The sequence below is a fragment of the Campylobacter concisus genome (assembly GCF_003049735.1).
Classification (GTDB): Bacteria; Campylobacterota; Campylobacteria; order Campylobacterales; family Campylobacteraceae; genus Campylobacter_A; species Campylobacter_A concisus_AN.
This window is the reverse complement of sequence record NZ_PIRM01000005.1, coordinates 1-57,671: the sequence shown is the minus strand read 5'-3', so window position 1 is coordinate 57,671 and position 57,671 is coordinate 1. Positions and strand designations below refer to the sequence as shown.

Annotated in this window: 56 protein-coding genes and 1 tRNA gene; 14 read left to right on the top strand and 43 right to left on the bottom strand. The window is 35.7% G+C overall.

Translation table 11 applies throughout. The annotated features are described in order from the left end of the window. Positions 1 to 132: 132 nt before the first annotated feature. The 3 genes from infC to CVS97_RS08170 form a co-directional block, all read right to left on the bottom strand. Positions 133 to 651: a translation initiation factor IF-3 gene (gene infC, locus CVS97_RS08180; protein ID WP_054195973.1), complete on the bottom strand. Its 519-nt coding sequence runs from the start codon at positions 649 to 651 to the stop codon at positions 133 to 135. Further along, positions 648 to 2,468 (bottom strand): threonine--tRNA ligase, encoded by a 1,821-nt coding sequence (gene thrS, locus CVS97_RS08175; protein WP_107785732.1) that lies wholly within the window; start codon positions 2,466 to 2,468, stop codon positions 648 to 650. Before thrS ends, infC begins: the two co-directional genes overlap by 4 nt. A gap of 349 nt (positions 2,469 to 2,817) precedes the next feature. Beyond that, positions 2,818 to 3,384, bottom strand: a complete 567-nt coding sequence (locus tag CVS97_RS08170; RefSeq protein WP_107785731.1) for a YbaK/EbsC family protein — start codon at positions 3,382 to 3,384, stop codon at positions 2,818 to 2,820. Between the two features lie 64 nt (positions 3,385 to 3,448). Between CVS97_RS08170 and ung the strand changes: the two genes are divergently transcribed. Next, a complete protein-coding gene (gene ung / locus CVS97_RS08165) occupies positions 3,449 to 4,141 on the top strand; it encodes a uracil-DNA glycosylase (protein WP_107785730.1) in 693 nt (230 codons plus the stop codon). A gap of 1 nt (position 4,142) precedes the next feature. Here ung and CVS97_RS08160 read toward each other — a convergent pair whose 3' ends face one another. Beyond that, complete coding sequence (locus CVS97_RS08160; protein ID WP_107785729.1) at positions 4,143 to 4,436, bottom strand: hypothetical protein; 294 nt, start codon at positions 4,434 to 4,436, stop codon at positions 4,143 to 4,145. A 79-nt stretch (positions 4,437 to 4,515) separates the two neighbouring features. On the opposite strand from CVS97_RS08160, the gene CVS97_RS08155 reads away from it, so the two are divergent. From CVS97_RS08155 to CVS97_RS08140, 4 genes are all read left to right on the top strand, one after another. Beyond that, on the top strand, positions 4,516 to 5,043 hold the full coding sequence (locus CVS97_RS08155) for a pyridoxamine 5'-phosphate oxidase family protein (protein ID WP_107785728.1): 528 nt from the start codon (positions 4,516 to 4,518) through the stop codon (positions 5,041 to 5,043). Positions 5,044 to 5,071: 28 nt separating this feature from the next. Continuing rightward, positions 5,072 to 6,238 (top strand): replication-associated recombination protein A, encoded by a 1,167-nt coding sequence (locus tag CVS97_RS08150; protein WP_234401434.1) that lies wholly within the window; start codon positions 5,072 to 5,074, stop codon positions 6,236 to 6,238. A gap of 58 nt (positions 6,239 to 6,296) precedes the next feature. Next, the gene (locus CVS97_RS08145; RefSeq protein WP_107785726.1) at positions 6,297 to 6,590 is read left to right on the top strand and encodes a hypothetical protein; all 294 of its coding nucleotides are present in this window, start codon (positions 6,297 to 6,299) and stop codon (positions 6,588 to 6,590) included. Between the two features lie 135 nt (positions 6,591 to 6,725). Then, positions 6,726 to 8,144 (top strand): alanine/glycine:cation symporter family protein, encoded by a 1,419-nt coding sequence (locus CVS97_RS08140; protein WP_087578171.1) that lies wholly within the window; start codon positions 6,726 to 6,728, stop codon positions 8,142 to 8,144. Positions 8,145 to 8,218: 74 nt separating this feature from the next. On the opposite strand, the gene CVS97_RS08135 is transcribed toward CVS97_RS08140, so the two are convergent. The 30 genes from CVS97_RS08135 to CVS97_RS07980 all read right to left on the bottom strand — a co-directional run bounded on the left by CVS97_RS08135 (position 8,219) and on the right by CVS97_RS07980 (position 43,218). Further along, positions 8,219 to 8,294: transfer RNA gene (locus CVS97_RS08135), tRNA-Val, on the bottom strand. A 574-nt stretch (positions 8,295 to 8,868) separates the two neighbouring features. Next, positions 8,869 to 9,996: a glycosyltransferase family 4 protein gene (locus tag CVS97_RS08125; RefSeq protein ID WP_107785725.1), complete on the bottom strand. Its 1,128-nt coding sequence runs from the start codon at positions 9,994 to 9,996 to the stop codon at positions 8,869 to 8,871. Positions 9,997 to 10,017: 21 nt separating this feature from the next. Continuing rightward, a complete protein-coding gene (locus CVS97_RS08120) occupies positions 10,018 to 10,998 on the bottom strand; it encodes a glycosyltransferase family 2 protein (RefSeq protein WP_107785724.1) in 981 nt (326 codons plus the stop codon). Positions 10,999 to 11,008: 10 nt separating this feature from the next. After that, positions 11,009 to 11,761: a glycosyltransferase gene (locus tag CVS97_RS08115; protein WP_107785723.1), complete on the bottom strand. Its 753-nt coding sequence runs from the start codon at positions 11,759 to 11,761 to the stop codon at positions 11,009 to 11,011. Between the two features lie 9 nt (positions 11,762 to 11,770). After that, positions 11,771 to 12,913: a glycosyltransferase family 4 protein gene (locus CVS97_RS08110; protein WP_107785722.1), complete on the bottom strand. Its 1,143-nt coding sequence runs from the start codon at positions 12,911 to 12,913 to the stop codon at positions 11,771 to 11,773. Then, positions 12,906 to 13,823: an NAD-dependent epimerase/dehydratase family protein gene (locus CVS97_RS08105; RefSeq protein ID WP_107785721.1), complete on the bottom strand. Its 918-nt coding sequence runs from the start codon at positions 13,821 to 13,823 to the stop codon at positions 12,906 to 12,908. Before CVS97_RS08105 ends, CVS97_RS08110 begins: the two co-directional genes overlap by 8 nt. Continuing rightward, the gene (locus CVS97_RS09550) at positions 13,820 to 15,439 is read right to left on the bottom strand and encodes a glycosyltransferase (RefSeq protein WP_159070906.1); all 1,620 of its coding nucleotides are present in this window, start codon (positions 15,437 to 15,439) and stop codon (positions 13,820 to 13,822) included. The genes CVS97_RS08105 and CVS97_RS09550 overlap by 4 nt, the downstream gene beginning before the upstream one ends. After that, a complete protein-coding gene (gene asnB / locus CVS97_RS08095) occupies positions 15,426 to 17,285 on the bottom strand; it encodes an asparagine synthase (glutamine-hydrolyzing) (protein WP_107785719.1) in 1,860 nt (619 codons plus the stop codon). Before asnB ends, CVS97_RS09550 begins: the two co-directional genes overlap by 14 nt. A gap of 62 nt (positions 17,286 to 17,347) precedes the next feature. Continuing rightward, positions 17,348 to 18,079, bottom strand: a complete 732-nt coding sequence (locus tag CVS97_RS08090; RefSeq protein WP_085657982.1) for an FkbM family methyltransferase — start codon at positions 18,077 to 18,079, stop codon at positions 17,348 to 17,350. A gap of 3 nt (positions 18,080 to 18,082) precedes the next feature. Next, on the bottom strand, positions 18,083 to 18,775 hold the full coding sequence (locus CVS97_RS08085; protein ID WP_199905991.1) for a hypothetical protein: 693 nt from the start codon (positions 18,773 to 18,775) through the stop codon (positions 18,083 to 18,085). A 21-nt stretch (positions 18,776 to 18,796) separates the two neighbouring features. Continuing rightward, on the bottom strand, positions 18,797 to 20,446 hold the full coding sequence (locus CVS97_RS08080; protein WP_107785717.1) for a hypothetical protein: 1,650 nt from the start codon (positions 20,444 to 20,446) through the stop codon (positions 18,797 to 18,799). Further along, positions 20,443 to 21,219, bottom strand: coding sequence for an oxidoreductase (locus CVS97_RS08075; protein WP_107785716.1), 777 nt, complete (start codon positions 21,217 to 21,219; stop codon positions 20,443 to 20,445). The genes CVS97_RS08080 and CVS97_RS08075 overlap by 4 nt, the downstream gene beginning before the upstream one ends. Before the next feature lie 191 nt (positions 21,220 to 21,410). Next, positions 21,411 to 22,538, bottom strand: coding sequence for an N-acetyl sugar amidotransferase (locus CVS97_RS08070; protein ID WP_107785766.1), 1,128 nt, complete (start codon positions 22,536 to 22,538; stop codon positions 21,411 to 21,413). Continuing rightward, positions 22,535 to 23,092: a GNAT family N-acetyltransferase gene (locus CVS97_RS08065; protein WP_107785715.1), complete on the bottom strand. Its 558-nt coding sequence runs from the start codon at positions 23,090 to 23,092 to the stop codon at positions 22,535 to 22,537. Before CVS97_RS08065 ends, CVS97_RS08070 begins: the two co-directional genes overlap by 4 nt. 11 nt (positions 23,093 to 23,103) lie before the next feature. After that, a complete protein-coding gene (locus CVS97_RS08060; RefSeq protein ID WP_107785714.1) occupies positions 23,104 to 24,396 on the bottom strand; it encodes a glutamate-1-semialdehyde 2,1-aminomutase in 1,293 nt (430 codons plus the stop codon). Then, entirely contained in the window at positions 24,380 to 25,405 is a 1,026-nt protein-coding gene (locus CVS97_RS09455; RefSeq protein WP_107785713.1) for a Gfo/Idh/MocA family protein, read from the bottom strand. Before CVS97_RS09455 ends, CVS97_RS08060 begins: the two co-directional genes overlap by 17 nt. Further along, on the bottom strand, positions 25,402 to 26,121 hold the full coding sequence (locus CVS97_RS09450; protein ID WP_107785712.1) for a cytidylyltransferase domain-containing protein: 720 nt from the start codon (positions 26,119 to 26,121) through the stop codon (positions 25,402 to 25,404). Before CVS97_RS09450 ends, CVS97_RS09455 begins: the two co-directional genes overlap by 4 nt. Continuing rightward, positions 26,121 to 27,167 carry a nucleotidyltransferase family protein gene (locus tag CVS97_RS08045; protein ID WP_107785711.1) on the bottom strand — a complete coding sequence of 349 codons (1,047 nt, stop codon included), beginning with the start codon at positions 27,165 to 27,167 and terminating at the stop codon, positions 26,121 to 26,123. Before CVS97_RS08045 ends, CVS97_RS09450 begins: the two co-directional genes overlap by 1 nt. Before the next feature lie 3 nt (positions 27,168 to 27,170). Continuing rightward, positions 27,171 to 28,328 carry a UDP-N-acetylglucosamine 2-epimerase gene (gene neuC / locus CVS97_RS08040; RefSeq protein ID WP_107785710.1) on the bottom strand — a complete coding sequence of 386 codons (1,158 nt, stop codon included), beginning with the start codon at positions 28,326 to 28,328 and terminating at the stop codon, positions 27,171 to 27,173. Continuing rightward, positions 28,325 to 29,326 (bottom strand): N-acetylneuraminate synthase, encoded by a 1,002-nt coding sequence (gene neuB / locus CVS97_RS08035; RefSeq protein WP_107785709.1) that lies wholly within the window; start codon positions 29,324 to 29,326, stop codon positions 28,325 to 28,327. Before neuB ends, neuC begins: the two co-directional genes overlap by 4 nt. Further along, positions 29,316 to 30,203 (bottom strand): methionyl-tRNA formyltransferase, encoded by an 888-nt coding sequence (locus CVS97_RS08030; RefSeq protein ID WP_107785708.1) that lies wholly within the window; start codon positions 30,201 to 30,203, stop codon positions 29,316 to 29,318. Before CVS97_RS08030 ends, neuB begins: the two co-directional genes overlap by 11 nt. 30 nt (positions 30,204 to 30,233) lie before the next feature. After that, positions 30,234 to 31,385, bottom strand: coding sequence for a LegC family aminotransferase (locus CVS97_RS08025; protein WP_107785707.1), 1,152 nt, complete (start codon positions 31,383 to 31,385; stop codon positions 30,234 to 30,236). Next, positions 31,372 to 32,562, bottom strand: coding sequence for a UDP-N-acetylglucosamine 4,6-dehydratase (locus tag CVS97_RS08020; RefSeq protein WP_107785706.1), 1,191 nt, complete (start codon positions 32,560 to 32,562; stop codon positions 31,372 to 31,374). Before CVS97_RS08020 ends, CVS97_RS08025 begins: the two co-directional genes overlap by 14 nt. Further along, entirely contained in the window at positions 32,559 to 34,247 is a 1,689-nt protein-coding gene (locus CVS97_RS08015) for an ABC transporter ATP-binding protein (protein ID WP_107785705.1), read from the bottom strand. Before CVS97_RS08015 ends, CVS97_RS08020 begins: the two co-directional genes overlap by 4 nt. Further along, positions 34,240 to 35,286, bottom strand: coding sequence for a GDP-L-fucose synthase family protein (locus CVS97_RS08010; protein WP_107785704.1), 1,047 nt, complete (start codon positions 35,284 to 35,286; stop codon positions 34,240 to 34,242). Before CVS97_RS08010 ends, CVS97_RS08015 begins: the two co-directional genes overlap by 8 nt. 3 nt (positions 35,287 to 35,289) lie before the next feature. Then, positions 35,290 to 36,432, bottom strand: a complete 1,143-nt coding sequence (gene gmd, locus CVS97_RS08005; protein ID WP_107785703.1) for a GDP-mannose 4,6-dehydratase — start codon at positions 36,430 to 36,432, stop codon at positions 35,290 to 35,292. 3 nt (positions 36,433 to 36,435) lie between these two features. Further along, positions 36,436 to 37,806 carry a mannose-1-phosphate guanylyltransferase/mannose-6-phosphate isomerase gene (locus CVS97_RS08000; protein ID WP_107785702.1) on the bottom strand — a complete coding sequence of 457 codons (1,371 nt, stop codon included), beginning with the start codon at positions 37,804 to 37,806 and terminating at the stop codon, positions 36,436 to 36,438. Between the two features lie 111 nt (positions 37,807 to 37,917). Further along, positions 37,918 to 38,805 (bottom strand): DNA-binding protein, encoded by an 888-nt coding sequence (locus tag CVS97_RS07995; protein ID WP_107785701.1) that lies wholly within the window; start codon positions 38,803 to 38,805, stop codon positions 37,918 to 37,920. A gap of 65 nt (positions 38,806 to 38,870) precedes the next feature. Further along, complete coding sequence (gene metE, locus CVS97_RS07990) at positions 38,871 to 41,144, bottom strand: 5-methyltetrahydropteroyltriglutamate--homocysteine S-methyltransferase (RefSeq protein ID WP_107785700.1); 2,274 nt, start codon at positions 41,142 to 41,144, stop codon at positions 38,871 to 38,873. 577 nt (positions 41,145 to 41,721) lie between these two features. Beyond that, the gene (locus tag CVS97_RS07980) at positions 41,722 to 43,218 is read right to left on the bottom strand and encodes a C69 family dipeptidase (RefSeq protein ID WP_107785698.1); all 1,497 of its coding nucleotides are present in this window, start codon (positions 43,216 to 43,218) and stop codon (positions 41,722 to 41,724) included. 202 nt (positions 43,219 to 43,420) lie between these two features. Here CVS97_RS07980 and rpmI point away from each other — a divergent pair, with 202 nt between their 5' ends. Both rpmI and rplT read left to right on the top strand, forming a co-directional pair. After that, on the top strand, positions 43,421 to 43,612 hold the full coding sequence (rpmI, locus tag CVS97_RS07975; protein ID WP_054195943.1) for a 50S ribosomal protein L35: 192 nt from the start codon (positions 43,421 to 43,423) through the stop codon (positions 43,610 to 43,612). Between the two features lie 100 nt (positions 43,613 to 43,712). After that, positions 43,713 to 44,069, top strand: coding sequence for a 50S ribosomal protein L20 (rplT, locus tag CVS97_RS07970; protein WP_009295119.1), 357 nt, complete (start codon positions 43,713 to 43,715; stop codon positions 44,067 to 44,069). A gap of 236 nt (positions 44,070 to 44,305) precedes the next feature. Here rplT and dapF read toward each other — a convergent pair whose 3' ends face one another. Then, entirely contained in the window at positions 44,306 to 45,049 is a 744-nt protein-coding gene (dapF, locus tag CVS97_RS07965) for a diaminopimelate epimerase (protein WP_107785697.1), read from the bottom strand. A gap of 75 nt (positions 45,050 to 45,124) precedes the next feature. On the opposite strand from dapF, the gene CVS97_RS09530 reads away from it, so the two are divergent. Next, a complete protein-coding gene (locus CVS97_RS09530; protein ID WP_265094258.1) occupies positions 45,125 to 45,256 on the top strand; it encodes a hypothetical protein in 132 nt (43 codons plus the stop codon). Between the two features lie 29 nt (positions 45,257 to 45,285). Beyond that, positions 45,286 to 45,744, top strand: a complete 459-nt coding sequence (locus tag CVS97_RS07960) for a DNA alkylation repair protein (RefSeq protein ID WP_234401441.1) — start codon at positions 45,286 to 45,288, stop codon at positions 45,742 to 45,744. Here CVS97_RS07960 and coaE read toward each other — a convergent pair. After that, a complete protein-coding gene (gene coaE, locus CVS97_RS07955; RefSeq protein ID WP_107785696.1) occupies positions 45,734 to 46,336 on the bottom strand; it encodes a dephospho-CoA kinase in 603 nt (200 codons plus the stop codon). The two genes, CVS97_RS07960 and coaE, sit on opposite strands and share 11 nt — an antisense overlap. 80 nt (positions 46,337 to 46,416) lie before the next feature. Here coaE and purM point away from each other — a divergent pair, with 80 nt between their 5' ends. The 3 genes from purM to CVS97_RS07940 are packed head-to-tail and all read left to right on the top strand — an operon-like array spanning position 46,417 to position 48,081. Next, positions 46,417 to 47,400: a phosphoribosylformylglycinamidine cyclo-ligase gene (gene purM, locus CVS97_RS07950; protein WP_107785695.1), complete on the top strand. Its 984-nt coding sequence runs from the start codon at positions 46,417 to 46,419 to the stop codon at positions 47,398 to 47,400. After that, on the top strand, positions 47,400 to 47,657 hold the full coding sequence (locus CVS97_RS07945; protein ID WP_107785694.1) for a hypothetical protein: 258 nt from the start codon (positions 47,400 to 47,402) through the stop codon (positions 47,655 to 47,657). Before purM ends, CVS97_RS07945 begins: the two co-directional genes overlap by 1 nt. Position 47,658: 1 nt before the next feature. Beyond that, positions 47,659 to 48,081: an RDD family protein gene (locus tag CVS97_RS07940; protein WP_103589282.1), complete on the top strand. Its 423-nt coding sequence runs from the start codon at positions 47,659 to 47,661 to the stop codon at positions 48,079 to 48,081. Between the two features lie 3 nt (positions 48,082 to 48,084). Here CVS97_RS07940 and CVS97_RS07935 read toward each other — a convergent pair whose 3' ends face one another. The 7 genes from CVS97_RS07935 to CVS97_RS07905 form a co-directional block, all read right to left on the bottom strand. Further along, positions 48,085 to 48,819, bottom strand: coding sequence for a hydroxymethylpyrimidine/phosphomethylpyrimidine kinase (locus CVS97_RS07935; protein ID WP_103576290.1), 735 nt, complete (start codon positions 48,817 to 48,819; stop codon positions 48,085 to 48,087). A gap of 92 nt (positions 48,820 to 48,911) precedes the next feature. Next, positions 48,912 to 49,481 (bottom strand): hypothetical protein, encoded by a 570-nt coding sequence (locus tag CVS97_RS07930; protein ID WP_107785693.1) that lies wholly within the window; start codon positions 49,479 to 49,481, stop codon positions 48,912 to 48,914. A 90-nt stretch (positions 49,482 to 49,571) separates the two neighbouring features. Further along, positions 49,572 to 50,252, bottom strand: a complete 681-nt coding sequence (locus CVS97_RS07925) for a response regulator transcription factor (protein WP_021090255.1) — start codon at positions 50,250 to 50,252, stop codon at positions 49,572 to 49,574. Position 50,253: 1 nt separating this feature from the next. Next, a complete protein-coding gene (locus CVS97_RS07920) occupies positions 50,254 to 51,903 on the bottom strand; it encodes a sensor histidine kinase (RefSeq protein ID WP_107785692.1) in 1,650 nt (549 codons plus the stop codon). Positions 51,904 to 51,948: 45 nt separating this feature from the next. Continuing rightward, positions 51,949 to 52,569 carry a protein-disulfide oxidoreductase DsbI gene (dsbI, locus tag CVS97_RS07915; protein ID WP_084109788.1) on the bottom strand — a complete coding sequence of 207 codons (621 nt, stop codon included), beginning with the start codon at positions 52,567 to 52,569 and terminating at the stop codon, positions 51,949 to 51,951. 8 nt (positions 52,570 to 52,577) lie between these two features. Continuing rightward, the gene (locus CVS97_RS07910) at positions 52,578 to 53,234 is read right to left on the bottom strand and encodes a thiol:disulfide interchange protein DsbA/DsbL (protein ID WP_107785691.1); all 657 of its coding nucleotides are present in this window, start codon (positions 53,232 to 53,234) and stop codon (positions 52,578 to 52,580) included. Positions 53,235 to 53,349: 115 nt separating this feature from the next. After that, entirely contained in the window at positions 53,350 to 54,096 is a 747-nt protein-coding gene (locus tag CVS97_RS07905) for a carboxymuconolactone decarboxylase family protein (RefSeq protein ID WP_107785690.1), read from the bottom strand. A 277-nt stretch (positions 54,097 to 54,373) separates the two neighbouring features. Here CVS97_RS07905 and CVS97_RS07900 point away from each other — a divergent pair, with 277 nt between their 5' ends. Further along, on the top strand, positions 54,374 to 56,209 hold the full coding sequence (locus tag CVS97_RS07900) for an aryl-sulfate sulfotransferase (RefSeq protein WP_084109791.1): 1,836 nt from the start codon (positions 54,374 to 54,376) through the stop codon (positions 56,207 to 56,209). 210 nt (positions 56,210 to 56,419) lie between these two features. Then, entirely contained in the window at positions 56,420 to 57,442 is a 1,023-nt protein-coding gene (locus tag CVS97_RS07895; protein WP_107785689.1) for an ABC transporter substrate-binding protein, read from the top strand. Positions 57,443 to 57,671 lie beyond the last annotated feature (229 nt).

Here is a 57,671-nt window from a genome sequence, read left to right as displayed (position 1 = left end):
CCTGCAAACGCCTTTGCATAAATTTAACACATATAAAAATGATAGGATTTTTGGAAAATAATTATTTATAAGTTTTTGTATTAAAAATTTAATGTAACAAAGAGCAAGCCCTAGCCTGCTCTTTGTGAGAATTTAACCCTTTTTTGGAGTTACAAGCATATTTACATAACGACCTTCTATCATAGGTTCTTTATCGCGATCAGCTTCATTTTTTATCATTTCCCAGACCTTCTCAAGCATAGCTACGCCAGCTTCTGGAGTGCTCATCTCGCGACCCTTTAAAAATACACGAAATTTAACGTGTTTGCCATCTTGCAAAAACTCGCTTGCGTGTTTAACCTTGTAGTTTATATCGTTTTGGGCGATCTTGACAGAGAGTTTTATCTCTTTTATCTCGATGGTTTTTTGCTTTTTCTTGGCCTCTTTTTGCTTTTTCTCTTGCTGATAACGGAATTTACCATAGTCCATTATTTTGCAAACTGGCGGCTTCGCATCTGGCGCTATAAGCACTAGATCAAGCCCAAGCTTATTTGAGATCTCTAAAGCCTCTTCTCTTGAGATGACACCGTATGCCGTGCCATCATCCCCTACACATCTTACCTCTCTCGCCCTTATGTCCTCATTGAGCAATACTTCATTTTCCTTACTCAAAAATGTACCTCACTAAGTTTCTCCTTCGTTAAATTTATAAATTCCGCCAAGCTCATATCGCTCTGCGTCCTAGCCTGTCTGTCGCGTAGCGCAACGCTCTTGTTCGCTACTTCGTTGTCACCTAGCACGACTATCATAGGCACCCTTTGTTTTTCAGCCGTTCTTATTCTTTTATTTAAACTCTCATTTTTACTTGCAATCTCGCTATCGATATTGATCTTTCTTAGCTCGCGTGAAATTTCTTTTGCGTAGTCTAAATGTGCGTCGCTAATAGGTACAATGACGACTTGCGTAGGAGCGATAAAAAATGGTAGCTCACCAGCAGTGTGCTCAAGTAAAATTCCTATGAATCTCTCAAAACTGCCAAGCAGTGCTCTGTGAAGCATTACGGGGCGTTGTCTTTCGTTGTTTGCATCGATGTATCCTAGATCAAAGCGCTCTGGCAAGTTAAAATCAACTTGTATCGTGCCGCACTGCCACTTTCTCTTAAGCGCATCAGTGATCTTAATGTCGATTTTTGGACCGTAGAATGCGCCACCGCCCTCATCGATACCGTATTTAAAGCCATTTTCATCAAGAGCTTCTTTTAGCGCTTTGGTCGCCGTTTCCCAAATTTCATCTCCGCCGATCGCTTTTGCAGGCTTGGTTGAAATTTCCATCTCGTAGTGGAAGCCAAAATTTTCCATTATTTTGCCGGCAAATTTTAAAATTTCTAGGATATTTTCTTTGATTTGGCTTGGCATACAAAAGATGTGCGAGTCGTCCTGGGCAAATTCGCGCACTCTGAAAAGCCCGTGAAGCACACCGCTTTTTTCATGGCGATGCACTACGCCGTATTCGAAAAATTTAAGCGGTAGATCGCGGTAAGACCTGATATCACTTTGATAAACTTTGATGTGACCAACGCAGTTCATCGGCTTGATGCCATACTCTGTCTCGTCGATCGTCGTAAAGTACATATTTTCTTTGTAGTTTGCGTAGTGACCGCTTCTTCTCCAAACATCAGCCTTTAAAAGCTCAGGACCTCGCACTGGCTCATAGCCACGGTCGCGGTGGGCTTTATATAAAATTTGCTCTAACTTCGAGCGCAAGCGTCCACCATTTGGTAACCAGATCGGCAAGCCGCCACCCACTTCTTCATCAAAAGTAAACAGCTTCATCTCTGTACCAAGTTTTCTATGGTCACGCTTTTTGGCCTCTTCGATGATACGGATGTGCTCTTTTAGGCTCTCTTTGTCTGCATATGCTGTGCCATAAATTCTAGTTAGCATCTCACGGCTCTCATCGCCGCCAAGATAAGCTCCAGCCACGCGTGTAAGCTTGAAAAATTTTAAAAATTTAGTATTTGGTACGTGTGGTCCACGGCAAAGATCCTCAAAATCGCCTTGCGAATAGCTGCTCACTTCACCATCTGGAATTCTTTTTAAGACCTCTTGCTTTAGGTCGTCATCTTTAAATTTATCGCTCATATTAGCTTTGGTTGAGCAGGTTTTGATGATATCAATTTTCTTCTCAGCAAGCTCTTTCATTTTTTCTTCGATCGCTGCTAGATCGCTTTCGCCTAGCTTCGTGCCCTCATCATCAACTCTAAAATCATAATAAAATCCATCTTCTACGTTTGGTCCGACAAAGAATTTCGCCTTTGGATAGAGTGATTTGATAGCTTGTGCCATGAGGTGCGCACAGGAGTGTCTGATAACGTGTAGTGCCTCTTTTGAGTTGTCAAAATAGATAGGCTCAGCACTACTCTCACGCCCTGCGATACTTTGAGTATCGACTATTTCGCCATTTAGTTTGTATGCGATGATATCGCTCATTGTTTTTCCTTATATCAAATTGTCTTTTTTACGATAAAAGAACGATTAAGGATTTTATCTAAATGGGCTTTAAGCTAAACTTAATATTTACTAAGCAAATTTTTATAAATTCTTTTTAAATCCACAAGCTTTGATCTATAAATTTATTTATAAAATATATATATTTATATTTAAATATATAAATCCCTAAATTTAAAGCTTTTTGTTTATATAATTTATTATATTTTAAGATTATGCCTGATAATATTTGTTCTTGAAATGAATTTAGCAATTTCTCGTCTTTGCATTATTTAAATTCATTTTTCTCCCGACAATATTTAGTGCTAGGAAGTGGTTAGCCTAGCACTTTTTATTCTGCAAAATTTATTAGCGTTGGCCGTACTATCTTTGTATAATCTTTTGTATTTAAAATGATCGATCTATCAAGTAGTCCCGCATTAAATGCGATCTCATCGTTTCTTTGTAGCAACCTTTCATCAACTACAATGTGTAAATTTTTATGAAAGCTAAATGGCGGCACTGAACCAAAAACACAATCTGTCAATGCCAAAACTTCATCTGGACTAGCTAGGCTTGCCCTTTTGCCGTCAAATTTTTGTGTCAAGCTATCAAGATTTGCTTGCATATCGGCTGGCAAAATAGCCAAAATATAAATTTTACCAGCCTTCATCGCTGGCTTTTCATCACTTAGCAAATAATCATTTAGCACATTTTCATCTTTAAAAATTTTCCTAAATTTCTCCTCATCTACCCCTTTTATAGAGCAAACTAGAGCCTTTGCACCTTGGCTCATCTTTGTTCCCCTAAGTTTTGCCACCTCTTCTGAAGTGGTCGCACTCTCATGATTTAGAACTTTAAATTTAGCTTCATTCTTGCTAAGAAGCTCATAGATCTTATTAAAAATTTGCTCTGACACAGCTCTTTCCTTTAGATAAATTTTAGTTAAAATTATACTGCTAAAACTTACAAAAGGCAGGAAAATGCAAATAAATTTAGACGATGTAAAGATCGAGCCAAGCTGGAAAGAGGTGCTAAAAGATGAGTTTTTGAGTGAAAATTTCGCTCGCATCAAAGAAAATTTCTTAAAAGCAAAGAGCGCTGGCGTCGTCTATCCACCAAGTGCGCTTATATTTAACGCATTTAATCTAACGCCGTTTCACTCTATCAAGGTCGTCATCCTAGGCCAAGATCCATACCACGGTGCAAATCAAGCCATGGGATTAAGCTTTTCAGTGCCTAGTGACGTAAAAGTCCCGCCAAGCCTTGTAAATATCTATAAAGAAATTTACGCTGATCTTGGCATAAAAGAGCCAAATAGTGGTGATCTCACAAAATGGGCAAAGCAAGGCGTGCTACTACTAAACTCAACTTTAAGTGTTAGCGCTGGAGCGGCAAATTCTCATGCAAGCTTTGGTTGGCAGGGTTTTACTGACGCAGTTATAAGAAAGATAAGTGAAAATTTACAAAACGTAGTTTTCATGCTCTGGGGCAACCCAGCCAAGGCAAAAGCGCCACTTATAGCTGCTAGCAAGCACCTCATTTTAGAAGCAGCCCACCCAAGTCCGCTAGCTCGTGGGGCATTTTTTGGCTGCAGGCACTTTTCAAAGGCAAATATCTACCTAGCAAACCACGGCAAAACGCCCATCGAGTGGGACTTAAACGCTAAAATTTGAGCTATTTTTTAAGCTCAGAAAGAAGCTTATTTACCTTTTCTAGCTCGCTTTTGCAAAATTTCTCGTCTTTATTTTGCATTATCATCGCCTCTTGGCCGATTTGTCTTTGCTTAAACTCGTCAAATTTAAGCTCAAAAAGCCTTAGCGCCTTCTCATCACCTGCAAGTCGTTTGCTCTCTTTGGCATAAAGCTCGTCAAGATAGAGCCTACTTTGCTTGACATACTCCTTGCAAACCTCGCTTACACCAAATAAATTTACACCCAGCAAAAGGGCAAAAATTAGAGATTTTTTCATATTTTTCCTTGAAATTTTTGCGTTATACTAGCCTTTAAGCACTTAAATTTTAAAATATTTTGCAAAAAAAGGATGAAAAATGAGGCGAAAAGATAGAGAGCTTAGTCGCGATGAGGCACTTGAGATTATCGATGATTGCGAATACGCGGTGATCTCATGCGTGGATGATGAGGGAGAAATTTTTAGCGTGCCGATCTCGCCAGTTAGGGTTGGTGAGAGCATTTTTATACACGGAGCTACCGCTGGCTGTAAGGCAAAACTACTTCAAGATGGACGAAAAGTAGAGTTTGTCTGCGTTAGTTTTAACAAAGTCCCGCATCTAAGCGAAAGCGAGCTAGATGCAATAAAAGACGATGGCAAGGCGCTTGGAGGCAAGGTTTTTACGACTGAGTACAAAAGTGCCATCGCAAAAACTAGAGTTTACGAGATCACAGACGAGGCTAAAAAATATGAAATTTTAAAAATCCTCAGCCTAAAATACACAGCCTACGCGATGAGTACCTTTGAAACAGCGGCTCAGTATGGGTTAAAGATCACTAAAATTTATGAGTTTAAGATAGAAAGTCTTAGCGCGAAAGCTAAAATTTTGCCAAAACCAGCAAAGTAAAGGAAAAAATTTGAGCTCACTTGCACTGATGTTTAGACCAAAAAATTTAGATGAAATTTGCGGTCAAAAAGTGGTTAAAGCGGCATTTTTAAAATTTATAGCCTCTAGCAAAATCCCGCACTCCATATTTTATGGTCCAGCAGGCTGTGGCAAGACAAGCTTTGCAAGAGCAGTGGCAAGCGGGGCAAACTACGACTTTTACGAGTTTGACGGCGGAAATTTAAAGATAGATGACTTTCGTAAAATTTTAAAAAACTACGAAAACGCCCTAAATAAACCACTCTTTTTCATAGACGAGATCCACAGACTTAGCAAAACCCAACAAGAAGCGCTACTCATCCCCATGGAAAACTACAAAGCCCTAGTCATCGGCGCTAGCACGGAAAATCCCTTTTTCACGCTAAGCTCAGGCATCAGAAGTCGCTCGATGCTCTTTGAGTTTAGACCGCTTAGCAGTGGCGATTTTGAGGAGCTTCTTGGCAAGATAAGAGAGCAAATTTCATTTAGCATTGACGAGGAGGCGAAGGAGTATCTCTTTAAAAGTAGCGGCGGTGACGCAAGAGCTATGCTAAATTTACTAGAATTTGCCATCACGCTTGATGAAAATGTGAGCCTAGAAAATTTAAAAACACTTCGCCAAAACGCCTTAAAAGAGGGGGCAAAAGAGGACGACACGCACTACGAGCTAGCAAGCGCTTTTATAAAAAGCCTGCGTGGAAGCGACGAAAACGCCGTCATATACTATCTCGCAAGGCTCATAGACTCTGGCGAGAGTGCGGACTTCATCGCCAGAAGGATGGCGATATTTGCCAGCGAAGACATCGGCAATGCAAACCCACATGCGCTAAATTTAGCCGCAAGCACGCTAAGCGCGGTAAAAGAGATAGGCTTTCCAGAGGCTAGGATCATACTGGCTCAGTGTGCTATCTATCTAGCTAGCTCGCCAAAGTCAAACTCCAGCTACAACGCGATAAATGCCGCTCTAAGATACGTGCAAAGCGAAGAAATTTTAAAGATTCCACCATACCTAAAAAATCACACAAAAGAGAGCAAAGACTACCTTTATCCGCATGATTTTGGCGGCTGGGTCGAGCAAAAATACCTAGAAAAACCGCTCGTTTTTTACAAAAGCAAGGGCATAGGCTTTGAAAAAACGCTAAATGAGTGGCTAGAGAAAATAAAATCCAAGGGTTAAATATTAGGCTTTACTCTGTCAATTTGAAAGGGCTGTTTTAAATTTAAAGATAGAATACGTGCCTTGGGGTAGATTAACGACGGCTTATGGCATAGCAAGCGGATTTCCAGAAATTTTTAAACAGCTTTGGGCGGCGATCTGCGAGAAAAATTTGACACAGAGCCTGGCTACCAGCAAGTCAAACAGCGGACAAAATATGGTAAATCTAACAAATAACAATGAAGCAAAATTTAACGCCAAAGCTACTTGTAACGTGCTTTATAAGATTTTTAGCAAAACTAAGAGCCAAGTACGTTTTGCCAAGTTATGTTCATGCAAGAAAGATTGCAAATTTCTCACAAAAGCCATCTAAAACACGCTTGCCATGAGTAAGCCGAAAACTAGTACAAAATTTTAAGCTAAGCTAAAAAATTTTTCTTATTTATTCTAATTTTATATTTTTTTAAATATACTCGCTCTCTAAACTACACCAATGAAAGTCAAGAAAATGCCTACAAATTTTGCTGAAATTTTAAATAATTGTGTTGAAAGTATAAATTCATTTCTTTGGGGTCCATACTTCCTTATTACCCTACTTTGCGGCACTGGACTATTTTTTACTATTAGGCTTGGGTTTGTTCAAATTTTTAAGTTTAAAATGGGTCTAAGAGAGCTTTTTGGGAATTTCTCACTTCACGGCGAAGCTGCTGGCAAGGCTGGCATGAGCCAGTTTCAAGCAGTTGCAACCGCAATCGCCGCACAAGTTGGCACTGGCAATCTAGTAGGTGCGACAACAGCTCTTATCATGGGTGGTCCTGGAGCGATATTTTGGATGTGGTGCGCTGCGTTTTTAGGCATGGCTACAAATTTTGCTGAAATTTGCCTAGCTCAAATTTACCGCACAAAAGACGATAGCGGGCACACGATAGGCGGTCCGGCATTTTATATAAGTCGTGGATTAAAAGGAAAATGGGCAAAAATTTTAGCTGGATTTTTCGCTATCGCTATCATTATCGCACTTGGCTTTATCGGAAATATGGTGCAAGCAAACTCGATCTCAGACGGCTTTAAAGGTGCCTTTGGTATACCTCAGTGGATAACTGGAGCTTTTTTAGCAATCGTCTGCGCTGTCATCTTTATAGGTGGCGTAAAGGCGATCGCAAGAGTAGCTGAAAAGATTGTGCCTTTGATGGCTTTGCTTTATGTAGGTGTTGGACTAATCATTATCGCTTTAAATTTTCACGAAATCCCAGATGCAGTTTTGCTTATCTACAAAGCCGCATTTGATCCCTCAGCTGCGTGGGGTGGAGCTACTGGAGCCAGCATAGCAGCTGCGATGAGATACGGCATCGCAAGGGGTCTTTTTAGTAATGAAGCCGGTATGGGCTCAACTCCACACGCACACGCTGCTGCAAACGTCAAACACCCAGTCGATCAAGCCGTACTTGGCATAATGAGCGTCTTTGTAGATACTTTTATCGTTTTAAATATAACCGTTTTTGTAGTGCTCACTGCAAATGTTATTAGCTTTGAAAATGGTAAAGCAGTCTTTACAGGTATAACCTTAGTGCAAGAAGCCTTCTCATCGCATATCTTTGGCAAGGTTGGCGGATATAGTTTCGTAGCTGTTTGCCTATTTTTCTTTGCATTTACAACGATTCTTGGATGGTACTATTTTGCTGAGATCAACGTAAGATACCTTCTTGGGGCAAAAGCGGTCAGAGCGTTTCAAATTTTGGTAGTCGTTTTTGTCTTTTTGGGAAGCTTGCAAAAGGTTGATTTTGTCTGGAGCCTAGCAGATATGTTTAATGGCTTGATGGTCGTACCAAATTTAATTGCCATCATCATTTTAAGCCCTATCGTGGCAAAGCTTTTAAAAGATCACGATGCTGGCAAAGAGTATGATGTGAAAGATTATTTGAAATAAATCTTTACCACATCTTTAGAAAATTTACTAATAATTAATTTTTAAATCTCTTGTTTAGGATGTTTTGTTAGAAGTGGTGGCCCCGAATGGACTCGAACCATCGACCACTACCATGTCAAGGTAGTGCTCTACCAACTGAGCTACGGGACCAAAGATTTGGGATTATATTTTATTTTCTATTTTATTTAGCTTAATTCTTTAGTAATTAAATTTGTTTATAAGCAGTAAATGCAATGGATAAATTTAGAATTAGCTAACGCTTGCTTCGCAGTTATCGGTAAAGATGAAAACTACCTAGTCAATATCTGCAACTCACATGTCGTCATAAAAACTCCTTGGCACTCCTAAAGAGCTAAAATGTGTAAGCTACCACTATGATATAGGGCATATAGCGTTAGCTTTAGAAATTATCTTTAGTACTGAAGCCAACATATAAAATTCATGAGAGAAAGATACTAGAGCAAAAGATTGATACTAAGAAAAATTCTTCAAAGATGAATATAAACCTACAAAAGAGGAAGATGAATTTTTAAAACAAAAGGCCAATAAGAACAATATAAAAACTAGTTGGTGGACTAGTGGGTTAGAAGTCTAGCTTAAAAAACTAACCAGCTTGTCTTGGTTTTATTATTTAAATCATGATAAGCCCGCTAAAGATAAGCCTAAATTTTTAAATTAAAATCTTTAATACTATAAATTAAAAAAGTAAAAAAATAGCAATGTGCTATTTCCCAATAATAATCTTTGCAAGTCTTTCATTTTTTTCATTTATATTAAATTTTACTTCAGCTATTTTTCTGCTTTCTATACCCATTTGGACTATCATTTCTGGATTTTGTATAAAATAAATCATCTTTTGTGCCAAAATTTTACTATCAAATGGTTGTACCAAAAACCCATTTACACTATCTTCAACAGTTTCTCTACATCCTACACTATTTGTGGTTATTACTGCCCTTCCTATCGCCATGGCTTCCTGCGTACTTCTTGGCACACCTTCTCTATATGAAGGCAAGACAAAAATGGAGCTATCCGCTATCCGTTCTTTTATATCATTTACAAAACCAGGATATATAACTATGCCACTATCAAGATAAGGTTTTAGTTCTTCTTGCGTTAATCCAAATGGATTGTGCTCATCAAAACTACCAAATATATAAAACTTTACATCTTTATATTTTTCTTTTACGATTTTAGCTGCCTCTAAATACTCAAATATTCCCTTTTCTGCAAGAAGCCTTGCTATAAAAATAAAACTTATAGGATCAGTTGGTGCTTTAGTATATGAGAATTTATCAAGATCAACACCTATACCACCTAAGATATTTATAGATTTTACTTTTATATTGTATCTATCAATCAAGTCCTTTTTATCGTCATTATTTAAAAATATAAGCTCGTCAAGAAATGGTAGTGAAATTTTATATAAAAGAACTTGTATAGTTTTGATGATTTTCGCCTTTTTTGTTTGCCCATTTTTATGAACCGTAAAAGCCCCGCCGAGCCCTTCTATCATGCCTACTATTCGTGGTACTCTTGCCATTTTTGCGGCTATAGTTACAAAAATAACTGGTTTAACAAAAAAAGAAAAAATCGCATCTGGCCTATGCTGCCTAAATAGCTTAACCAAATCATATGTAGCCACGAGATCTTTAAATGGATTTAGTCCTTTTGCATTTAAAGTGTGGTCAAGCGGTGTTGCACCTAATGAGATTATTTTTTTTCTACTTTCTTCATTGTAGTCACTAACTAAACAGTAGACATCATGCCCTTTCGATACAAGTAATTTTATGAGCTCTTCTCTAAAATTTATCATCATAGACGAGACATTACCGATTATAAAAATTTTCATAGCAACTCCAATAATATGAATCTAAAAATTTCTAAGCCTAATAAATACTTTTTTTGCAAAAACAAAAATTTGCGGGAACCCTATAAAAACTGTGCTATATAAAATTTTATAGATTATATTTCTATTGATTTGAAAAACATATTTTATATTATTTGCTTCTGGGCATATAGCATTTATTTGTTTTTTAAAATCACTTTCAGAATAATCCAAAGTAAATTTTAAAATAGTAGGAATGTGAAATTTAAAATATTCATCAAAAAGATCTTTTTGTATCAAAAATTTCTTTACAGCTCTGCTAAAATCAGAAAAATCATCAAGAGCTTTTTTATTATTTGAAAAACTACTAGAAAGCGAATTAGGATTTGTTCTATAGTGATAAAATGGTTTTGCAATGTGAATAATTTTTTTTGCCCAATAAAAAAGCTGTAAATTTACAAAACTATCTTCGCAGTGTGAAAAATATGGAAATTCAACATTTTCATAAAGCTCTCTTTTAACCAATTTATCACACATGGAAACAGAAATTTCATGAGATAAAATAGCTTTTACAAAGTTCAAATTAGACTTTGGGTAATTTTTTGTATAAAAAAAACTTTTTACAACGCTTTTTTTATTAAATTCTTTAATATAGTCAAAACAAACTATGTCTGCATAACTTTTTCTAGCTTCACTCATCAAAGAACTTACCATATCTTTATCGACCCAGTCGTCACTATCTACATGTAAAATGTATTTGCCACTTGATATTTTCAACCCACTTTTTCTAGCTTGCGGTAAGCCCTCATTTTTTATTTTATTAATAATTTTTACATGGCTTATTCTATTTGGGTATCTTTCAATAATGTCCTTCAAAATTTTTATAGAACTATCTAGGGTACAATCATTTACAAAAATATACTCTATATTGTTATAGTCTTGCTCTAAAAGCGTAGTTGCACATTCTTCTATATATTTCTCCACATTATATATGGGAACTATTATAGAAACATCGTAGTCTTTCATTTATACATCTTTATAATTTTCTAAAATTTTTAATAAGTCTTAAAATAAATAGGATGGTTTGTAAAAATTTATTTTCGCCCATCACCACCTGAACTCTGTAAAATTCACAAAGAGCCCCTAACATATCAATACTACTAACTCCATCATTTGAAAATTTACCGACAACACTTTTTACGACTTTTATCTTTGCTCCATAATTTGCAGCAGTCAATACAAATAGCTGATCTGCCGCTATTGGAAATTTTCTTGAATAGTAACCAAGTTTTTGATGAAGACTTGTGCGGTATATTGAGCCTACAGCATGTCCTGAAATATAGCGAAATTGCCCTTTAAGCCATTTTGGACCACTATTTGGCTCAATTTTGCCATTATTGGTATCAATACGAGCTGTTATTATGTCTACACCATCTCCTATGGCTTTCTTATAATCTTTAATAGCATTTGGATAAAGCTCATCATCAGCACCGATAATAAGATAGAATTCTCCATTACAAGCTTTTATGCCTCTATTTAAAGCATCATAAATCCCAAAGTCTTCGCCCGAAATTACTTTTATATTTATCCCATCGGCACTTTTTAAAATTTCTAAAGTCTTATCGCTAGACACTCCATCAGAAATGATCCACTCAAAATCTTTATCAACTTGATCATGTAGACTTTTTATCAATCTAGGCAAGAATTTTTCTGCATTATAAGCTGCTGTAATTACACTAAGTTTAGTTGGTTTTTCTTCATAATTTTTATAGTAGATATCTTTATCCATTGTTATATCCTAGTGAGTTAAAGCCTCTCTACAAATTGAAGAGTAAATATTTGCAAACTTTTTTGTCCTTGCTTCTAATGGTTCTACATTACTCTTATTTTCTATCTTATAAAACTTTAGTACTTCTTTTAAAGATTCAATACTATCCCTTTTAAAAAAAACTGCATTTGGATATTGTTCTTTATGCACATCCAGGTTAGATAAGATCATATTTTTTCCTACACTTTTACACTCTTCGACGGTAGAACTCCAACCCTCAAATAAAGATGGATTTATTACTGCTTTTGAGAATTTAATCAATGCAAAAACATCTTCATAATCCACGAGTCCCAAAAGTTTTATATTGTCTTCAAGATTATTTGATTTTATAAATTCCCTTGCATCATCAATATATGTTTTATTTCTATAATCACCTAGATACCCAGTACAAACAATATTAATCTCAATGCCATCTTTTTTTAATTCACTAATGGCCTCAAATATCATCATGTGATTTTTATGCTTCCAAAATTGATTTGGTATATAGAAAAAATCATCTTTTATTTCATAATTTTGCAATAACAAACTTTTATCATGTTCATCTAGTTCAAAATATCTACTATTTGGTTGCGAAACAAATTGCAAAACTCTTGCCTTATCTTTATAATTGGGTGCAAATTTTTTCATATCTTTTAATGCATCAAAACTACTAAGAACAATTAAGTCACTATTTCGTATTAACTCTAAGAAATTTCTATTCCTACTTTGTATCTCTTTTTCAGAAAACATTTGAGGTAAATGAATATGTTGAAAATCAGGTATCCAATTTATAGTTTTTACATTTTTTAAATTTGTTATAGCTGCATGAGAAAGTATTTGTATATTATGTTTTTTAAGGATATTTTCGAGCAAAATATTTGTTTTAAATATTTTTTGTTCTATTTTACTAAGAAACCATTTTATACTTTTTCTGTCAAATACGCTATCTTCTATTACAGTTGCATATTCTTGAAACATTCTTTTTGTTTCTATATCTATTTTTTTACCAACAAAAACAAATACTTCAAGCTCTTTTTTTTCTATAGAATTTATAGCGAAAAGTAAGTTTTTAAAATAGTTTAATCCGCCCATCCATTCTTTTGACACACTACCTATAAATCCAACTTTAATCATCCAGTCCCTTTATCCACTCTACATAGTTTATTATCTCTTGTTTTAAATTTTTATCCGCCTTAAAACTATTTTTTTCTAGCTTGTGTGTATCCGCCCAGTAGTACATTGGATTTCCTACATTCACTTGATTATTAAATTTTATATTAATATTTGGATTTACTAGATTTCTTATCATTTCTACTACATCTTTTATGGTATGCTTTACACCAGTTCCACCGTTTATGATATAAAATTTCTCATCTTTTTTTAACAACATATCAACTAAACGCAAAACATCACTTATGTGTATAAAATCCCTTGTCTCCTTCCCCGTGCCCCAAAAGACGGCCTCATCGCTACTATCTAATATTTTTTGGCAAGCATCCCAAAGCAACTGCTTCTTAAGACCATTTCCGTATACTGAAAAGAGTCTTATTATAGAAATATTTAAACCAAATTTTTCACTATAGCTCTGACATAGATCCTCGGCTATTTTTTTATGATACCCATAAGGAGAAACTGGTCTTCCAAAATACTCTTCTACGATCGGCTTATCCTCACATTCGCCCTGTACTGCTGGACTTGATGGGTAGATAAGATGGGAATTATTGTTATACACCCTTATATATTCTAAGACTTCAAGTGTACCATTTACTGTTTTTTTAAAATCTTCGTATGGGCATTTAACAGAAAAACCAACAGAGCCACTACCGCCACAATGCACTATAACATCAAAAACTTGTTCAAATTCTAAAATTGCCTTTATCGACACATCATCCTTTTTCCAGTAGTCAAGCCCAATCTCTTTCGACTCTTCTATAGACAGTCCACCATGTCCTATACCATATGTCTGATATCCTAGAGTTTTAAAATAATGTGCTACATTTGAACCCAAAAAACCCTTGGCTCCAGTAATTAATATTTTTTTCAAAACAAATCACCTTTATTTTTTCCACATGCAACAAATGGAATGATAACATTTGGAAAATTTTGTTTTAATTTATTTGCATACTCCTCTTCTGTTGGAATCAATGAATCATTGTTGAAATTATATTCGTCTATTCCTACCCATTTTCCGGCACCAAAGTCATATCTTTTTATAACTTTACAAGGGCTCCCAACAGCAACACTAAAAGGTGGTATGTCTTTGTTAACCAAACTTCCAGCACCTACTATAGAGCCTCTACCTATTGTTAAATTTCCAATAACACTCACTCCAGCGCCTAGCCATACATTGGTTTCAATAATAATTTTTTTTTCCATAGTTGTTCCAGTAGCAATATATGGTATAAAAGGATTTTTAAAAACATGGTCGCTTCCCATAAATTTACAATCAATGCCACTCATAAAATAATCTGATACTTTTATTAATAATCCTGAGCTAAAAAAATTCCTTCTGCCAATATAACAGTTGCTGCCAATTATAATATGCTTATTGTCTCCCAACCTTTTATTTACATTTATCCAAGTGTATTCGCTGATACCAGTATTATTCCCTATTAAGATATTTTTCCAGCCTGTTACATGCACTGTCTTATCGATATATGTATTTTTGCCTATATCTTTTTTATGAAAGAGCAATTGTGCCTTCGAAAATAGTATTAATAAAATCTGTTTTTGTTTTTGAGATAAATGTTTTTTTAGTTTATTTATTATTTTTCTTTTTATGCTTATTTTATTTTTTTCTCTTAATATACTAGACACTACATTTCTATTTACTGTTTTTTCAACAATATCTTTTGTAAAACTAGGATAAAAATTTACTAGTTCGTCCTCATGTTCCGAGAAAGAACAGTGAGTTCCACTTCCATCAAACCCAATATTTTTCACTAACTTCTTAGCAGGATATAGTGTAAGTCCATTTTGTTTAAATACACACAGATGCCAATAAATCGCCCACGAATCTATTTTATCATTGATCTGCATCTTAGTCATGCTGATATAATCATAAGAATCATCGAAGTTAAAAAGATTTTTTTCTTGTATTGAGCTACTGACAATTTGCTCCAAATCCTTTTTATCTCGTTTGAATTGTTGCCATCTATCCGCCCAAGTACCCCAGCTCCAAGAGCTAGTAAGTTTCAAAAAATAGCTACTTTCAATATCCGATATATTATCAGTAAAAGAATACCCAGTAACACTGTATACTTTGTCCTCATTTTTATAAATTTCCAACGCCTCGTTCATAAATTTTAAAAAATTTGGACTTGTTATTAAGTCATCTTCAAGAACAATTATTTTGCCATATTCATTTACAATTTTTGTAACACCATCTATGATACTATTTGCAAGACCATAGTTTTTTTCTCTTTCAATGATTGTAATATTTTTAAATCCATTTATACTTTTTATATATTCCCTTACCTCTGCTACTTTTTGTTTTGACCCTTCGTTTTTAGCCGCATCAGAATATATAAAAAGATCACTCTTATTTGAAATTTCATTTTTTTGTAAAGCCTCTATGGTCTGCTTTGTATGATCTAATCTATTATAGACAAATAGCACTATTGGTGCCAAATTATACGATTTTATATCACTTTGTTGCATTATTGCCAACCCCAAATTTTTTAATTGCTTTTTCCCAAACATATGGTGTTAAATTCTTCCAAGAATTTTCAGCCAACACATAGCTATTTGTATTTTTATTTGCGATACTCAAAATTTGTCTTTGAAGCTCAGGTGGATTGTCTATCAAGCTAGATTCCATAAAGCCTTTTTCATGAACCGTATCCAAAAACCATTCCTTTAAATCGCCCTGCATCCAATCAACTATTGGAGAGTTAAATCCGATCTTAGACTTTCTCCATGTTATCTCTTTTGGCATGTAAGGATCCATAGCATCTCTTATGAGCTTTTTTGTATAGCCATTTCCAAATTTACTAGAATACGGCAAAGAGGTTACAAAAGAGACGATCCTATGATCCATAAAAGGCATCCTTATCTCTACGCTATTTGTCATAGAATACCTATCATAATTCCTAAGCAAGGTTGGCAATATCGTTTCATGAAAAATTATATATAGTTGCTGAGAAAAGCTATCAAGTTTTTTAAAATTTTTATGGTTGGCATCTTTTGACCTAATTTCTTTTCCAAAAATTATTTTTGCTATTTTCTTTATCATAAATTTAACATATATATTAAAATTACTATTCCTATCAAACTGTGCCCCATTACCCAATGTCTCTTGATAGGTATTAAGTATATCTATACTATTTTTTATCGAAAATTTACTATTCCATAAGGCTTCAACTAAATGCCCATAGCCACTAAAAAGCTCATCTGCCCCATGCCCATCTAATGTCACTGTCGTTCCATGTTTTTTTACAGCTCCATATGTAGCCATCATTGGTATCGGGCTAGTTATATATAAATCCTCAAACATATAAAAATATTTTTCTAGGTTATCCCAATACTTAAGAGGCTCAATGTTTATATAAGTGGCTTCAATTCCTATATGATCAACAACCATTTTTGCAAAATGTGATTCATCGAGTGGAGTACCTGGAAAAGATGCAACAAAAGCATGTTGCCAGTCATTCTTGCCATAATCAACATGAGATTTTGATAGATGAGCCATGGCTGAAATAGTTGCACTGCTATCAAGCCCTCCACTAAGGGCTGTTCCTATAGGTACATCTGCTCTCATCCTAATCTTACAAGCGTCTAAAAATAATTCCCTAAATCGCTCTACTTGAGCATCATATGTTTTGGGTGGGTCCACAATATTATCAAGCGTGTTCCAGTATCTTTTTATTGTTAAATTCCCATTTTTATAAATTCCATTATGTCCGAAAGGGAATCTCTTAATTCCATCTATCAAACATTTTTCGGTTACTTCATATGAAAAAATATTATCTTTCATCCAATGAAAATCTTGTGATGGTCTTATTTCTTTTAAAAATGGATAGATGGCCTTCATTTCTGAGGCAAATATAAATTTACCATCAATTACGGCATAAAAAAGTGGTTTTTTGCCAAATCTATCTCTAGATAAAAAAAGCTCTTTTTTTTGAATATCCCATATAGCAAAAGCCCACATTCCATTAAATTTTAAGACACACTCTTCACCCCACTCTATATAAGAATAAAGCAAAACTTCTGTATCTGATGATGAACAAAATGTATACCCTTTTGTTTCTAGCTCTTTTTTAATTTCCAAAAAATTATATATCTCACCATTAAAAATTAAACAATATCTTTTTATTTTATCATACATTGGCTGATGAGCGTCATCTGACAAATCCACAATAGCCAGTCTTCTATGTCCCAATGTAATACTATTTCCAATTGTTTCTATTCCAAAACCATCAGGACCTCTATGCTCTAATCTATTTAAGGCACTTTTAAATTCAGTTTCATTTGAAGATGGTATCGTTCCTAATATTCCGCACATATACTTTTACAGATCCTTCATATAATTATCTTATAAACCAATACAAATATTAAACTACAAGTCTATAAAAGCTTATCTTTTTTAAAACTATTGTTTACAAAAAATACAGTATTAACAGTCTTTGCAAAGATAGAATAGCCATATTGCCTTAAATAATCAGCTATTTTATTGTTTTCAATTTCACTAAAGCTATTTCCTAGAATTTCTATCAAAACTATTTTTGGTTTGTATTTTTCAAAGTTATTTGATCTTAAGACCATAAGATCCAGTCCTTCAACGTCTACCGACAAAAAGTCTATATCCTGGTTTTTTGGTAAATTTCTATCAAGAATATCCTCAAGTGTTGTAGTTTCAATATCTCTTGTAAATTTTATAAAATAATTTTCCTTTTCATACTCTACTGCTAACTCCTTTGAAAAAGTATTTAAAGCAGGTTCATTAAAGGCGTAGTAGGTTAAAATTTGTTTTTTATCAGATATTGGCTTTTCTATATTTATATCTCTTGGACGAAATTTATCAAAAGCAATCATACTCCCTGGCATGGCATCTATATTAATACCCCTCCATCCTTTTTTATAAAAATAATATGTATTTGAAAAACGCTTGGGATGATGGGCGCCTACATCTACATAAAAACCAAATTTCTGTCCTCCGAACAACCTTTTCAAAATCATATCTTCACCCTCTTGAGAATATGACTTTGTGGCATATCCGTCTAAATTATTATTTCTAAACTCAATAATTTTTTCTTTTAATGTTTTAGGTAAAAATTTTTTAAGTATTTGTTGTAGCAATATTTATTCCCCGCTCTGTTTGATAGCTGATGTGGAAAAAATAGGCTGTATATTATCAATTGGCTTGAATCTGAAATTTCTTGTTATAAATACAGAAGTCGTCCAAGTATAATCATTTATTGGACCAAAGCCATGAAAATCTATCTCTATAAGGTCTAGTTTTTCTCTTAAATATTTTGATGTCTCTCTAAACCAATCAGAGTTATCTAATATCACAATACCCCCCCCATCTGATTGATAATTTAAACAATTTTTAATTAAATTTGAGCATTGAGGTCTTCTGATACCATCTATTATAACTACATCAAATTTTTTATTAAGATCCAATATAGATTTTTCATAATCCTCACTATCTTCTCTGAGTAGCAAAGTTTGATTATTGTTGAGACTAGAATTTACTTTTTCAAACCATTCTTTATCATGTTCAACAGAAATAACATCCTTAGCCTTTTTAGCCCAATACGTTGATGAATTACCACTTCCAAATTCAAAAACAGATTTTTCAGAAAAATCAAAAGTATTTAAGAATTCTATAGCAGGATACGTATACCAAGGTATTTTATTGCCACAAGCATCGACACAATCCCATTTTTTTATAGTACCATATTGAGAATAACCATAAGCCAATATTTTGAAATTATTCAATTGCTTTTTAACTCGTGTAGGAATAAGCTTCCCTATTATCTTTCTAACCACCATCTTCTCCTTTTTGCTTATTTAAACTTCATTTCTATAGGTATACAAAAAATTATTTGCCACAGTATACTTAAATGCTCTGAATAATACTTGTTCTGCTACTTTAGGACTATTTAAAATACTACTATTTATAAACTCATACTGCTTATATGAATCCCCAAAAACATCATTAATTGGATTTTCCAGATCTATCAGGAAATATTTATCAAACAAAATAAAATACAATCTTGCTCTTTCTATTACATCATCACTAAGCCTTTGTAGATTATCTACAGTTTCCAAATTTCTCTTGTATTCGTCTATGCTCATAGAATTTATAGTGGTTTTTACTTCTTTCATAAAATTTGATGTGGTAAATACTGGCACACCAAAGCAAGGTGCTTCAAAAGCGATCGATCCAGCACAAGTGAAACAAGCGTCTGCCTGTTTAAATACAATATTGTTATTGATTTTTTTATCTAGGTAAATAAACTTAGCTCCATATTTAGAATTTATTTCATCAACAACACTTTTCACGGTCACATCACATTTATAAAAATGTTCAGAAGGATGGGCTTTTACGTAAAAATTATGCTTTAAAGTTTTTTTTGACAATAAAATCAAAGTCTCATATAACCAAGTGTAATAATCCGAATAAAGAGTTTCAAAATATCTAACGGCATCAACAAAAGCATGCGAATATACAAAAAAGTTTTTACCTTCTTGATGAACTGCATATTTGGATTTTAATTCCTCAATGCTATTTATATCTGTACTCAAGTATACATTTGCATTATCAATATCTTTATGATTTTTCCCGCTAGTTCTAAGTAGCATAATATTCTCATATTCTTTTAATAATGCTTCTTTAGAAAATTTAGAAAATATTGCTACCGTATCATTTTTATAAAGAACCCTTGGCTTTTTAATATGACCTTTTGTGGCATTTTGTACAGTCAAATAACCAAGATTTACTGTATCACCATTATAAAATTTTATATCTGGATTAACTAAGCAAGCTACTCTAAAAAATATCCCACAATCAGCATACACATCATGAGATAAAATAATATCAGTAATTTTATTTTCTACCAATATATCTTTGTATCTATAAAATAATATTATAGAATTAAATATATATAATAAAAACCTTAAATCAATTTTTCTATAAGTAGGTAAATTTGAAAATCTTAAAAACTGATCATAAATCAGGTCACCTATTTCAATCCCTTCACAAACTATGCTCCAGCCATATATTTTTTTATATTTAAAGAATTTAAAATTTTTAATTAGAAATATCAATGACATATATCTATATAAAATATTTTTATATGTATACACAGATGTAAATTTATTTATGCCATATACTCTTGCTAAGTATTTCATTTTAATATCAGAATTGTGCTGGAGTAAAGCAATACTATTTGTATTTTTTATATTTTCTAAAAGTAAATTTCTATTGCAGATATTATGAACCATTGCTGGATAATCAGAAAAAAATTCTAGTAAGACATTTCTATCTGATTTTACAGAGTTAGAGTTTTTCTTAAAATATATAGTTATATTCGAGAAGTCAATTTTTTTAAGTCGTTTAACTTTTGGAATGGCCTTTAAATAATAAATAATATAATCTAAAAATGTTCCCCTTTTAGATAAGCTTAATATATGTTTAACATATTTAAGTATATTCATAAACTAAACCCATCATCAACTACGATATTTTGACCATTTACATATCTACTCATATCGCTCAGCAGATACACCAAGGTGCCTTTTAAGTCACTATTGTTTAACATACCCTTGTTCAGACACTGATCTTTATATTTTTCCAAAAACGGCTCCGGCTGGTTATCAAATATACCGCCAGGACTTAGCGCATTTACCTTTATATTCATCCCTTTAAAATATTTTGCCATATATTTTGTAAGATGAATAAGCCCTGATTTAATGGCTGCATATTCAACTGGCGTAGTCATATGTGTATCTTTATATATCTCGAATCGAGGTGCAACAACGCCATAAATTGATCCTATATTTATAATATTTCCATATCCCTGCTTTTTGAAGTAAAGTACAAACTGTTGTGAAGCTATAAAATATCCGCCAAGGTTTAAGCCTAAATTTTGCACAAAATCCTCATATTCAACATCAAAAAAATGCTTACTATAATTTTTATTTCTAGGATAGGCATTATTTACCAAAGCATCTATTTTTTTATACTTATTGTCTAAGTAATCTATACAGCTATTTAAAGAGTTTTTTGATGTTATATCAACTTTTATAAAATCTATATTTGCAGTGTTTAATTCTCGCGATAGATTAAGCCTTGCTTTTAGACCAAGCTCTTCATTTATATCAGCTATTATAGCCATACCATTATTTTCAACAACCGCTTTTACAAACTCCTTTCCTATAAGACCTGCTCCACCAGTTATAACTACAACTTTATCTTTAAGCACTATCATATCTCCTCATAAAGTTCTTTTGCTGTATTAATATATTTCAATATTTTATCAAAACTTTATATATCTCTAAATCAGACTCTTAATGTGAATGTAATTTTTAAATTTTAATGATGGTATAAATTTTTATAATTTAAAAACCATTTTAAACCTATAACATTAGCTCAATGATACAACAGCGATTTTCATTGGTTTTAGCCTATTTGAAAATCATTTCCAACTTTAAATTTAGGAATCCATACACCATCCTTTTTAAAGAATAAATCTTTGTTGGCCCATTTGTCGATAATATTATCAAACTCTTCCTTTGTCAAATCATAATACTTCAAGTATCCTTCTAAATATATTTCTGGAAATATACCATCGTATTTAATTACTAATTCTATCGCCTCTTTTCTAGAAATAGCACCCCTTCTAATATCAATACCAGCATCCTGTGAAGCTCTACCAAAACCGAATTTTAAATACATTAGGTATGTATGTAGATCATATAAACTTGTGTCATTTTGTGAATAATCATTATAAGTAGAGCCTTCCTGTGATTTCTTACTAGTAAGACCACAATATTTTTCTGCAATTTTAAAATTTCTATACGAATCCCAAGGCTCAAAATAAGACCAATATAGACTTAGTACCTTGCTTTTACCAAAAATAATATCCTCATCAAATTTATACATTTCCAAGTCGTTGTTGTCTATTCCGCTATTAATTATTCTATTGTATGTATCTGAGAGCAAAATATTTTTAACAAACTCGAAACTTCCATAAGGTACATTCTTGTTTTTAGTAGAACCGCCATATTCGATTTCGCCATTTTCACCATAAAAAATCATTTGTATATTAAAATTTTTTGCTATTTTTGGGATAAAAGCCTGTATAATTGTTTGCCATCCTAGCATTGGCCTTCCAAATTCAATAAATCCGATTTTATCAACTTGTTTTAAAACTTTCAAATTTGGTCTTATTGTAATATTATCATATCCTGAGGATATAAAATTTGTTAGATTTTCTTCTCCAATATCAAAAACTATTCCGGGCTTTACCGTTATTGTCAAAGGATTTATACCGTATTCATTTTTCAGTTTATATGAAACATAAGAACTGTCCTTTCCGCCACTAACCGGAACTATACAATCATATTGACCATTAGACTTTTTATATTTATTTATTATTTCTATTAATTCTTTTTTTCGATCATTCCAATTTAAAGTTTTTTTTTCTTCGCTCCACTGACAAGCATTGCAAATTTGATCTTCATTAAATTCAATTCTTGGTCTAGTAGACATATTTAAACACTTTTTACACCAAAAAATTCTACTCATATTAAACCATCCTTCCATTCTTTCCTTAATAGTCCGTAAAAAATACCATCTTGATAAACACCATTGACATAGATACTTTCTCTTTGTCTGCTTTCTTCTTTAAAATTAAATTTCTTAAAAAGTTTTTGCATACCAATATTATTTGCAGCGCAGCCACCCCATACCCTATGTAGACCAAGGATTCTAAAAGAATAGTCCAAAATTAATTCCATTGAAAATGTCCCTATATTTTGATGTTTAAAGTTCTGTTCGCCAATCATTATGCCAAATTCACTAGATTGCCTGAAGAAATCAATTTTGTCTAATTTTACTGTACCAATAAATTTTTTATTACCTTTATGATAAATGAAAAAACCCTGGGAATTTTTTGATGTGAATCTACTAAAGCTACTTTCTATAAAATCTAAACTATCATTCATTAGCAATGATATTGAATTAATATATTCTATATTATTGTAATCTTGTATCCACTCTAGATATTGTCCTCTTAAAATCAAGTTATCTTTTTCTAAAATATATGGCCTTAACTGTATTGTTTCATTCTCCAAAATCATTTTATTTTTCCTTAATTAAATCTTCTAAAAACTGGCTTGATAGGGCTACCTACTAAATATTTTTCATAGCCCTCATCAACTGCTTTTTTGTAAACTTCAAAAGTTTTTTCTAGTGCGTTTTTTGTCTTTGTAAGTTCATTTTCTCCATGAGCATAAGAAAGTGCCACCCAAGGAATAAGCACGCCATTTTTGACCATTTCTTGAGAAAAAAGAGTTCTAAGCCCTAAAGAATTTTGACCATTTTTATCAAAAGTCAAATAGTACGGACTACACTCTATACCGCCTGCTACGAAATTTCTTTCGATTTCATATTTTTTTGCAAGCTCATTTATCATTGAGATTAGTTTTGTGCCATAACCCCAAATATACTCAACCACATTATTCTCTTTCATAAATTTCATAGCCGCAACAAATGCGCCTAATCCACTCATCTCTGCACCATGTGTTGTTGATAGTAAAAAAACTCTTTCTTTTCCTTCAAATTCTATACTGCCAAGCTGCATTATCTCTCTTTTTCCAGCTATAGCCGCAACTGAAAATCCGTTTGCCATTGCCTTTCCAAAAGTACATAAATCAGGTTTAATGTCATAATAATATTGAGCCCCTTTTAGATGCCATCTAAAGCCAGTTATCATCTCATCAAGTATAAATACTGCTCCATTTCTATGACACAGATCTCTTACTTTATGTAAAAAATTATCTTTTGGGTGCTCTGTTGTAGCCGGCTCTAAAATCACACAAGCTATTTGATTAGGAAATTCATCAAAAAGCCTCTCTAAGCTCTCAATGTTGTTGTAACCAAACATCTTTGTGCCCTCAGTATCCTTTTGAGGTATACCTTTGGTAAGTTGAGTAGAGCCAATAAACCAGTCATCATAGCTAAAAAATGGGTGCTCTGCACATCTTGCAACCAGCTCCCTTCCAGTATATGCTCTACTAAGTTTGATAGCTGCTGTTGTTGCGGTTGAGCCATTTTTAGTAAATTTAACCATGTCAACACTATCTATCATATCTATTAATAATTCAGCAGCCTCTAGCTCTATCACGCTAGGCTTAGTTAGATTGTTTCCAAATTCTATTTGCTCGATCGCTGCTTTGTTTATTTCTTCATTTGCGTAGCCTAAATTTACAGCCCTAAGCGCCATTCCATAGTCCAAAAATTCTCTACCATTTTCATCATATACATATGCGCCTTTCCCTCTTTTTAAAATTTGTGGGGCATTGGCTGGATACTGGTCAAATCCTCTACTGTAAGTATGGGCACCGCCCGGTATTGCTTTTAATAATCTATCTTGATAAGTCATGTCTTCCCTCGCTTATTTCTTCTAGCTTATATAAGTTCTGCAATACCCTGTAATCATCCTCTAGTCTATTTGGGTATGTCGGCACCTCTCCGTTTTTGACCTCTTTTATACTATTTATATAATCTTTTAACTCATTAATATATGGCTCCTCCGGATTAATATATCCACTTTCTACTGTTCCTGTGCCAAATTTTATCCTATTCCAATCATTCATATTAGTATTTATGTATCTGAGTTCATTATTATCTGCACTATAAACTATTTCACCTTCTGAACCCAATATTCTCATTTCCCTAGTAGCTCTAGGTTTTGATATTACTTCTATAGTTAAATTTCCCAATACATTATTTGAATGTTCTAAAATACAATGATATATATCATCTATATTAGCATTAATATCTGTTATTTTTTTTCTCACGCACGCCAGTGGTCTAGAGTCACCGAAAATATCATTTAACCATGTTAACTCAAATGGAACTATTTCCCTACAGCCACCAGTATCAGGATTTGAAACATAAAAGTCTTCTATTTTTTCCCAAGGGTGCCAATCTGGCAAATACTGACCAGTTTGATAGTTATAATTAAGGATTTTACCTATTGCTTTTTTATTAATCAGTTCTTTTATCTTTATAGAAATAGGATAATATTTCATTGTGCAAGATGGTGCTATCAAAATTTTTTTATCTTTTATTCTCTTTGATAATTCTAAAATTTTTTCAGCCTCAACAACAGAAGCCTCTACAAAACAGTTGATATTGTTTTTTTCAGCCAAATATGCGTAATACATATGCACGTTTGGAGGAGTGGATATTATAAATACATCCGGATTAAATTCGCTCATTGCTTTTTCAAGGCTATCATAAGTTTTAATACTATATTTTCTTTCAGCTTCACACCTTCTATCCTCCCTTGGCTCAAAACCAGCAATACTATCTTTATAGCCAAGCGCAATTAAATTTCTAACTCTTCTTTTACCCATTGAGCCCAGACCGATTACTAGAAAATTCATTTCAATCTCCATTCGTATTTCATTATATTTTCGATTGCCAAAAAATCATATAGATCATCTATTTCGTAACATTGATATCGCTTTATCTCATAAAAAGTATTTCTTTGCGTATAAAATGTTTTTTCTTCTAGAAAATTTTTTATTTTAACTATATAAGCAACTCCATAAGGAAAATATGCCTTTTCATTATCCTGTCGCCTTGTAGTAAATTTGAGCTCTTTACAAAATGGCACGATATAACCATTATTTAAAATTTTCTTCATGATAGATGGATGCTCATGCACTTCCCCTATGCTAGATATTGAGTCAAATTTTTCTTGATTATCTACTATTTTTTCTATCATTGTATCTACATCACCATTTTCTCTCAAAGGCGATGTGGGCTCTAATAAAACAATATAGTCAAACTCTTTTTTTAATTCATTTTTATAATAATCTATAGTATGTTTTACGGCATCAAAGGTTGTAGCAGTATCGCTTGCCAATTCGCTTGGTCTTAAAAAGGGTACATTTGCACCATGTTTTTTAGAAATTTCTGCGATTTTTTCATCATCAGTACTAACCATGACTTCATCTAAATATTTGCTATTCAGCCCAGCCTCTATACTCCATGCAATAAGCGGCTTTCCGCACAATTCTTTAATGTTTTTTCCAGGCAACCCTTTGCTGCCCCCTCTTGCTGGCACAATCGCTAAAAATCTCTTATTTTTATACATTAAAAAACTTTTTTATATTCTTCATTTGCTCTTTGGTATTCTTCTATGCGTCCAATATCAAGCCAATATTCTCTGATCGGAAATGATATAACATTTTTACTTAATTTTATTAGCTTTTCAAACAGCGTAGGCATATCATAAAACTCATTTTGTGGTATTAGATCTAAAATTTCAGGTGAAAGCATATATATTCCAGCGCTTACGAAAAATTTCTGCACCGGTTTTTCTGAGATCTCTACTATCTTGTTGTCATTCATTTTTACAACGCCATAAGGCACTTCGTAGTCATACTCTCTTACACACATTGTAGCTGTCGCTTTATTTAGCGTGTGGTAGTTAAAAATATGTTCGAAATTTACATTTGTAAGAAGATCGCCGTTCATTACAAAAAATGGTTCGTTTGGTCGCTCTTTAAGTAGGCTTAATGCACCTGCCGTACCCATTCTTTTTTGCTCTAAAATATAGTCGATGTTTACTCCAAATTCTTTGCCGTCACCAAAATAGTCCTTGATGATGCCTGCATTAAAATTTACACACATCGTGATATTTACAAAGCCATATTCTGCAAATTTCTCAACTATCGTTTGAAGTATCGGCTTATTTCCGACCTTTAGCATCGGTTTTGGAGTATCTTGCGTGAGTGGTCTAAGCCTAGTACCGAGCCCCCCCACCATTAGAATGACTCTATTCGTCTTGATCTTTGGTTCAACAAGCTCTTCTATCTCTTTTAAGTCTAATACTATTCCGTTATCATCTACTATTGGTATCTGGTGAAGTTTTTTAGGTAATGCTATCTTTAAAATTTCCTCTTTTGTGCTAGAAATTTTTGCAACAGCCGGCTCTTTATAAATGATCGTCTCTATAGAGCTGTCAAGGTCTAGCCCTCTTAATATACCTCTTCTTATATCGCCGTCAGTCAGTGTTCCAAGAAGCTTATCTTTATCATCAACAACTAAAGCTATCTGCATAGCTCCGCTATCTATAATCCCCAAGGCTTCCTTTATAGTGGCATTTTGTTTTAGCTTTATGTTTTCTATATTCTTCATTATTTATATCTTTACATCATAAAATTTCTTTTTCAAAATACCTTCTAGCTCGATCTCTTTTAAAATTTTAACCATTTTTTTGCTTGAATTACCACCATTATATGGATTGATGGTATTTTTTAAAACTTGCTCAAATTCTTTTGAATATACTTTTTTTATAGCGGCTAAAATTTCTTCTTTAACGGGCCTAACGTCTATCACACTGCTAGCTTTTGCACGTCCTTTTTGTCTGTCACCTATGTTTATGGTGGCTTTTTTAAAGCTTGGAACTTCCAAAAGGCCACTTGAGCTATTTCCTAGGACTATATCAACAAATTTTATCGCACTTAGATATCTCAGCTGTCCAAGTGAAGCAAATGCCACAGCTTTTTGTGAATTTTTACTCACATACTCATCTATCATTTTATTTATCACATCACCATCTATGTCGCTATTTGCTTTTGTAAAGATAAAATTTGTATCTTTTAACTCATCTATTGCTTTTAAAAGCTCGCTAAATTGCTCTTTTGCGCTGCCATTTTCAAGCGTTACTGGATGAAAAGTGATTAGTATATTTTTTTTAGCAAGCTTAAAATTTATAGACTTTTCAAACTCATCTTTATTTAGTAAATTTAGTTTTTTTATGTTTTCAATGCCAGGCCCACCGACATTAAAGACTCTACTAGGCTCTTCTCCTAACTGGATTATGCGGTTTGCATACTCTCTTGTAGCTGCAAAATGAATATGGCTCATCTTTGTTATGCTGTGCCTAAAAGCCTCGTCAAATGCCCCTTGGGTGGTTTCTCCGCCATGTATGTGTGCTATTGGTATCTGCATGATACTAGCCACGCCAGCTACACCAAATATCTCGTATCTATCGCCAAGAAGTACCAATATATCTGGCTTAAGTTCGCTAAAAGCTGGGGCAAATTTCTCATAAACCTTTGCCACTTCAGTACATATATCAAGTTTTGAGTGCGAAGAGCCTAAAATTTCTATCTTTTTATCTATCTTAAAATCTTTTTCAATCTCTTTGTATGTGAGTCCAAACTCAGGACTTAGGTGCATGCCGGTGGCAATTATTTGAAGCTCAAGCTCGCTATCTGCCTCGATCTCTTTTAAGAGCCAGTAAAGTAGGCCATATTCTGCTCTAGTGCTTGTCACTACACAAATTTTTCTCATATCAGATCATCTTGCTTGTAATCTTTTTGTGAAATTTTTCCGATCACCTCATCCCATCTCATAGGATTTATGCCGTCTCCCGGGCGTTTTACACAGATATTTTGTTCGCTAAAGACTTCACCTTTTTTTATATCACACTTTGCTACGATCGACTTTCTAGCTATTTTGATATTTTCGCTCTCGCTTTTACTAAAGTGTTTTAGTCCGTCTCCAAGCGCTAGTTCTATATTTCTAATAGCTCTAACCATCGCCACTAGCTCATCTGGCTCAAGGCTAGCCTTGTGGTCAGGTCCGGGCATATTTTTATCAAGAGTAAAGTGCTTTTCTATGATCTTTGCACCCATGGCAACCGCTGCGATATCGACCTCAATGCCAAGCGTATGATCGCTATATCCGACCTCAAGACCAAAGGCATTTTTCAGTGTTATCATCGCTTTTAAATTTACATCCTCCATCGGTGTTGGATACTGCGTATTTGCATGAAGAAGACTTATGTTTTCACGTTTCGTGCCACTTTTTATAAGTACTTCTATCGCGGATTCTACCTCACCTAAATTTGCCATGCCAGTTGAGAGAATGATCTTTTTATTTAAGCCGCCTATCTGCTTAAGATAAGGTAAATTTGTTATCTCGCCGCTTGGGACTTTAAATGTGTCAAGCCCAAGCTCATCAAGAAGCTTTATGCTGTCGCTATCAAAAGGAGTTGAGAGAAATGTGATATTTTTTTTCTTGCAATAGGCTATAAGCTCTTTATGTGTGTTCTCATCCAGTTCAAGCTTTTTTATCATCTCAAACTGGCTTTCATTTTTATCGGTAGTTTCTTTTTGATAGCTAGCCTTTTGTGCGTTTTTTGAAACAAGATTTTGAGCCTTAAAGGTTTGAAATTTTACCGCGTCAGCGCCAGCTTTGACTGCCACGTCGATCAGCTTTTTAGCTAAATTTATATCACCATTGTGGTTAACCCCAGCTTCAGCTATGATAAAAACACTATTTGACATCAAATCTATCTCCCACCTTAATCTTTCCATCATATTCATATTCCACAACTTTTACAAAACTATCTTGTGTTTTTACCAAAAAAGTATCACCGTCTTTACACAAAATCGCACCAGGGATACATTTATATAGTGGTGCATCTTTTATAAGTTCTACTTTATTTATTTTCATCTCTTTGCCATTTAGAAATGCCCTTGCTACTATGGCTGGATAACAAATGGCACGTACAAAATTAAATACTTCTCTGCTTGTTTGGTTAAAATTTAAATTTTCATCGCCTTCTATACGTCTTGAGCAGTAAAACCCAACATCCTCTTGTTTTTTGGACTCTGCTTTACCGTTTTTAAATAGACATATCGCCTGATATAGTATGTTTGCACACTCGCTATGCGCTTTTGTTAGTATGCTTTTGTAGTCATCGTTGTCTGTTATATCAAAACATTTTTGCAAGATTATATCACCGGTATCTATACCAGTATCCATATAATGTACAGTTATTCCAAATTCTTTTTCGTCATTTATCAAAGCCCAGTTTAGGATATTTCTGCCTCGATAAAACGGCAATTTACCTGCGTGACAATTTATAGTTTTATATTTTGGCAAATTTATGATCTTGGGTTTAAAAATTTGATTAAAAGACATTGATACAAACAAATCACAATCATATTGTTTAATTCTGTCAATAAACTCATCAGAATTTATATCTTTATGCTTTAAATAGTCAATTTTAAATTCGTTTGCATAATTTAGAAGTTTTTCATCATTTGAATCATATCTGGCACAGATAAATTCTATTTCTATATCTTTATCTTTAATAAGTTTATCAAATGCGTTATGGCTCCAAATACCATCTGCAAAATACCCTATTTTAAGTTTCATATCACTCTCCTCATTATTTTGCATATATGACTAAACTCTTGCGCTACTTGGGATATTTACTATCCTATCGCTTAAAAATTTAGCATTTTTTAGCTCGTCTCTTTGGCAGTCCTTAAACATATCAAGCTCATTCATGAGCTGCCAGATAGGACGCGTAAAAACGCCATTTTCATTACTAAATTTCAAAAACTTATCTCGTTTTTCATGACTTTCAAAGAGCACTGCGTTTAGCCAAAAATTTGACCTAGCGTCCGCTGGTTCATCTATAAATTTCACATCATCAAATTTAGAAAAATACTCTTTATAGATCATCGCAAGTTCGCGTTTGCTCTTTAAAAATAGCTCCAAATTTTCAAGCTGTGCCACAAGCAGAGCTGCATTTAAATTTGGCAAGCGGTAGTTGTAGCCGATCTCGCTGTGACGATACTCAAAAGGATGTGGCACCTTGGCCGTTGTGGTGATAAATTTGGCGTGCTTTGCTATCTCCTCATCGTTTGTGATGATAGCTCCGCCACCTCCACTTGTGACGATCTTATTGCCATTAAAGCTCATGGCTGCAAGCTTGCCAAAATTCCCTGTATGAGTGCCTTTGTAGTAGCTACCAAGGCTCTCGGCACAGTCTTCTACCAAAACGATATTCCAACGCTTGCAAATTTCAGCTATCTCATCTATCTTACAAGGTAGTCCAAAAGTATGCATAGGCACGCAAGCACGCACTATCCTGCCGCTAGTTTTATTTACACATTTGCCGCCTTTTAGCTTGCAGTTTTTCTCTAAAAACTCGCTAAGCGCTGCTGGCGACATACCAAGCGTGTCAAGGTCGACATCCACAAAAACTGGCTTTGCAAAAAGGTAGCTAATGGCATTGCAAGTGGCTATAAAGGTAACTGGCTGTGTGATCACTTCGTCATCTTGGCCAACACCAGCTAGCTTTAAGCAGATATGAAGCGCAGAGGTGCCATTTGTCGTAGCAACTGCGAATTTAGCACCAACCATTTGAGCTAGCTTACTCTCAAGCTCATCTACAAATTTACCGACACTTGAGACGAAACTAGAGTCGATGCACTCAAGTAGATATTTTTTCTCATTGCCTATAAATTTAGGCTCGTGAAGCGGGGCTTTATCCTTGCCAAAGGTGCTTTTTATAAATTTCAAAACCTCGTCAAAATCACATTTTCTCATCGAGATACTTTCCTGTTTCTTTATGCATAAAATTCGGCATAAGCTCGAAAACTTCGCGCAAAATGTCCTCTTTGCTCCATGTCAAGCTTGATTTTAAATTTAAAATATTGTTTTTAAAAATTTCTAGCTTCTTCCTGTCAAAATTTGCATCATTTTTGACGATACCGATATTTTGAAGCCTTTGCATGTCAAGTCTCTCGCCGTCAACGAAAAACTCCTCATAGTCCTTCTCTCCAGTCGTGTCGCTAGACGCAAAAAGGCAAGGGTAAAGTCCATCTTTTGGAAGCACTTTCGCAAGCTTTCTGGCTTCCTCCTCATTTTCACACAAAAATGGCTTGTAGCCTAAATTTTCTAAGTATCGCTTGGCTATCTCACTAAATGTTATGAGGTCTAAATTTTCATCTAATTTTGGAAAAAATATATCTCTATTTTCGCCAAAAATAGTGCTTAAAAGACAAAGCTCACCACTCTCTTTTGGTGTTAAAAAATAGCGCCTGACATCGTTTGGGGCGACTATGGGCTGAGATTTTTCTATGCGTTTTTGAAAGCCAAAAAGAAGTGAACCGTCGCTAAATGCCACGTTTGCAAATCTAGCCATTGAGACGTTGATATTTAAAGAGTGTCTAAACGCAAACATCTCCATGATGCGCTTGCTAGCTCCCATTAAATTTACAGGGTTTGCAGCCTTATCGGTGCTAACGCAGAAATATTTTTTTGACTTCATACCAAAGGCTTGTGCTAGTGTTTTGTCGGTGTTAAAGATATTTGTTTCAAGCATTCTCATGAGTGTAAATGGGTCTTTTTCGCTTCTAACATGCTTTAGCGCTGATAAATTTAACACATAGTCAAATCCACCACTTTGCTCTAAAAGTGCGTCAAATTCGGCACTTGCAACATCTATGGCAAAAGTTTTAAAGTCACCATTTATATATCCAACCTCGCTTCTTATGTCACGTACTAGCTCGACAAGGTTGTTTTCAGAGATGTCGACGACGTAGAGCTTTTTTGGATCTCTTATAAAGATCTCTTTTGTCACGGCAGAGCCTATAGATCCTGCCCCACCGATAACTAGAAAGCTTGAGCTTGAAACTATCTCTTTTAGGTCTTTATCAAGTGCATTTATATCATCCTCAAAGAGATTTTTCGTGCGTCCTATTAGTCTTAAGATATTGTTCATATTATTTTTCCATTAGATAGCATTATCTTCCTATCACACCTTTCAATTGTACTTAATCTGTGTGCAATTATTAATAATGTCTTATCTTGACTTATTTCATATATCTCGTCCATTATTTTTGCTTCTGTTTTGTTATCTAAAGCACTTGTTGCTTCATCTAATACTAAAATTTCGGGGTCACTATATAGAGCTCTAGCTATTCCTATTCTTTGTTTTTGTCCGCCACTCAACTGAATTCCACCATCTCCAACCAGTGTGTCTATCCCTTCTTTTGAGGATAAGAAATCATATATATTAGCCTTCTTTAAGACTTTTATTATTCTTTCTTTATCATATTCATAGCCAAAAGCCACATTTTCTCCGACTGTACCATCAAAAAGATATATCGATTGCGGTATATAGCCTACTTTTGATCTATAAGATTTTATATTATCAGAAGTTAATTTCTTGCCATCTATGATTATTTCACCACTAAGAGGTTTATATAATCCGATAATTAAGTCAACTAGTGTGGACTTTCCACTCCCACTCTCTCCTACAAAAGCAACTTTATCGCCTTTATTTATAGTTATATTGATATTTTTAAGGACCTTTTTATTTTTATTATATTCAAAGCTTATATTTGTTAACTCTATTTCGTTTTTAAAATCTATATAATTTTCACCTTCTACTTGTGGAGTATAGCTAAGATCACTATATACAATATCAAGAGAGTTAGATAAAAATACAAGAGTATTGTAGTTAGAAAGTATTCTATTTAAAGCAGGAAGAATTCTATACAAAGCTAGAGCATACATAGAAATAATTGGCAAAACAAAGTTTGCATCATTATATTTAAAAAGAACGTAGACAACAATTCCTATAAGAACACCAAACCCAATCGTTTCTAACGAGAGTCTAGGTAGTTGGCTTAAAGTATTGCTTACAATATTGGCTTTTGCATAGCCATAGCTTATACTAGAAAATTCACTATAAAGTTTTTGTTCATTCTGTATAAGTTTTATAATTTTAAAATTTCCAAATGTTTCATTTAAAATTTTATAAATTTTTGATTGCATTGTTGATCTTCTGGATCCTTCCTTCTCTATCTTTTTTTTTAAAAAAGATATCAAAAAAAACACCTTTATTCCTAGAAGAATTGTTAAAATTAGAGTCATTCTCCAGTCCATTAAAAGCAATAAGACATATAGCAGCAACACTGTAAAAAACTCTGAGAAAATCAAAAGTAAACTTTGCATATAAAAAGAAAGGTTTGAAGCTTCATTTACAATAGTCTTTATTAGTTCCGAACTATTTCTTTTTACAAACTTTTTATATGGTAAATTTGTATAGTTTTTAAAAAGTCTAAATGCAAAAGAATGAAATCTTCCAAATGCAAATTTATTAAGCAAATAATTATAAAACATCGAGTAAAAAGCTCTAAAAATATAAAAACCTATTAAAAAAAGACCAAAAAAAATCATAAAATTAGTAGTAGTAGAAAAGTCAAAAAAGTCATAAATTTTTTTTGAATATTCGTTACCAACTATTTTTGATGGATCTGATGCTAAGGTAATAAACGGCATAATAGCAGATATTCCAACGGTTTCAATAACTGACAAAAAAATACTCATAAAAATCAAAATAATAAAATTTTTCTTTTCTTGTCTTGTTGTTATTGCTAATAGCTTTTTCAAATTAGTCATTTAAATACCACTCATAAAGTGTCTTTAATCCATCTTCAAGCTCTACCTTATGTTTCCAGCCAAGAGAGTGGAGCTTAGAAGGGTCCGTTAGTTTTAGTATCATACCATCAGGCTTGCTATCATTAAAATATAGCTCGCCTTTAAAGCCAATTATATTTTTAACCAAATTTGCTAGCTCTTTTATAGAGATATCTTTGCCAGTTCCTATATTTATATGTGTATTTCTTATCTCTTTGCTATTTTTGTCATGAGTATCTTTAAAGTCTCTATTTTCCAATAAAAATACGCAAGCATCAGCCATATCTTCTGAATATAGAAACTCTCGCCTAGGTTTTCCTGTGCCCCAAATTTCTACTCTATCTTTTGAAATGCCAAATTTACCAAGATAAGCCATAGCTTCATTTGGATCTTTTGCTTTTAGATCTTTTATCACTGCATCAAATTTTTCTTCGCTTAAAAGTTTTGCTAGGTGTATCTTTCTTATAAGCGCCGGCAAAACATGCGAGGTTTCTAGATCAAAGTTGTCGTTTGGACCATATAAATTTGTAGGCATAACAGATATAAAATTTGTACCATACTGCAGATTATAGCTCTCACACATCTTTATCCCGGCTATTTTAGCGATCGCATATGGCTCATTTGTGTATTCAAGTGGAGATGTCAAAAGCACATCTTCGCTCATTGGCTGTGGGGCATTTTTAGGATATATGCAAGTACTTCCCAGAAATAATAGTTTTTTTACCTTATGCACATAACTTTGATGGATCACATTATTTTGAATTTGTAAGTTTTCATATATAAAATCAGCCCTATAAGTGCTATTAGCTACTATTCCACCGACCTTTGCAGCAGCTAGCACTACATACTCGGGCTTTTCTTTTTCAAAAAACTCACAAACAGCTTTTTGATCCATAAGATCAAGCTCGCCATGAGTTCTTGTGATTATATTTTCATAGCCTTTTGATCGTAAATTTTTTACTATAGCAGAGCCTACCAGACCCTTGTGTCCTGCTACATAAATCTTACTATTTTTATCCATTTTTTACTCAAAATAGCTCATTGTCTCATATCCGCCATCTTTTAGATAGAGATCTTTTGTCATGAGTTTTAAGTCCGACTTCATCATGTCATTTACTAGATCTTGAAGGTTAAATTCTCTCTTCCAGCCTAGCTTTTTCTCTGCTTTACTAGGATCTCCAAGCAGCAAATCAACCTCTGTTGGTCTAAAATATCTTGGATCCACACAAACCACAGTTTGTCCGATATTTAAATGGGACAAATTTAAATTTAACTCTTTTGCTTTTTCAAAATTTAGTGAGTACACGACTCCTACCTCATCTACGCCAGCCCCTTCAAATATCAAATTTATACCAGCATAAGCAAATGCAAATTTTACGAAATCTCTAACCGCTGTTGTTTGTCCAGTTGCTATCACCCAGTCTTCTGGCTCTGGAGCTTGTAGTATCATCCACATCATCTTTACATAGTCTTTTGCGTGACCCCAGTCTCTTTTAGCGTCTAAATTTCCAAGATAAAGCTTGTCTTGAAGCCCAAGCGCTATCTTACTAGCTGCTCTTGTGATCTTTCTGGTTACGAATGTCTCGCCTCTAACTGGTGATTCGTGATTAAATAATATGCCATTACAAGCAAAAATGCCATAAGCCTCTCTATAATTAACCGTTATCCAGTATGCATACATCTTTGCGACTGCATAAGGGCTTCTGGGATAAAATGGCGTCGTTTCGCTTTGCGGCGTCTCTTGCACTTTTCCGTAAAGCTCAGATGTAGAGGCTTGATAAATTTTAGTCTTTTTCTCAAGTCCTAATATCCTTATAGCTTCAAGTAGTCTAAGAGTACCTGTGCCATCAGCATTTGCGACATATTCTGGAGTTTCAAAGCTAACATGCACGTGACTCATGGCAGCTAGGTTATAAATTTCATCTGGCTGTACTTCTTGAATGATCCTTGTTAAATTCATAGAGTCCGTCATATCACCATAGTGCAAGAAAAAGTTTCTATTATCAACGTGTGGATCTTGATAAAGATGATCTATTCTGTCTGTATTAAAAAGGCTCGTTCGCCTTTTTATACCATGGACTATATAACCTTTTTTTAGTAAAAATTCTGCCAGATACGATCCATCTTGACCAGTTATACCAGTTATTAATGCTACTTTTTTATCCATAAATCACCTTTTAAAATCATCATCTAGGCGAATTATATCATCTTCACCTGTATATTCACCGACCTGAGCTTCTATTAAAACCACAGGAATTTTTCCTTCATTAGACAGCCTATGAACTTCACCCATTTTTATATAGATAGACTCATTAGGACAAACGAGTCTAGTTGTCTCACCTATCGTAACGGTGGCGCTACCTGACAGTACTATCCAATGCTCATTTCTATGAAAATGCTTTTGCAAAGATAGTCTTTTGCCAGGTTTTACCTCTATTATCTTTATCTTATAACCATCTTGATTTTCAAGGACAGTATAGTTTCCCCAAGGCCTATTTGTCGTAACATGAGCATTACAAAGCTCAGAACTCTCCTCTTTTAAAATTTCCACCACATTTTTTACTTTTTGGCTAGAGGATTTTTTAGATATCAAAAGAGCGTCTTTCGTATCAACCACAGTTAAATCATCGACATCTATTAAAGCTATTTTTTTGCCACTAGATAGGACTAGATTATTGTGAGAATTTATCTGCACCAGATCGCTATTTATTGTGTTTCCATTGATATCTTTTGGTAGCTGCTCATCCAAACTATCAAAACTTCCAAGATCACTCCAAGGCGCATCTAGTACTACCATTTTTACAATACCAGACTTTTCCATTACAGCATAATCTATGCTATTTTGTGGGATATTTTGCATATCGGTAGTGTCTATTTTAATATCAAATTCGTCTTTTTTTGCGTTGCCAAAAGCTACTTTGCATGCTTCAAATATCTCAGGAGCAAAAATTTTCATCTGATCCAAGAAAACGCCTGCCTTAAAGACAAACATACCTGAATTCCAGTAGAAATTTTGATCTTTTAGAAATTTCACTGCCCTTTCATAGTCTGGCTTTTCATAAAAGGCCTTTACATCGCCATTATAGCTCTCTATATATCCAAATCCTGTCTCGGGCGACCTTGGCTTTATGCCAAAAGTAACCAAAAAATTTTGCTCTGCCAGCTCCTTTGCGGCTTTTACGCTTATGTGGTATGCTTTAATCTCTTTTATCAAATGATCCGATGGCGTTACTAAAACAATCTCATTTGGATCAAGTGCGAGGCAAGCTAGTGTGATCGCTGGTGCAGTATTTCTACCAACTGGCTCAAGTAGATATTTAAAATTTGTGATATTTAAATTTTCTATCTGATCCATCGCCAAGTAGTAATGATCGATATTTGTAATCACAAATGTATTGTCACAAATTTCACTATTTCGTAGTGCAGTTAGCTGAAAAAGTGACCTGTCATCAAATAATTTAATAAATTGTTTTGGCATCAAAGTCCTGCTAATAGGCCACAACCTCGTACCAGAACCACCACATAATAATATATTTGTCATAAATTTTATCTACTTTAAAATGAGCTTAAAAATCTTATATAATTAAAGCTAAAAAAGACTAAGAACTTACTAAAATCATCTAAAATATAAGTTTTGATAGCTTTTAAACTATCAAAACACCTCTCTCATCTTGTGTGTTAGCTCTAGACTCGCTTCGATCTCGGCTCTTTTTGCCATTACACTTTCAACATTGACTCCGATATTTACACCAAGCTTTTTGGCAAATTTATAAAGCTCTGCGAAATTTTCAAGGCAAATTTGCGATGCCGTGGCTAAAAAATTATTACTCTCAAGCATCCTTTTCTCGCTCTTTTCATCAACGCTTATGCCAAGCCACTTGATAAACTCTAGTGTTTTTGGCGTGCCACAAGTCGTAAATGTCAAAATAATAGGCAAATTTAACCCACTTTTTGCCACGCTTGTTAGTAAATTTTTAGCCAAATTTATATCAAAAACTGCCTGCGAGATGAAAAATTTTGCCCCCATTTTGGCCTTTTGGCTCATCCTTTGCTCTTCATCGCCCTTTTTAGCGTGCCTCTCAGCTATGCAAACACCGCCAACTACAAGCTCTTTAAACTCATCTCTAGCGATCTCATAAGCACGCTCTAGGCTCATTTTGGGCTCTACCTTGCCAGAAGCAACGCCGACAAAGACATTTATATCGCTACTACTTTTGGCTAAATTTGCTCTAAATTCGCTCTCATTATATTTATTTGCGACTCTATAAAAGATGCTTGGTGTTTTTAAATTTAGATATTTTGAATAGTAAATTTCAGGGCTTAATGTATCGCTAAATTCAAAAGTTCGCTCGCTTTTTATGCGGCTACTTTCATCTTGGATCTCGTAAAGCACCAAGCCATCAGCCTGCACATCCGTGATCCTCTTGTCCCATTTTGCAGCGATCTCTTTAAGCTTCGCCTCGTCAAATTCAGCCTTTGGAGGCGTTAGGCCATAAAGCACTATGCCACTTTCATTGTTTATGATCTTATCTTTTAACATTTTCTAACTTTTTTGAAATTTAAACGGAGTTTAGCGCCTAGGCTTGCTAGACGCTAAAATTTGTATTATAGACCTCTTACGATCTTGACGGCTTCTACCATGTTTTTAAGGCTTGGCTCGACCTCTTCCCATTTTCTGGTTTTTAGGCCGCAGTCTGGGTTGATCCAGAGCTGCTCTTTTGGTAAGACTTCAAGCAGAGCTTTGATCTGAGCGACGATCTCCTCGACACTTGGCACGCGTGGACTGTGGATGTCGTAAACGCCAGGTCCGACCTCTTGTTTGTAGCCAACGGCTTTGAAAATTTTAAGTAGCTCGTTGCCACTTCTTGCAGTCTCGATACTAATAACATCAGCATCCATAGCTTCGATAGTCTTAATAATATCGTTAAATTCAGAGTAGCACATATGAGTATGGATCTGAGTTTTTGCCTCAGCCGAGCTTACTGAAAGCTTAAAGCAATCAACCGCAAATTTCTCATAAGCTGGGATATTTTCAGCTCTTAGCGGATAGCCCTCTTTAAACGCTGCCTCATCGACTTGGATCACTCTGATGCCAGCATTTTGAAGGTCTGCGATCTCGTCATAGATACAAAGTGCAAGCTGTTTTGCTACTTCGCTTCTTGGCAAGTCATCACGCACAAAGCTCCAGTTTAGCATCGTTACAGGACCTGTTAGCATGCCCTTCATTACGTGTTTTGTGATGCTTTGAGCGTATTTCATCCATTTTACAGTCATCGGCTCTGGGCGGCTTACGTCACCAAAGAGAAGTGGTGGCTTGACGCAGCGGCTGCCGTAGCTTTGTACCCAGCCATTTTGGCTAAATGCATATCCGCTGATCTGCTCGCCAAAGTACTCGACCATGTCGTTTCTCTCTGGCTCACCGTGTACTAGCACGTCTAGGCCGATATCTTCTTGGAATTTCACACACTCATCGATATATTTTTTGATGCCTGCCTCATAAGCAGCCGCGTCGATCTCACCTTTTTTGAAATTTTGACGAAGTACGCGAAGATCAACCGTTTGAGGGAAGCTACCTATCGTTGTTGTGGGCAAGATGCCGTATTTTAGTGTTTCGCGTTGAATTTTGATACGGTCTTCAAATTTCTCGTCACGCTCAAATTTGCTTAAATTTTTGATACGGCTTTGAACGCTATCTGAGTGGATGAGCTTTGAAGTAGCGCGAGTTTTAACTGCATTTTTGTTCTCTTCATAAATTTTTATTTCGCTCTCATCAAGCTTCTCGCCGTTTGCAAGTTTTGTGATGATCTTGATCTCGTCAAGCTTCTCGACCGCAAAGCTTAGCCAGCTTTTGATCTCAGGGTTTAAATTCTCTTCATATTTTAGAGTGTATGGCACGTGTAGAAGTGAGCACGAAGTACCGATATAAAGGTCTTTTACGCCTATTTTTTCTGAAATTTCACCTACAAGTTTTACTTTTTCGTCGATGTTGCTTTTCCAGATATTTCTGCCGTCTATCACACCCGCAAATAGCGTCAAATGGCTATTTTTGATAGTCTCAAGAACTTCGAAATTTCTCTTGCCGTGGATGAAGTCAAGTGCGATGCCGTAAATTTTAGTTTTAGCCACTTCGCTAACTGCCTTGATCGCATGTTCAAAATATGTCGCAAATACGATTTTAACGTTGCTAGCTACGCTTGTTAGCTCATTATAAACCTTTGTGATAAGTGGTAAAAGGTCGCTTTCATTTTTGTCTGTTACAAAGATCGGCTCGTCAAACTGCACTAAAATTTCGTCATCAAGCTTAGAAATTTGCTCAAGTAGCTTTTTGTACTCGCCTACAAGCGCGTCAAGGTGCTTAAATGGGCAGCTGCCGTCAGTCGTCTTTGAAAGAGCCAAAAATGTGATAGGGCCGATCAAATTTACCTTGCCTTTTACGCCATTTGCCTTTGCCTCTTTGTATTCAGCCAAAATTTTGTCAGCTTTTAGGCTAAATTTGCTCTCGCTGCTAAGCTCTGGCACGATGTAGTGGTAATTTGTGTTAAACCACTTTGTCATCTCCATAGCAACGCCGTTTTTGTTGCCTCTTGAGCAAGCGAAATATTGCTCTGAACCACTTAAATTTGCAAATCTTGGAGGTGTGGCACCAAAAGCGATGATGTTATCAAGCATTAGGTCGTAAAATGAAAAATCATTAACGCTAATAGCTGAAATGCCAGCGTCTTGTTGATATTTCCAGTGTCTTTGGCGAAGCGTCTTTGCAGTCTCTTGCAAATTCTCTTCACTAAAACCCTCTTTGCCAGCCCAAAAGCCCTCTAACGCACGCTTTAATTCTCTTTTTTCACCGATTCTTGGAAAACCTAAAACATAACTTTTTATCATTTTTATCCTTTTTAAATTTAAATTTATACTAAAAACTGTGCAAAGCACAGCAACTTTGAACGTGCAGTGGGGTAGGTGGGGGCTTGGGGGCGGAAGGGGCGACGTTTTGCGTCACAAGCTCGCAACTGCAAGCAGACCGTAAGTAGAATCCCCTTCTGCCACCAAAAAACCAAACCATCACCAGCACAGCTCAAACAACAAGTCTAGGTCACACCACGCGCGGCGGATGACACCCACTTCTTCTTAAACTAAAGTAAAATTTATAAAAAATCCTACTAAAAAGATCCTTACCAAATTTCAAACACTGCTTAGTTTTATTTTTAAAAATACAGTTACAATGCAGCGGACCTGCTAGCAAAAATGGATTTATATCAATGTGAAAAAATGTAAAATTGTTTAAAAATTTGCGTGTTTTTTGAAAATCGCTGATATGTTTTTTGCCGAAATTAACGAGCTTTATACATGGGACAAGGCATCAGCGTTTTTCCTTTGAGATAAAATTTGCCTGGCATTATAGACGCTCTTTGCCAAATTTTTGTTTAAATTTGGGCGTTACTAAATTTCACGCCCAAAACTTTTAGTCTTTTTTGCCTTTATTTAAAGATTTTAGCTTAGCATCCATATCAGCTGTAAGCATAGTAAAGACCTTGTTTGTAAGCTGCTGAGTTAAGTCTTTAGCCTCTTGCATAGTCTTTTTACTAAATTCATTTAGGAGTTTGTCAGCTTTTTTCTTATCTTTTTTATAAAGCTTTACGTACTCATCTTCAAATTTAGCCTGTTTTACCGCCAACTCTTTTTCAAATTTAGCGTAGGCCTCTTTAACCACCGGTGAATACTTCTCATAGTCAGTCATCACAAGAGTTTGAAGCTTTCTATAAACCCAGTATATCGAAGTATCGTCAGCATCGTATGAGCCATCTGAGTAGCCTTTTATAAAGCCATCTAACCCCTCGTAATACGGCAAATAAACGCTAAGATCAGCCATGCCAAGAGCTACGTAGGTCACGCGGCCGATCTCTTTTGGTAGCCACGGGCGCACCTGCATGACGTGAGACTCGTATGTTCTAAAGACGCTTATAGCGCGGTAGACGTTTTTCTTATCTTCATCTTTGCTAGCGTAGTTATCAAACGCGGTACCGTCGTAGTGGGCTCTCATAGCAGCTTTTAGGTCTTCAACTCCTAGTTTTTTCTCTGGTTTTAAAAATACCGGGAATTTCTGACCATCGGCAAAGTCTTGTTTTAAGCTTGGATTAAACATGCTTTGCACCCAGCAAACACGTGGGTAGTTATAGGTCATATCCCTCTCATCATCCCTTGTATAGGCTTTTGTGAAGTTAAATTCTCCGTCTTTTGCAGGGTCATAAGTCTTGTTGTCGATCGCAAATTTGATCACATCTTTTGCGCCCATGAAATTTGGGTCGTTCTCTTTGTAGTTTTGAAGTCTGCCTTGGTTTGCAGTGACGAAATACTCATCTGGAGCGATCTTTGTGGCGATCCACTTGTGGCCTGTGCCAGTTTCAAAGTACCAAAGCTCATTTGCGTCGATAAATACCACGCCAAAGCCCTCTCCAGCGCCCTTTGTCTCCACTATCTCGCCAAGAAGCTTAACGCCCTCTTTTGCGCTCTTCATACGCGGCAAAAGCACGTCTGGGATGTCGTCTTCGGTGATGCCGGTCTCTTCGTTATATGGGTCGATCTTTAAAAGCTCGTCTTTTGCGTAGATAGTCTCAGTGCCACTTAGTCCAACTCCAGCCTCGTTGTAGCCGACTGCTCCATGAAGTTTTGTGTGAGAATTTGCGATGGTTGTGTATCTCATACCATCTTTTGGAAGCGGATATGTAAAGTCATTTGCGCCATCATGGGCTTTTGAGCTATGCATACCAGTTTGGTTTTTCTTTGCTGGATGGATCAAAAAGACTTGTGCCTTTACAGCCTTACTGTCTGCACTCCTGGCAACCAGCATGGAGCCGTCATTTGAAGCTTTATCTCCTACTAAAATAGTAGTGCATGCCAAGCTACTTGTGCCTAAAATCGCACTCATAGCAACGATTGATGCAAGAATTTTGCCTTTCATTATTTACTCCTTTAGTGAAATAAAATTTCTTCACGTGATTATATGCAATTTTTAATAATTTAATTATAAAATTTAAAATTCTTTTAAGTTTAATGTAAATTTATTGCAAATTTTGTCTAAGTGAAATTTAAATTTTCTAAAGGATTTTTCGCTATAATCCAAAACTTACGCACTTGCGTATAAAATTTCAAAAAGGATTAGCATGCCAAAGATGAAAACCGTTCGCGGTGCTGCTAAGCGCTTTAAAGTAGGTAAAAATAAGATAAAAAGAGGCTCTGCTTTTAGAAGCCATATCTTAACAAAAAAACCTAGTAAGCGTATGAGAGACCTTCGTGGCCCACACTACGTGGATAGCACAAATGTCTCAGCCGTTCGCAAAATGCTCGGCGTATAAAGCAGCGTAGATTTAAGTTTTTGACAAAAAAGTCATTCAAACTCCCCCAAATTTAGGGGCAAGACTCACTTCGTGAGCGCCAATTTGTAAAAGGATAAATATGGCAAGAGTAAAAACAGGCGTAGTTAGAAGAAGACGCCATAAGAAAGTTTTAAAGCTAGCACGTGGCTTTTTCAGTGCTAGACATAAACACTTTAGAAAAGCTAAAGAGCAACTAGAGAGAAGTTTAGTTTATGCATACCGCGACAGACGCCAGAAAAAACGTGATTTCAGACGTTTATGGATCGTTCGTATCAACGCAGCTTGCAGACTAAACGACATTAGCTATTCAAGATTTATCAACGGCTTAAACAAAGCTAACATAGAACTTGATAGAAAAATTTTAGCTGATCTAGCTATGAATGACGCGAAGGCATTTGCGGCACTTGCAAAACAAGCAAAAGATGCTTTGAAATAACACCTTTTCTCCGCTTCGGCGGAGATCTTCTTTTTTTTAAATTTCTATTCAAATTTTTATTAAAATTTATTTTTCGAGATTTTAACTTAGTTATTTTGTATTCAAATTTTAAATTAATACCACTATAAAATTTTACTTCATCAGCTAAGCGCAAATTTAGTAATATAAATTTGAAAAATTTGCTTACCGTTACTGGCCAACCTAGTCAAGAGCAAGTATAAAACTCACCCTAAAAACTAAATTTCAATACTCGTATCAAAACAGTGTTTCACCGCTCCGCTAAATAAAATTTTGCCGTTTTCTAGTCTAAGACCAAGCTCCTCGCCGCTTTTTGGATAGACTTTTAGGCATTGCGCTGCGTTTAAATTTAAAGTAGCGCCATAAAAGCAAGCCGCCATGCCAGTGCCACAAGCTAGCGTCTCGTCCTCCACGCCCCTTTCGTAGGTTCTTACCTTTAAAACTCCGCCATCAAATTTGGCTAAATTTACATTTGCATTGTATTTTTGGCGAAGCGCCCTGCACTCTTTGACGTCAAATTCATCTAAATTTCGCGTGAAATTTACAAGATGAGGCACACCAGTATCGTAAAAGTACCAAGTTTTGCCACCTTCATTTAGTGGTTCGCTTAAAATTTTTGGACTTGTTAGCACGACCTCGACGCACTCATCTTTCACGCTTGCCATCACCTCGCCACTGCCAGTTAGCAGAGCAAATTCGCTCGATCTTACAAGGCCGTTTAGATAGGCATATCTAGCAGCCGCACGCGAGCCGTTGCCACACATCGCAGCGTAGCTTCCATCGCTGTTGTAAAACTCCCATTTCACACCCTTTTCATAAGGCAAAAGCACGATGAGCCCATCAGCTCCAACGCCGTTTGTTCGGCTACAAATTTGCCTTGCTAGCTCGCTCCTATCTTTGCTTAAAAATGTGTGAAATATGACAAAATCATTGCCGCTGGCGTTATATTTTGAGACTTGCACGATCCGTCCTTCTATTTTTTGCGTGATTTTACTAAAATTTAGATAAGAGTTATTAGTGATTTTAAAGGAGCTACTTTGAAAAGCTTCATCTTAAATTTAGAAAAAGAGTTTTCTTTGATAGAAAATGGCTTTAAAAAACAAGAAAATAGGGCTTTGGTGACTATAAAGCAAAGGGAGCTGAGCACTGTAAAGAGCTTGCACTCCTAGCATACAGCTCGAATGTCTATCAAGTGCGGATGTATGCGGTTTTTCTCTTTGGGCACCTATCAGATAGTGAAGAAATTTTGGCGTTTATGAGAGATGAAGTCTCAAAAGATGAAAACTGGAGGGTTCAAGAGGTGCTGGCAAAGGCTTTTGATGAGTTTTGCAAGAAAATTGGCTACGAGCAGGCACTTTTTGTTATCGATGAGTGGCTAAAAAACGGCAACGCAAATGCAAAAAGAGCCGTAAGTGAGGGGCTTAGGATATGGACAAATAGGCCCTATTTTAAAGATAACCCAGATGAGGCGATTAGGCGCCTAGCCAGCCTAAAAGAAGACGAGAGCGAGTATCTTAGAAAGTCGGTTGGTAACGCAATAAAAGATATAAGCAAGAAATTTCCAAATTTAGTAAAAGCCGAGCTTGAAAGCTGGGATTTTGGTAGTAAAGAGAGCTTGCAAACATATAAATTTGCTAGTAAATTTATCAAAAAGTAGCGCAAATTTGCTTTATAAATTTCTCTAGTTCCAGCTTTAAATTCTCCCTGTCGCCGCTATTATCGATAATAAATTTTGCCATTTTTCGCTTTTTCTCGATATCCATCTGAAGCTCTACTCTAGCTTTTGCCTCATTTAAGCTTAACCCGTTTCGGCTCATTAAACGGCTTAGCAAAAGCTCTTTTGGCGCGTAGATCACGGCTACATTTTTAAACTCGCTGTAACGCTCCTTTTTTTCAAAAAACAAAGGGATATCGACAAAATAAACCTGCCCCAAGCACTCAAGCTTCGTAGCGCGAGATAAAATTTCTTCCTTTATCTTTGGATGCAAAATTTGCTCTAAAATTTTTAATTTTTTTGGATTATTAAAAACAATGGCACCAAGTTTTTTACGATCGATCTTGCCAACTTCGTCTAAAATTTGCTCTTTAAAAACTCTCGCTATCTCACATTTACAAATTTCAAGCTGTTCATGAGCGATCATATCCGCATCAATCACACTAAAGCCTCGTTCTTTTAGTAAATTTATAGCTGTGCTTTTACCGCTAGCGATCGAGCCTGTGATGACATAAGCGTTTGGAAATTTCTGCAAACTCGCTCCATTTTTGAAAATTGATGACAATTTTAGCAACTTTTGGCTAAAGTTTTAAAAAATTACAAAAAAGGGCAAAGATGATAAGCTATAAAGATGCTGGAGTGGATATAGATGCTGGAAATAGCTTTGTTGAGGCGATAAAGCCTTTCGTAAAATCTACACAAACACCAAACGTTATAGGTGGCATTGGGTCATTTTCAGGAGCAGTCAGACTACCAAGTGGATATAAAAACCCAGCCATTTTGGGAGCGACTGATGGCGTTGGTACAAAGCTTCGCTTAGCTATCGACGCTAAGAAATTTGATGGCGTTGGCGAGGATCTAGTCGCAATGTGCGTGAATGATCTCATCTGCAACTTCGCCACACCACTCTTTTTTCTCGATTACTACGCAACGGCAAAGCTTGAGATAGAGAGTGCCAAAGAGGTGGTAAAAAGCATCGCAAATGGCTGCAAAAAGGCTCAGTGCGCGCTGATTGGCGGTGAGACAGCCGAGATGCCATCGATGTATGAAAAAGGCGACTTCGATCTTGCTGGATTTGCCGTTGGTATCGCCGAGGCTGATGAGATCGACAGAAGCAAATTTGTAAAAGCTGGTGACGTTTTAGTCGCGCTTCCAAGCAGTGGTCTGCACTCAAATGGCTTCTCTCTTGCAAGAAAAGTAGTTAGCGAGCTTGGACTAAAATTTGATGAAAAAGTTGGCGATAAAAAGCTCATCGACGTACTTCTTGAACCAACAAGAATTTATGTGAGCGACTTTTTAAGTTTAAAAGATAAGATCACAGCAATGGCTCACATCACCGGTGGTGGCATAGTTGAAAACTTGCCTCGCGTCTTCCCTGCTGGACTTGGTGCAAAAGTACAAAAAAGCACTATAAAAACGCCTGAAATTTTTAAAATCATTGCTCAAAAAGTAGAAGAAAGCGAGATGATGAGAACCTTTAACATGGGCGTTGGCATGATATTAGTTGTGCCTAAAGAAAATGTCAATACTGTCCTAGCTAGCAGCGATGGCTACGTGATAGGCGAAGTAGTAAATGGCAAAGGTGTAGAGCTAGTTTAATGCAAGAAAATAGTAAAAAATGCTTGCTAAGGACCGGAAATAAGAGCTTTTTTGATCTTAGCATTTATGAATATATAGGCTGTTCTGGTGTACTAGAAAGCGATATCAAAAAACTTGATCTCTATAGTCACTGGTGCAAGGTCTCACGCACCTCTACTATGCTCTGCGTCACGCATGATAATGGCGAGAGTGACAACCTAGTCTATCTATATGACTGGGAGAAATTTAGCCGTATCTACATAAATACAGGAAATTGAGTTGGCAAAGCAAAAGGCAAAAATCGCACCTATTTGGGCTAGAGCAAAGGCCTTTGTTATCGATCTTTTTATCATCGGTATGCCGATATTTTATGCGACAACATATCTTGTGCTTGATGGCAAAGAGGCATTTTTACATAACCAAATTGCCATTTTTGGTGCAAATAGCCTGATCTCACTTATAATGTGCCTTTTTTTTAGCATAAAAGCACAAACCCCAGGCTACAAAGCACAAGAAATTTATCTAATAAACCTAAAAACCGGTAGAAAACTAAGCTTTTTTCACACCATCTTGCGCCAAATTTGCTTTGCCTTTGCTGGCTTTAGCATACTTGGACTTTGCCTTTGTTTCTTTAGAAAAGATAAACTAAATCTACACGACATCATCACTCACTCAGCTGCCGTGCAAAGATCAGAGGGATAAATTTTACTTCGCTCCATGCCAAAGTAAGCGATTTTTGCCAAGTTTTGTATCTATGCTCTCTTTTATGATAGAGCAAATATACTCTTTTGAAAGTTGTATAGACTCCTCTAGGCTCTTGCCCTTTGCTAAAAAGCAAGCAAGTGCAGTTGAGAAGCTACAACCAGTTCCACTCATTACAAGCGGATTAACAAGTGGGGTTTTAAAATTTCTTAGCGAGCCATCTTTTTTATAAAGTGTGTCTATGCTGCTATCTTCGCTGATATGTTTCTTTACGATGACATCACAAGGCAGATCTTTATAATCATCACCAAAGAGTACATTTGCCTCATCTAAATTTGGAGTAGTTACCGTAGCTAAACTCATTAGCTCTTTTAGTTTTGCCACCGCACTATCTTTTATAAGCTTGTGTCCGCTTTTTGAGACGCAAACCGGATCAAGCACTACTTTGGTATTTTGAGTTAGTAAAAACTCACGCACCACTTCCATAATCTCTTCACTAAATAACATGCCTATCTTAATCGCATCAAAGCTAAATTCTTCCGCAAGTGTATTTAGCTGATCTTTGACAAAACTAGGCTCTAAGCAAACCACGCTTTTTACAGCATCCGTAGTCTCAGCGACCAAAGAAGTTACCGCTGTTGCACTATAACAATTAAGCCTAGCACATGTTTTTATATCTGCTTGAAGCCCAGCTGTGCCGCTATTACAAGAGCCTGCGATGATCAGAATTTTTTTCATCGTTTTCCTTTGAAATTTTTGGCTTATTATAGAGGATATTAGATAAATTTGAGTTTTTTAAAACAGAAGAAATTTGAGCAAAAAGCTCAAATTTATGAAAGTTTATTTAAGTCGTTATCGATATCTATATATATCGTAGTTGCGTTAAGATTTGTATGCTCAAAGCTAGGATCTATCTGCTTATCGCTCTCTTTATGTTCGTTTATTTTAGCTAAAAAATCATCTTCTCTTAATCCATGTTCATTTGCTAAATTTGGATCTATTTCATTAAAACTAATACTTACACTAGCCTCATCATTTAGCTCTTCTTGCTCTAAATTGGTTGCGCTAAGGATATCATCTACTTTTTCATTTATATGATCTAAAATCGATACATAATCATTGCCAAGAAGTGCTTTAAACAATGCGTCAGTATCTATACTAGACTCACCAATATCATCGCTTACTACGCTACTATCTAGCCAAAGAGTATCGTATCCGTTTATTGATATATCTTGTCCATCATTCGCAGTGATTGTAATACTTGAGCTTTCACTCTCGCCCTTTATAGCCTCTCCGATATATACTTTATCATTTACGTCTAAAACTCTTACATGATCATTTTGGTCTATCGCTATAACATCAGATGAAACACTTTTAACTATACCAGCTACTGCTGCCATCTTTATTCCTTATTTTTATTTGTCGGTATTTTAGTATATTTAATTACTTTTGTATATTGTACTATGGTACAAGGTGACGATAATTCCAAATCATTCAGATTTTGTGATTAAAATATATCCACTCTCGCTGATGTTTTTAAATTTCACACCAAGCTCACGTTTTAGGCGAAGTATCACATTTTGGATAGCCGCCTTGCTAACATCGCTTTCATAGACAAATTCTTCTATCATCTCATAAGTAACTAGCTTATTTAGATTATAAGCAAAGAGCCAAAATATCTTATTTTGCAAAAAGCTAAGATAAATTTCAATGCCGTTTTTATAAATTTTCTCTCTTTTTAAATTTATACTCACCTCATCGCTTAAATAAACTAGCTTTTCATCTCGTTCAAAACTTAAACTAATAAGCATTGCTCTAAGATCCTTCATATCAATAGGCTTTTTTAAAAAGAGCATCGCCCCTTCCTCCATGCTTTTTATCAAATTTTCATCGCTATCATAAGAGGTAAAGACGATAAATTTTTGGTGCGGCTTTGTGCGCTTCATCTCATTCATCATCTCAAAGCCATTAAGCACTGGCATGTGAATATCGCTCATCACAATATCAAAGCCTTGCTTTTTAAATTTCTCCACGCCATCTTGTCCATTACAAGCACCAATTACCTGCTCGCAATAAGGTTTAAGCCCGCTAATAATAAGCTCTCTTGCCATATCGTCATCTTCGACTACCAAGACGGACGTCTTTTTTAAAATTTCTAAGACTTCTTGCATTTTAGTCCTTTAAATTTATATCAAAACTTAGTTCAAACACCGTTGGCTTTGCGTTATTTACGAGTCTTACGTCACCATTTAGCTTTTCTTGCGCTAGCTTTTTAGCAAAATAAAGTCCTATGCCATTTCCTTGCTTTTTGGTGGTATTTAGCCAAGTAAAAATTTTCTCACTCATTTGCTCACTTACGCCATTTCCATTGTCATAAACTCCGATGTAGCATTTATCTTCAAAGCTTCTAAATTTTATCTCGATGATACGTTTTAGTGGCTCATCTTTGTAGCTTTCAACAAGTGAGTCTTTTGCGTTGTGTATTAGGATTAGCAAAATTTGTTGGATTATATTTTCTATCTGACGAACTTTTTGTTCATTAAAGCCGCTAAATTTTACACTAACATTTGCACGGCTTAGCTCTGTGTGCATGAGAGTTATTAGGTTTTTAACGCTTGTTTGTATCTCAAATTCGCTCACATTTTCAGCGCTTTTGTAAAAATTTCTAAAAATTTCAATAGTACTTGAAAGAAGTTTAACTGAGCTTTGCCCTTTTTCAAGTAAATTTATTAGCTCCTCGTCGCTTAGTTTGCCTTCCTTTTTTAACATTATGCACGAGCTTAGCATTAGTTTTAGAGAATTTACTGGCTGAATGAATTGATGATTGATACCACTTATTAGCTCGCCAGCCTCACTCATTTTGGCTCTATGAGTCAGCAAAGTTTCATACTCATCTTGTATCTTTTTTATCTTGTTATACATAAAATTATGAAGGATATTTGCCAAAAATGTGAGCGCAACGAAGGCAAAGAGCAAGCTTAGAGCATTTTTTAAAGCTTCTTTTGTTAAAGCTGAAATTTCCTCTTCATTATTTGTGCCAGCTCCTATGAACCAATTTATCGTTGGTATCTCAGCTACTTGGATTAAATTTTGTCCTATTTTTAAGCTTGTAATGTCTTCATCTTTTAAAAACAACTCTTTAAATTTCTCCTCGATCTCTTTTTTTAAAGCAAGATCAGGTATCGATGTTAAAATTTCACCGCTATGAGTCACCAAAAATGAGTAAGAATTTGGCGCAAGACTAAAATTTTTAATGCTGTTAAAGATATTTTCTATACGCACGACGCCACAAAGTGCTGCTTTAAATTTCGCTTGTTTTGTGACTGGAACGCATAAATTTAGAGTTGAGCCTTTTAAAATTTTATGTTTTTGCATGAAATTTACGCTTGGGGCATTTGTATTTTTTGTCTCAACATACCAGATAAGCCCTGCTCTTTCACTCTTTGGCATAACTTCTTCTAAAATTTTCTCTCCGTCTACAAAAATTTCTCCATCATCCCTTAAAAGCTGCATTAGATCAAATTCTTTCGCGTTTTGTTTAAAGAGCTTTATAAAGCCAGCTATCTTTTCATCGTCATCTACGATGTCTGCATTTTGTATAAATTTTGACGCACGAATGAGTGAATTTATACGTTCATCAAGCCAAATTTGAAAGTTATTTACGATATTTTTGCTAACTGCTATGTTATTTTTATCAGATAGCTCTATAATTTTCTCTTTTGCATTGCTGTAAATATTTAGCCCAAGAAGTATTACAAAAAGGCTAGCAAGCAAGATGATGGCGTAGATTTTAATATTTTGTGATTTTAAATTAATACCCATACGCGCAGTATATCCTAAGTTAGCCCAAATTTGGGCTAACTAAATTCATTTTAAAAAGGATAAAAGCTTTGAAACGAGCATAAGTGCAAGCACTACAAAACAAACACCAAATCCAAGCAGCGTGCAATCAGCCATCGACATAAATTTAGAGGACGGCACAAGATACCAGCCGTCTGCGTAAAGATCAACTATGTTCTTTTGCAAATCACTTAGCACCACGCCATCAGGCACCATAGGGCTGTCATATCCGCAGTCCCCCGTTGGCATAAACCAGTCAGGTGCCCACTTCTCAAGCGGCAAGCCAAATGGATAGTGTGGCTCAGTAGAGCAGCCCTGCACGCCAAAAGGATCATCGCCATGCACCGCATCATGGATTTTAGCTAGCTTTACGCTATACATTATGCCCTGCACCGCTCCCCAAAAGGCAAAGACGTAGCCAATTAGAGCAAATAGCAAATTTTTTGGGTTTATCATAGCGATCACGCCGCCAAGTGCCATACATAAAAATGCAAAACGTATATAGACACACTGCTCGCAAGGAGGCATATAGGCGTAGTTTTGAAAGAGCGAGTGCGCGATAACGACAAGTGCGACGCTTACAAAGACTAAGATCGCCCAAGAGATGCGTGAGTCTTGAAATTTGGCCATTTTTTTAAAAAAGCTCATGTGGCGCCTTATTTTTTAAGAAGCTCTTCGATGAGTGCTGCCATGCCATCAAGCGAGCTGATTGATTTTGTCATGATGAGATATTTGCCATTTACGACAAATGCTGGCACGCCTTGAATTTTAGCCACATCATAGCTCTCATCCCACTTTTTAAGCAGCTCGGTCACTTTTGGATTAGCTAGCTCTTTTTCGTAGTCTGCCTTACTAACGCCAGCAGCCTCAAGTCCGGTCTTTAAAAAGCCCTCGGCGTCTTTGCCATCGCTCCAGCGCTCTTTTTTGTCGTGATAAGCCTTGTAGTAGGCAAATTTAGCCTTTTTAAATAGCGAATTTTCATCAAATAAGCCGACACCTTTTGCCTCGTCCATAACGATAAGCACAGCAAAGACCTTGCTCGCAACATCGCCATAATCGCCCTTTGTCTTTAGATGAAATGGTTCGTATTTTAGCCCAGGGATTTTCTCAACTACCTTTGGAGTGACGCTCTTATCATACTTGTAGCAAAATGGGCAAGCGTAGCTAAAAATTTTAACTAGCGTATTTTGTCCCGCGCTTAGCGGCTTTTCAAGCTTGACGTAGTCCTCACCCTCACTAAATGCACTAGCACTAATCGCACAAGCCACCGCAACAGCAAAGATAGCCTTACTAAATTTAGATAGAAAACTCATGATAATCTCCTTTAGATGATTTATTTTGAGTTATTCTACAACCAAGCTCAACCGCAAATTTAACGCTAGAATAAATTTTGGCTGAAATTTATAAGATATCGCATTGATTAAAAATTTAATTTTTACTAGAGCTTATCTCATTTATTGCTGATAATGCGTTTAAAGCACTTGGATAGCCTATAAATGGTATAAGTGTCGTAACAATGCTTATTAGTTTAGCTCTATCGTTGCCGATGCCAAAATTTGCAGCAATGTGCCCTAAAAGCTGTGGCTTTGCAAAGCCAAGAGTCGTGATGTAGACAAATGTCAAAAGTTCTCTAAGCTCTAAACTAAGCCCATCTCTTGCATAAAAATCGCCAAAGCAGTTTTGCGATAAAAACTCCATTATATGTTTTTGATCATTTGGCATTGATGCGATAAATTTATCAACCGCTGGGAAGAGTTTTCTTTGTATCTCAAGGCCTCGTTCACCTCTGCTTTCTCTTGACTTTTTAGGCATATTTTCAGGCTCTATATAGCGCTCACTAAAAATTTCATCAGCTAAAAATATATAATCTTCTACCTTGCCAAGCCCAGCATAAGGCACTGCTTGATATAAAATTTCTCTTATCTCTTTTGCTGATACGCCTACATTTAAAGCAGCCCTAACGAAGCTTTTAAATGAGCTTTTTGCGCCTTTACTCACGCAAAGAGAGGCGATGATAACCGAAAGCCTTGTTTTTTCATCAATATTTATCACCTCACTAATATCGCCTAAAAAATTTAAATAATCCTCTAAAAAGCTAGCATTGCTCTCTTCAAGCTCACTTTTTGATTCAAACCAAATTTCATAAATTTTCTTTGCATTGTAAGTTAGTGTCATAAGTTCTGCTCCATTATTTGGGGCTGATTATAAGTGCTAAAGCGTAAATGCTAGCTTAATATCCAAAAAGACAAAAATTTTTAATATAAATTTAGATTTTAAGCCATTATAAAGTTTATCGTGATTTTTATGTTATAAGGTTTTATTACAATTACGAAGGACGCAATATTTTTTATTACTCCTTTTACCTATTTTAAGCCTTGGGCGTTCCAAGGCTTTTTCTAAATTTTATAAGCTTTATGAGTAGAGTTTATAAAATTTATCTAAAGGAGATGTTATGAAAAAGACTTTGAGTTGTGTTGCGCTAGCTTCTGTGCTTTGCTCAAGCGCTTTTGCGATAGGCGGCCCAAGCGGAGCTAAACTTGACTATGCTATCACTGGGCAAATAGGCGAAGTAGTGGTAAATCCATACGACACTGCTCCACTTACAGCAGTCATCAAAAATGGTGGCTACACACTAAGCAATGCAAAAGTAACCATCGTGCCAAAACAAGGCGGTCAGGTGATAAGCTACAAAGTGGCTGATAAGCATCTTCGCACGCATGGCGGCATACCTGTTTTTGGCATGTACCCTGACTATCAAAACACTGTTGAAGTCGAGTACGACAAGAGCTACAAGGGTAAGACCGAGCACATAAAAGAGAGCTATAAAATTTACGCTCCAGCCATCTACCTAGAAAGCGCTGGCACGCCAAATCAAAAGGGCGCGCTATTTGACAAGATCGAGGTTACTAAGCCTGCGAGTGCTAAATTTGCTAACCGCCTCTACTACGTAAATAACTTTGTAAATAAAACAGGCAAGGGCACAAAAGTCGTTTGGAACAACCCAGCTGGCGGTGCGATCGAGTGGAACTACAGCCCAAATAACTTCATCCTTGACACAAAAGGCGAGGTTAGATGGTACCTTGAGCCAAGCAAAATTTATGATCTAAAACAGCCATTTCATGCTGGCGTAATGATGGGCTTTAAGCAAAATGACGACGGTGCGATGACTTGGGGATATGGTCAAAGATACGCAAAATACGACATCATGGGTAGAGAAATTTTCAACCGTGAGCTACCAGCTAGCTACAACGACTTCTCACACTCAATGGACGTAGCACAAAACGGACACTACTTCTTGCGCGTGGCAAATGCCGACTACAAAAGGGCTGATGGCAAAAACGTAAGAACAGTGCGCGACGTGATCGTTGAGCTTGACAGAGATGGCAATGTAGTTGATGACTTTAGACTATATGAAATCCTCGATCCTTACCGCGATATCGTGCTAAAAACACTTGATCAAGGTGCGGTTTGCTTAAACATAGACGCTAAAAAAGCAGGCCACACAGCAAGCTCTGATGAGCTTCAGTCTATGGATACGCACGATAAATGGGGCGATATCGTTGGAGCAGGTCCTGGACGTAACTGGGCACACGTAAATAGCGTGGATTATGATCCAAGCGATGATAGCATCATTATCTCAAGCCGCCACCAAGACGCAGTTATCAAGATCGGCCGAGATAAACAAGTAAAATGGATCATGGGCGCTCACAAGGGCTGGAGCGATAAATTTAAAGATAAACTCCTTCAGCCAGTTGATAGCAAAGGTAACAAAATCGTCTGCGAAGATGAGTACTCAAAATGCCCAGGATATGAAAGCGACAAAGGTGGCTTTGACTGGCAATGGACGCAGCACACAGCATTTAGGATAGATAGCAAGTCTAAAAAAGGCGAAATTTATCTAAGTGTCTTTGACAACGGCGACACAAGGGGTATGGAGCAACCAGCCATCGCTGGCATGAAGTACTCTCGCGCAGTCGTTTATAAAATAGATGAAAAGAAAAAGACTGTTGAGCAAATTTGGGAGTACGGCAAAGAGCGTGGCAAAGAGTGGTATAGTTCGGTCACTAGCCTTACGCAGTATCAAGATGACCTTGATAGCGTGATGGTCTACTCAGCCGTTGCTGGTATGCAGTTTGACATCGCAAAAGGTCGCCCAGTAGGACTTCCAAGCCCACACATCGATGAGTTTGAGTGGGGCGCAAAAGAGCCAAGCATCGAGATAAAAATGACAAATGCGATGGGCTATCAAGCGTTTCCGTTTAGCTTGCAAAAAGCTTTTGAGAAATAATCTCTCTTTCCTCCCTTTTTTGCCCAGTGCAAGAAGGGGAGTCCTTGCTATAAATTTAATCTATCAATAATAGATAAAAATCCACATTCGCTCATAAATTTTAAAGCTCTAAATTAGAAATTTATATTGTAAGGATATTGTTTATTAAGGCGATAATATATAGCATTAGCACTTATATGTAAAAATATATATTTAACATAAGGAGAAAAAATGAAAAAAATTTTCATGGCTTTAGTGGTGCTGTTTGCAAGCCTTTTGCTTAATGCAGCTGAGTTTAGAGATGTCAAGGACATCACTGGTGATGTCGTAAAAGTCCCCACAAAAGTAGAAAAAATCGCCACACTTTGGTATGCGAACAATCAAATCATATTAATGCTAGGCGGCGCTGATAAAATAGTAGCGACTACCGATCTTATCAAAAACAACAAATGGTTTGCGCATATTTATCCTAGGATTTCAAGCATTCCAAACGGCGTAAACGGAAAAGACTTACAGGTAGAAGAGCTAATCAAACTAAGCCCAGACGTCGTCATAGCCGCCGATAAAAAGAACGAAGAAGAGCTAACCAAAAACGGCTTTACCGTGTTTTATCCGTCATTTACGAATCATGCGGATATGAAAAAGAGCGTATCTATAATGGCTGAGGTCATAGGAGGCGACGCGCCGAAGATCGCGGAGAAATTTAACGAATATTTTGACGGCAACCTTAAAAAAGCGCTAAGTAAAACAGATAAGATCGCTGCGTCAGATAGACCAAAAGTACTTCACATAGCCGACAGCAAAAATTTATTTAAGATTGACGGCACAAATACGATCATAGACGAGTGGATAAGAGTCGCAGGCGGAGTAAATGCGGTTCAAAAAGCTGGAAATATGCTTGAACTAAACGCAGAAGAGATCCCAAATATAAATCCAGATGTGATCATCATAGGCAGAGCCAAAGCTCCAGAAATTTTGAAAAAAATATACGAAAATCCTATCTACGCAGATACTAACGCTGTAAAAAATAAAAGAGTTTACGTAAATCCTACCGGCGTTTTTAGCTGGGATAGATACGGCGCCGAGGGAGCTTTGCAAATTTTATGGGCGGCTAAGATATTACATCCTGAAATTTTTAAAGATATAGATATAGCAGCTGAAACTAAGAAATTTTATAAAGAGTTTTTACACTACGAGCTAAGCGATGATGAAGTAAATTACATCTTAAATGGCTTAGACCCAACTGGAAAATAATTTATCCTTGCGGCGGTAAATTTATCTACATTTACCGCCAAATTTTAATCCATTTCCAGCCTTTGTTTATCATCCAGACTTACTAATTTATATACTAACTACTTAAATAACTAAAATTTTGTAAATCTGATGCTAGTTAAAAAGACAAACAATTATAAAAATTTAATGATAAGAAAGAATATCCCAAAGGAATTTCCTTTGGGATTAAAAGTATAGATATTAAAGTACG

Coding starts and splice junctions, on each gene's coding strand:
- thrS (WP_107785732.1), bottom strand. CDS start 2,468: ATGAGCGATATCATCGCATACAAACTAAATGGCGAAATAGTCGATACT.
- ung (WP_107785730.1), top strand. CDS start 3,449: ATGCAAATAAATTTAGACGATGTAAAGATCGAGCCAAGCTGGAAAGAG.
- CVS97_RS08160 (WP_107785729.1), bottom strand. CDS start 4,436: ATGAAAAAATCTCTAATTTTTGCCCTTTTGCTGGGTGTAAATTTATTT.
- CVS97_RS08155 (WP_107785728.1), top strand. CDS start 4,516: ATGAGGCGAAAAGATAGAGAGCTTAGTCGCGATGAGGCACTTGAGATT.
- CVS97_RS08150 (WP_234401434.1), top strand. CDS start 5,072: ATGTTTAGACCAAAAAATTTAGATGAAATTTGCGGTCAAAAAGTGGTT.
- CVS97_RS08140 (WP_087578171.1), top strand. CDS start 6,726: ATGCCTACAAATTTTGCTGAAATTTTAAATAATTGTGTTGAAAGTATA.
- CVS97_RS08125 (WP_107785725.1), bottom strand. CDS start 9,996: ATGAAAATTTTTATAATCGGTAATGTCTCGTCTATGATGATAAATTTT.
- CVS97_RS08120 (WP_107785724.1), bottom strand. CDS start 10,998: ATGAAAGACTACGATGTTTCTATAATAGTTCCCATATATAATGTGGAG.
- CVS97_RS08115 (WP_107785723.1), bottom strand. CDS start 11,761: ATGGATAAAGATATCTACTATAAAAATTATGAAGAAAAACCAACTAAA.
- CVS97_RS08110 (WP_107785722.1), bottom strand. CDS start 12,913: ATGATTAAAGTTGGATTTATAGGTAGTGTGTCAAAAGAATGGATGGGC.
- CVS97_RS09550 (WP_159070906.1), bottom strand. CDS start 15,439: ATGCAACAAAGTGATATAAAATCGTATAATTTGGCACCAATAGTGCTA.
- asnB (WP_107785719.1), bottom strand. CDS start 17,285: ATGTGCGGAATATTAGGAACGATACCATCTTCAAATGAAACTGAATTT.
- CVS97_RS08080 (WP_107785717.1), bottom strand. CDS start 20,446: ATGAATATACTTAAATATGTTAAACATATATTAAGCTTATCTAAAAGG.
- CVS97_RS08075 (WP_107785716.1), bottom strand. CDS start 21,219: ATGATAGTGCTTAAAGATAAAGTTGTAGTTATAACTGGTGGAGCAGGT.
- CVS97_RS08070 (WP_107785766.1), bottom strand. CDS start 22,538: ATGAGTAGAATTTTTTGGTGTAAAAAGTGTTTAAATATGTCTACTAGA.
- CVS97_RS08065 (WP_107785715.1), bottom strand. CDS start 23,092: ATGATTTTGGAGAATGAAACAATACAGTTAAGGCCATATATTTTAGAA.
- CVS97_RS08060 (WP_107785714.1), bottom strand. CDS start 24,396: ATGACTTATCAAGATAGATTATTAAAAGCAATACCGGGCGGTGCCCAT.
- CVS97_RS09455 (WP_107785713.1), bottom strand. CDS start 25,405: ATGAATTTTCTAGTAATCGGTCTGGGCTCAATGGGTAAAAGAAGAGTT.
- CVS97_RS09450 (WP_107785712.1), bottom strand. CDS start 26,121: ATGTATAAAAATAAGAGATTTTTAGCGATTGTGCCAGCAAGAGGGGGC.
- CVS97_RS08045 (WP_107785711.1), bottom strand. CDS start 27,167: ATGAAGAATATAGAAAACATAAAGCTAAAACAAAATGCCACTATAAAG.
- neuC (WP_107785710.1), bottom strand. CDS start 28,328: ATGAGAAAAATTTGTGTAGTGACAAGCACTAGAGCAGAATATGGCCTA.
- neuB (WP_107785709.1), bottom strand. CDS start 29,326: ATGTCAAATAGTGTTTTTATCATAGCTGAAGCTGGGGTTAACCACAAT.
- CVS97_RS08030 (WP_107785708.1), bottom strand. CDS start 30,203: ATGAAACTTAAAATAGGGTATTTTGCAGATGGTATTTGGAGCCATAAC.
- CVS97_RS08025 (WP_107785707.1), bottom strand. CDS start 31,385: ATGAGAAAATGTGATTTTGACGAGGTTTTGAAATTTATAAAAAGCACC.
- CVS97_RS08020 (WP_107785706.1), bottom strand. CDS start 32,562: ATGAACAATATCTTAAGACTAATAGGACGCACGAAAAATCTCTTTGAG.
- CVS97_RS08015 (WP_107785705.1), bottom strand. CDS start 34,247: ATGACTAATTTGAAAAAGCTATTAGCAATAACAACAAGACAAGAAAAG.
- CVS97_RS08010 (WP_107785704.1), bottom strand. CDS start 35,286: ATGGATAAAAATAGTAAGATTTATGTAGCAGGACACAAGGGTCTGGTA.
- gmd (WP_107785703.1), bottom strand. CDS start 36,432: ATGGATAAAAAAGTAGCATTAATAACTGGTATAACTGGTCAAGATGGA.
- CVS97_RS08000 (WP_107785702.1), bottom strand. CDS start 37,806: ATGACAAATATATTATTATGTGGTGGTTCTGGTACGAGGTTGTGGCCT.
- CVS97_RS07995 (WP_107785701.1), bottom strand. CDS start 38,805: ATGTTAAAAGATAAGATCATAAACAATGAAAGTGGCATAGTGCTTTAT.
- metE (WP_107785700.1), bottom strand. CDS start 41,144: ATGATAAAAAGTTATGTTTTAGGTTTTCCAAGAATCGGTGAAAAAAGA.
- CVS97_RS07980 (WP_107785698.1), bottom strand. CDS start 43,218: ATGAAAGGCAAAATTCTTGCATCAATCGTTGCTATGAGTGCGATTTTA.
- rpmI (WP_054195943.1), top strand. CDS start 43,421: ATGCCAAAGATGAAAACCGTTCGCGGTGCTGCTAAGCGCTTTAAAGTA.
- rplT (WP_009295119.1), top strand. CDS start 43,713: ATGGCAAGAGTAAAAACAGGCGTAGTTAGAAGAAGACGCCATAAGAAA.
- CVS97_RS07960 (WP_234401441.1), top strand. CDS start 45,286: ATGTATGCGGTTTTTCTCTTTGGGCACCTATCAGATAGTGAAGAAATT.
- purM (WP_107785695.1), top strand. CDS start 46,417: ATGATAAGCTATAAAGATGCTGGAGTGGATATAGATGCTGGAAATAGC.
- CVS97_RS07945 (WP_107785694.1), top strand. CDS start 47,400: ATGCAAGAAAATAGTAAAAAATGCTTGCTAAGGACCGGAAATAAGAGC.
- CVS97_RS07935 (WP_103576290.1), bottom strand. CDS start 48,819: ATGAAAAAAATTCTGATCATCGCAGGCTCTTGTAATAGCGGCACAGCT.
- CVS97_RS07930 (WP_107785693.1), bottom strand. CDS start 49,481: ATGGCAGCAGTAGCTGGTATAGTTAAAAGTGTTTCATCTGATGTTATA.
- CVS97_RS07925 (WP_021090255.1), bottom strand. CDS start 50,252: ATGCAAGAAGTCTTAGAAATTTTAAAAAAGACGTCCGTCTTGGTAGTC.
- CVS97_RS07920 (WP_107785692.1), bottom strand. CDS start 51,903: ATGGGTATTAATTTAAAATCACAAAATATTAAAATCTACGCCATCATC.
- dsbI (WP_084109788.1), bottom strand. CDS start 52,569: ATGAGCTTTTTTAAAAAAATGGCCAAATTTCAAGACTCACGCATCTCT.
- CVS97_RS07910 (WP_107785691.1), bottom strand. CDS start 53,234: ATGAGTTTTCTATCTAAATTTAGTAAGGCTATCTTTGCTGTTGCGGTG.
- CVS97_RS07905 (WP_107785690.1), bottom strand. CDS start 54,096: ATGACACTAACTTACAATGCAAAGAAAATTTATGAAATTTGGTTTGAA.
- CVS97_RS07900 (WP_084109791.1), top strand. CDS start 54,374: ATGAAAAAGACTTTGAGTTGTGTTGCGCTAGCTTCTGTGCTTTGCTCA.
- CVS97_RS07895 (WP_107785689.1), top strand. CDS start 56,420: ATGAAAAAAATTTTCATGGCTTTAGTGGTGCTGTTTGCAAGCCTTTTG.